Annotated in this window: 56 protein-coding genes (1 of these 56 running past the window's edge); 20 read left to right on the top strand and 36 right to left on the bottom strand. The window is 71.6% G+C overall.

What is annotated here, in order from left to right; genetic code table 11:
• On the top strand, positions 1 to 674 hold the 3' portion of the coding sequence (glgX, locus tag ACFVJQ_RS26675; RefSeq protein WP_385516247.1) for a glycogen debranching protein GlgX. The gene continues 1444 nt to the left of window position 1, outside the view; only the last 674 of its 2118 coding nucleotides appear in the window; the start codon falls outside the window, past its left edge; the stop codon is at positions 672 to 674.
• A gap of 40 nt (positions 675 to 714) precedes the next feature.
• Here glgX and ACFVJQ_RS26670 read toward each other — a convergent pair whose 3' ends face one another.
• Positions 715 to 1518: a VOC family protein gene (locus ACFVJQ_RS26670; RefSeq protein ID WP_385516204.1), complete on the bottom strand. Its 804-nt coding sequence runs from the start codon at positions 1516 to 1518 to the stop codon at positions 715 to 717.
• 124 nt (positions 1519 to 1642) lie between these two features.
• On the opposite strand from ACFVJQ_RS26670, the gene ACFVJQ_RS26665 reads away from it, so the two are divergent.
• Positions 1643 to 1966, top strand: coding sequence for an ANTAR domain-containing protein (locus ACFVJQ_RS26665; protein WP_385516205.1), 324 nt, complete (start codon positions 1643 to 1645; stop codon positions 1964 to 1966).
• A gap of 7 nt (positions 1967 to 1973) precedes the next feature.
• Here ACFVJQ_RS26665 and ACFVJQ_RS26660 read toward each other — a convergent pair whose 3' ends face one another.
• Positions 1974 to 2768 carry a SigB/SigF/SigG family RNA polymerase sigma factor gene (locus tag ACFVJQ_RS26660; protein WP_385516206.1) on the bottom strand — a complete coding sequence of 265 codons (795 nt, stop codon included), beginning with the start codon at positions 2766 to 2768 and terminating at the stop codon, positions 1974 to 1976.
• Positions 2769 to 3181: 413 nt separating this feature from the next.
• Between ACFVJQ_RS26660 and ACFVJQ_RS26655 the strand changes: the two genes are divergently transcribed.
• Positions 3182 to 3703, top strand: coding sequence for a hypothetical protein (locus tag ACFVJQ_RS26655; protein WP_385516207.1), 522 nt, complete (start codon positions 3182 to 3184; stop codon positions 3701 to 3703).
• A gap of 9 nt (positions 3704 to 3712) precedes the next feature.
• On the opposite strand, the gene hemC is transcribed toward ACFVJQ_RS26655, so the two are convergent.
• The 5 genes from hemC to ACFVJQ_RS26630 form a co-directional block, all read right to left on the bottom strand.
• On the bottom strand, positions 3713 to 4648 hold the full coding sequence (gene hemC / locus ACFVJQ_RS26650) for a hydroxymethylbilane synthase (RefSeq protein WP_385516208.1): 936 nt from the start codon (positions 4646 to 4648) through the stop codon (positions 3713 to 3715).
• Positions 4649 to 4697: 49 nt separating this feature from the next.
• The gene (locus tag ACFVJQ_RS26645; protein WP_385787569.1) at positions 4698 to 5474 is read right to left on the bottom strand and encodes an NPP1 family protein; all 777 of its coding nucleotides are present in this window, start codon (positions 5472 to 5474) and stop codon (positions 4698 to 4700) included.
• A 143-nt stretch (positions 5475 to 5617) separates the two neighbouring features.
• Positions 5618 to 6601: an ATP-dependent DNA ligase gene (locus ACFVJQ_RS26640; RefSeq protein ID WP_385787566.1), complete on the bottom strand. Its 984-nt coding sequence runs from the start codon at positions 6599 to 6601 to the stop codon at positions 5618 to 5620.
• Between the two features lie 72 nt (positions 6602 to 6673).
• Complete coding sequence (locus tag ACFVJQ_RS26635) at positions 6674 to 7363, bottom strand: response regulator (protein ID WP_385516211.1); 690 nt, start codon at positions 7361 to 7363, stop codon at positions 6674 to 6676.
• 115 nt (positions 7364 to 7478) lie between these two features.
• The gene (locus tag ACFVJQ_RS26630) at positions 7479 to 7655 is read right to left on the bottom strand and encodes a hypothetical protein (RefSeq protein ID WP_385787563.1); all 177 of its coding nucleotides are present in this window, start codon (positions 7653 to 7655) and stop codon (positions 7479 to 7481) included.
• 137 nt (positions 7656 to 7792) lie between these two features.
• Between ACFVJQ_RS26630 and ACFVJQ_RS26625 the strand changes: the two genes are divergently transcribed.
• From ACFVJQ_RS26625 to ACFVJQ_RS26610, 4 genes are all read left to right on the top strand, one after another.
• Complete coding sequence (locus tag ACFVJQ_RS26625) at positions 7793 to 7978, top strand: oxidoreductase C-terminal domain-containing protein (RefSeq protein ID WP_385787560.1); 186 nt, start codon at positions 7793 to 7795, stop codon at positions 7976 to 7978.
• A 29-nt stretch (positions 7979 to 8007) separates the two neighbouring features.
• Positions 8008 to 8529 carry a MarR family winged helix-turn-helix transcriptional regulator gene (locus tag ACFVJQ_RS26620; RefSeq protein ID WP_385516213.1) on the top strand — a complete coding sequence of 174 codons (522 nt, stop codon included), beginning with the start codon at positions 8008 to 8010 and terminating at the stop codon, positions 8527 to 8529.
• A gap of 94 nt (positions 8530 to 8623) precedes the next feature.
• Entirely contained in the window at positions 8624 to 9094 is a 471-nt protein-coding gene (locus tag ACFVJQ_RS26615) for a peroxiredoxin (RefSeq protein ID WP_385516214.1), read from the top strand.
• Positions 9095 to 9142: 48 nt separating this feature from the next.
• On the top strand, positions 9143 to 10165 hold the full coding sequence (locus tag ACFVJQ_RS26610) for an alpha/beta hydrolase family protein (protein WP_385787556.1): 1023 nt from the start codon (positions 9143 to 9145) through the stop codon (positions 10163 to 10165).
• A gap of 15 nt (positions 10166 to 10180) precedes the next feature.
• On the opposite strand, the gene ACFVJQ_RS26605 is transcribed toward ACFVJQ_RS26610, so the two are convergent.
• On the bottom strand, positions 10181 to 10390 hold the full coding sequence (locus ACFVJQ_RS26605) for a hypothetical protein (RefSeq protein ID WP_385787553.1): 210 nt from the start codon (positions 10388 to 10390) through the stop codon (positions 10181 to 10183).
• A 7-nt stretch (positions 10391 to 10397) separates the two neighbouring features.
• A complete protein-coding gene (locus tag ACFVJQ_RS26600) occupies positions 10398 to 11225 on the bottom strand; it encodes an aldo/keto reductase (RefSeq protein ID WP_385787550.1) in 828 nt (275 codons plus the stop codon).
• Positions 11226 to 11321: 96 nt separating this feature from the next.
• On the opposite strand from ACFVJQ_RS26600, the gene ACFVJQ_RS26595 reads away from it, so the two are divergent.
• Complete coding sequence (locus ACFVJQ_RS26595; RefSeq protein ID WP_385787591.1) at positions 11322 to 12386, top strand: LacI family DNA-binding transcriptional regulator; 1065 nt, start codon at positions 11322 to 11324, stop codon at positions 12384 to 12386.
• Here ACFVJQ_RS26595 and ACFVJQ_RS26590 read toward each other — a convergent pair.
• The 4 genes from ACFVJQ_RS26590 to ACFVJQ_RS26575 are packed head-to-tail and all read right to left on the bottom strand — an operon-like array spanning position 12349 to position 16974.
• Positions 12349 to 13749: a glycoside hydrolase family 32 protein gene (locus ACFVJQ_RS26590; RefSeq protein WP_385787547.1), complete on the bottom strand. Its 1401-nt coding sequence runs from the start codon at positions 13747 to 13749 to the stop codon at positions 12349 to 12351. The genes ACFVJQ_RS26595 and ACFVJQ_RS26590 overlap by 38 nt on opposite strands.
• The gene (locus ACFVJQ_RS26585) at positions 13746 to 14600 is read right to left on the bottom strand and encodes a carbohydrate ABC transporter permease (RefSeq protein WP_385787544.1); all 855 of its coding nucleotides are present in this window, start codon (positions 14598 to 14600) and stop codon (positions 13746 to 13748) included. The genes ACFVJQ_RS26590 and ACFVJQ_RS26585 overlap by 4 nt, the downstream gene beginning before the upstream one ends.
• 14 nt (positions 14601 to 14614) lie before the next feature.
• Complete coding sequence (locus tag ACFVJQ_RS26580) at positions 14615 to 15568, bottom strand: carbohydrate ABC transporter permease (RefSeq protein WP_385516219.1); 954 nt, start codon at positions 15566 to 15568, stop codon at positions 14615 to 14617.
• Positions 15565 to 16974 carry an extracellular solute-binding protein gene (locus ACFVJQ_RS26575; protein ID WP_385787541.1) on the bottom strand — a complete coding sequence of 470 codons (1410 nt, stop codon included), beginning with the start codon at positions 16972 to 16974 and terminating at the stop codon, positions 15565 to 15567. The genes ACFVJQ_RS26580 and ACFVJQ_RS26575 overlap by 4 nt, the downstream gene beginning before the upstream one ends.
• A 158-nt stretch (positions 16975 to 17132) precedes the next feature.
• Here ACFVJQ_RS26575 and ACFVJQ_RS26570 point away from each other — a divergent pair, with 158 nt between their 5' ends.
• Both ACFVJQ_RS26570 and ACFVJQ_RS26565 read left to right on the top strand, forming a co-directional pair.
• On the top strand, positions 17133 to 18683 hold the full coding sequence (locus ACFVJQ_RS26570; protein WP_385787538.1) for a glycoside hydrolase family 32 protein: 1551 nt from the start codon (positions 17133 to 17135) through the stop codon (positions 18681 to 18683).
• Positions 18684 to 18787: 104 nt separating this feature from the next.
• A complete protein-coding gene (locus ACFVJQ_RS26565) occupies positions 18788 to 19762 on the top strand; it encodes a TauD/TfdA dioxygenase family protein (protein ID WP_385516222.1) in 975 nt (324 codons plus the stop codon).
• A gap of 66 nt (positions 19763 to 19828) precedes the next feature.
• Here ACFVJQ_RS26565 and ACFVJQ_RS26560 read toward each other — a convergent pair whose 3' ends face one another.
• From ACFVJQ_RS26560 to ACFVJQ_RS26550, 3 genes are all read right to left on the bottom strand, one after another.
• Entirely contained in the window at positions 19829 to 21028 is a 1200-nt protein-coding gene (locus ACFVJQ_RS26560) for a glycoside hydrolase family 64 protein (protein WP_385787535.1), read from the bottom strand.
• Between the two features lie 153 nt (positions 21029 to 21181).
• A complete protein-coding gene (locus ACFVJQ_RS26555; RefSeq protein ID WP_385516224.1) occupies positions 21182 to 21937 on the bottom strand; it encodes a dienelactone hydrolase family protein in 756 nt (251 codons plus the stop codon).
• A gap of 105 nt (positions 21938 to 22042) precedes the next feature.
• Positions 22043 to 22663: an L-threonylcarbamoyladenylate synthase gene (locus tag ACFVJQ_RS26550; protein WP_385516225.1), complete on the bottom strand. Its 621-nt coding sequence runs from the start codon at positions 22661 to 22663 to the stop codon at positions 22043 to 22045.
• A gap of 239 nt (positions 22664 to 22902) precedes the next feature.
• Between ACFVJQ_RS26550 and ACFVJQ_RS26545 the strand changes: the two genes are divergently transcribed.
• On the top strand, positions 22903 to 24429 hold the full coding sequence (locus tag ACFVJQ_RS26545; RefSeq protein ID WP_385787532.1) for a helix-turn-helix domain-containing protein: 1527 nt from the start codon (positions 22903 to 22905) through the stop codon (positions 24427 to 24429).
• 136 nt (positions 24430 to 24565) lie between these two features.
• Here ACFVJQ_RS26545 and ACFVJQ_RS26540 read toward each other — a convergent pair whose 3' ends face one another.
• From ACFVJQ_RS26540 to ACFVJQ_RS26515, 6 genes are read right to left on the bottom strand one after another with little or no spacing between them, the layout of a single operon-like run.
• Positions 24566 to 25807 (bottom strand): cytochrome P450, encoded by a 1242-nt coding sequence (locus ACFVJQ_RS26540; RefSeq protein WP_385787529.1) that lies wholly within the window; start codon positions 25805 to 25807, stop codon positions 24566 to 24568.
• Positions 25804 to 27042, bottom strand: a complete 1239-nt coding sequence (locus tag ACFVJQ_RS26535; protein WP_385787526.1) for a cytochrome P450 — start codon at positions 27040 to 27042, stop codon at positions 25804 to 25806. Before ACFVJQ_RS26535 ends, ACFVJQ_RS26540 begins: the two co-directional genes overlap by 4 nt.
• Complete coding sequence (locus ACFVJQ_RS26530) at positions 27039 to 27647, bottom strand: ATP/GTP-binding protein (RefSeq protein WP_385516229.1); 609 nt, start codon at positions 27645 to 27647, stop codon at positions 27039 to 27041. The genes ACFVJQ_RS26535 and ACFVJQ_RS26530 overlap by 4 nt, the downstream gene beginning before the upstream one ends.
• Positions 27619 to 27981 carry a DUF742 domain-containing protein gene (locus tag ACFVJQ_RS26525; protein ID WP_385516230.1) on the bottom strand — a complete coding sequence of 121 codons (363 nt, stop codon included), beginning with the start codon at positions 27979 to 27981 and terminating at the stop codon, positions 27619 to 27621. The genes ACFVJQ_RS26530 and ACFVJQ_RS26525 overlap by 29 nt, the downstream gene beginning before the upstream one ends.
• Complete coding sequence (locus ACFVJQ_RS26520; protein ID WP_385516231.1) at positions 27978 to 28400, bottom strand: roadblock/LC7 domain-containing protein; 423 nt, start codon at positions 28398 to 28400, stop codon at positions 27978 to 27980. Before ACFVJQ_RS26520 ends, ACFVJQ_RS26525 begins: the two co-directional genes overlap by 4 nt.
• A 25-nt stretch (positions 28401 to 28425) precedes the next feature.
• A complete protein-coding gene (locus ACFVJQ_RS26515; RefSeq protein ID WP_385516232.1) occupies positions 28426 to 29838 on the bottom strand; it encodes an ATP-binding protein in 1413 nt (470 codons plus the stop codon).
• A gap of 317 nt (positions 29839 to 30155) precedes the next feature.
• Here ACFVJQ_RS26515 and ACFVJQ_RS26510 point away from each other — a divergent pair, with 317 nt between their 5' ends.
• Entirely contained in the window at positions 30156 to 30380 is a 225-nt protein-coding gene (locus tag ACFVJQ_RS26510; protein WP_385516233.1) for a hypothetical protein, read from the top strand.
• Positions 30381 to 30384: 4 nt separating this feature from the next.
• Here ACFVJQ_RS26510 and ACFVJQ_RS26505 read toward each other — a convergent pair whose 3' ends face one another.
• On the bottom strand, positions 30385 to 30852 hold the full coding sequence (locus tag ACFVJQ_RS26505; RefSeq protein WP_385516234.1) for a hypothetical protein: 468 nt from the start codon (positions 30850 to 30852) through the stop codon (positions 30385 to 30387).
• 238 nt (positions 30853 to 31090) lie between these two features.
• On the opposite strand from ACFVJQ_RS26505, the gene ACFVJQ_RS26500 reads away from it, so the two are divergent.
• On the top strand, positions 31091 to 31327 hold the full coding sequence (locus ACFVJQ_RS26500) for a hypothetical protein (protein WP_224738559.1): 237 nt from the start codon (positions 31091 to 31093) through the stop codon (positions 31325 to 31327).
• Positions 31328 to 31420: 93 nt separating this feature from the next.
• Here ACFVJQ_RS26500 and ACFVJQ_RS26495 read toward each other — a convergent pair whose 3' ends face one another.
• Positions 31421 to 34240 (bottom strand): SpoIIE family protein phosphatase, encoded by a 2820-nt coding sequence (locus tag ACFVJQ_RS26495; RefSeq protein ID WP_385516235.1) that lies wholly within the window; start codon positions 34238 to 34240, stop codon positions 31421 to 31423.
• Between the two features lie 80 nt (positions 34241 to 34320).
• Positions 34321 to 36840, bottom strand: a complete 2520-nt coding sequence (locus tag ACFVJQ_RS26490) for a SpoIIE family protein phosphatase (protein WP_385787519.1) — start codon at positions 36838 to 36840, stop codon at positions 34321 to 34323.
• Positions 36841 to 37110: 270 nt separating this feature from the next.
• Between ACFVJQ_RS26490 and ACFVJQ_RS26485 the strand changes: the two genes are divergently transcribed.
• Complete coding sequence (locus tag ACFVJQ_RS26485) at positions 37111 to 38094, top strand: alpha/beta fold hydrolase (protein WP_385516237.1); 984 nt, start codon at positions 37111 to 37113, stop codon at positions 38092 to 38094.
• A 12-nt stretch (positions 38095 to 38106) separates the two neighbouring features.
• Here the strand turns inward: ACFVJQ_RS26485 and ACFVJQ_RS26480 are convergent, their stop codons facing one another.
• Both ACFVJQ_RS26480 and ACFVJQ_RS26475 read right to left on the bottom strand, forming a co-directional pair.
• On the bottom strand, positions 38107 to 38766 hold the full coding sequence (locus ACFVJQ_RS26480) for a lipoprotein (RefSeq protein WP_385787516.1): 660 nt from the start codon (positions 38764 to 38766) through the stop codon (positions 38107 to 38109).
• Between the two features lie 44 nt (positions 38767 to 38810).
• Positions 38811 to 39668: a fructosamine kinase family protein gene (locus ACFVJQ_RS26475; protein WP_385787513.1), complete on the bottom strand. Its 858-nt coding sequence runs from the start codon at positions 39666 to 39668 to the stop codon at positions 38811 to 38813.
• A 162-nt stretch (positions 39669 to 39830) separates the two neighbouring features.
• On the opposite strand from ACFVJQ_RS26475, the gene ACFVJQ_RS26470 reads away from it, so the two are divergent.
• On the top strand, positions 39831 to 40466 hold the full coding sequence (locus ACFVJQ_RS26470; protein WP_385516240.1) for a class I SAM-dependent methyltransferase: 636 nt from the start codon (positions 39831 to 39833) through the stop codon (positions 40464 to 40466).
• A gap of 225 nt (positions 40467 to 40691) precedes the next feature.
• Here ACFVJQ_RS26470 and ACFVJQ_RS26465 read toward each other — a convergent pair whose 3' ends face one another.
• Complete coding sequence (locus ACFVJQ_RS26465; protein ID WP_385516241.1) at positions 40692 to 41687, bottom strand: aldo/keto reductase; 996 nt, start codon at positions 41685 to 41687, stop codon at positions 40692 to 40694.
• 6 nt (positions 41688 to 41693) lie between these two features.
• On the bottom strand, positions 41694 to 42533 hold the full coding sequence (locus ACFVJQ_RS26460) for an alpha/beta fold hydrolase (protein WP_385787509.1): 840 nt from the start codon (positions 42531 to 42533) through the stop codon (positions 41694 to 41696).
• Between the two features lie 119 nt (positions 42534 to 42652).
• Between ACFVJQ_RS26460 and ACFVJQ_RS26455 the strand changes: the two genes are divergently transcribed.
• The gene (locus ACFVJQ_RS26455) at positions 42653 to 42829 is read left to right on the top strand and encodes a CsbD family protein (protein WP_385516243.1); all 177 of its coding nucleotides are present in this window, start codon (positions 42653 to 42655) and stop codon (positions 42827 to 42829) included.
• Between the two features lie 63 nt (positions 42830 to 42892).
• Here ACFVJQ_RS26455 and ACFVJQ_RS26450 read toward each other — a convergent pair whose 3' ends face one another.
• The 7 genes from ACFVJQ_RS26450 to ACFVJQ_RS26420 form a co-directional block, all read right to left on the bottom strand.
• Positions 42893 to 43630, bottom strand: a complete 738-nt coding sequence (locus tag ACFVJQ_RS26450) for a D-Ala-D-Ala carboxypeptidase family metallohydrolase (RefSeq protein WP_385787506.1) — start codon at positions 43628 to 43630, stop codon at positions 42893 to 42895.
• A 190-nt stretch (positions 43631 to 43820) separates the two neighbouring features.
• Positions 43821 to 45386 carry an APC family permease gene (locus tag ACFVJQ_RS26445; RefSeq protein ID WP_385787503.1) on the bottom strand — a complete coding sequence of 522 codons (1566 nt, stop codon included), beginning with the start codon at positions 45384 to 45386 and terminating at the stop codon, positions 43821 to 43823.
• 386 nt (positions 45387 to 45772) lie between these two features.
• Positions 45773 to 47146, bottom strand: a complete 1374-nt coding sequence (locus ACFVJQ_RS26440) for an alpha-lytic protease prodomain-containing protein (RefSeq protein WP_385787500.1) — start codon at positions 47144 to 47146, stop codon at positions 45773 to 45775.
• 234 nt (positions 47147 to 47380) lie between these two features.
• Positions 47381 to 48145 carry a metallophosphoesterase gene (locus ACFVJQ_RS26435; protein ID WP_385518250.1) on the bottom strand — a complete coding sequence of 255 codons (765 nt, stop codon included), beginning with the start codon at positions 48143 to 48145 and terminating at the stop codon, positions 47381 to 47383.
• Positions 48142 to 48429: a BON domain-containing protein gene (locus ACFVJQ_RS26430; RefSeq protein ID WP_385518247.1), complete on the bottom strand. Its 288-nt coding sequence runs from the start codon at positions 48427 to 48429 to the stop codon at positions 48142 to 48144. The genes ACFVJQ_RS26435 and ACFVJQ_RS26430 overlap by 4 nt, the downstream gene beginning before the upstream one ends.
• Positions 48413 to 49111 (bottom strand): nucleotidyltransferase family protein, encoded by a 699-nt coding sequence (locus ACFVJQ_RS26425; protein ID WP_385787496.1) that lies wholly within the window; start codon positions 49109 to 49111, stop codon positions 48413 to 48415. The genes ACFVJQ_RS26430 and ACFVJQ_RS26425 overlap by 17 nt, the downstream gene beginning before the upstream one ends.
• Positions 49112 to 49218: 107 nt before the next feature.
• On the bottom strand, positions 49219 to 50613 hold the full coding sequence (locus tag ACFVJQ_RS26420) for a hypothetical protein (RefSeq protein WP_385518241.1): 1395 nt from the start codon (positions 50611 to 50613) through the stop codon (positions 49219 to 49221).
• Positions 50614 to 50907: 294 nt separating this feature from the next.
• Between ACFVJQ_RS26420 and ACFVJQ_RS26415 the strand changes: the two genes are divergently transcribed.
• From ACFVJQ_RS26415 to ACFVJQ_RS26400, 4 genes are read left to right on the top strand one after another with little or no spacing between them, the layout of a single operon-like run.
• Positions 50908 to 52605: a tetratricopeptide repeat protein gene (locus ACFVJQ_RS26415; RefSeq protein WP_385518238.1), complete on the top strand. Its 1698-nt coding sequence runs from the start codon at positions 50908 to 50910 to the stop codon at positions 52603 to 52605.
• Positions 52556 to 52900: a low temperature requirement protein A gene (locus tag ACFVJQ_RS26410; protein ID WP_385787492.1), complete on the top strand. Its 345-nt coding sequence runs from the start codon at positions 52556 to 52558 to the stop codon at positions 52898 to 52900. Before ACFVJQ_RS26415 ends, ACFVJQ_RS26410 begins: the two co-directional genes overlap by 50 nt.
• A 60-nt stretch (positions 52901 to 52960) precedes the next feature.
• Entirely contained in the window at positions 52961 to 54022 is a 1062-nt protein-coding gene (locus ACFVJQ_RS26405; RefSeq protein WP_385518235.1) for a nitrous oxide reductase family maturation protein NosD, read from the top strand.
• A 49-nt stretch (positions 54023 to 54071) separates the two neighbouring features.
• Complete coding sequence (locus ACFVJQ_RS26400; RefSeq protein WP_385518232.1) at positions 54072 to 55100, top strand: methyltransferase; 1029 nt, start codon at positions 54072 to 54074, stop codon at positions 55098 to 55100.
• Positions 55101 to 55173 lie beyond the last annotated feature (73 nt).

The following is a 55173-nucleotide window of genomic DNA, read 5'->3' as shown; positions in this document are numbered from 1 at the left end:
GCGGCGCCGAGGGCCCGACCCGCGACCCCGACGTCCTGGAGCTGCGGGCCCGCCAGCAGCGCAACTTCCTCGCCACGCTGCTGCTGTCGCAGGGCATCCCCATGCTCTGCCACGGAGACGAACTCGGCCGCACCCAGGGCGGCAACAACAACGCCTACTGCCAGGACAACGACGTCTCCTGGATCGACTGGCGGCTGACCGAGGAGCAGCGCGAGCTGCGGGACTTCACGCGGTACGTCATCGCACTGCGCGCCGCGCACCCGGTGCTGCGCCGGCGCCGCTTCTTCCGCGGCGAGACGGTGACGCACGCCGGACAGCCGCTGCCCGACCTGGTCTGGCTGCTGCCGGACGCCCGCGAGATGACCGACCAGGACTGGCAGCGCTCCGACGCGCACTCCGTCGGTGTCTTCCTCAACGGTGACGCCATCGCCGAACCCGACGCGTACGGCCGTCCCGTGATCGACGACTCCTTCCTGCTGCTCCTCAACAGCTACTGGGAGCCGGTGGACTTCCGACTGCCGGACATCACCTACGGCGAACGCTGGACGGCCCTGATCGACACCGCCGACCCCCAGGGCACCCCGGACGAGCGGGAGCACAAGGCCGGCACCGGTGTGACCGTCGAGGCCCGCAGCCTCGTGCTGCTCTCGCGGCCGTCACGCAGCGCGGGCTGACCGGGCCGGGCGTCCGCCGCGCGCGGCTCCCGGCCCGGCGTCACCGTGCGCGACGTGACGTCACCGTGAACTGGGCGCCGTCGGGGTCGCGCAGGACCGCCTCCTCGGCCCCCTCGCTCAGCACGCTGCCGCCGTGCGCCACCGCGGCCCGGACACAGGCGGCCACGTCGCCGACCGCGAAGTGGACCTGCCAGTGCGGCCGGATGCTGGGGTCGGGGGCCGTCTCCAGCGCGCCGGACTCGATCCGCGCCACGACTTCCCCGCGGATGCGCATGACGACCTCCTCCCCCTCGTAGGTGACCTCGCAGCACCCGGGGGGCGCGGACGCCCAGTCGAGGACCTCGCCGTAGAAGATCGCGGCGTCGAAGGCGTCGCGGGTGTGCAGCCGGATGAAGGCCGATGCCGCGTGGCGCCAGGTCTCCCAGTCGGAGGGCAGCTCCCCCTCCCAGACGCCGAAGGTCGCGCCGTCCCGGTCGGCGAGCAGCGCCGCCCGTCCGGGCGGCAGGGAGATCGGCCCGACCGCCGTCGTACCGCCGCGCTCCTGGACCCGGCCCACCGCCTCGTCGGCACTGCGGACCGCGAAGTACGGCGTCCAGGCCACCGCCATCTGCCACATGGTGGCCACCGCCGCGATCCCCGCGACGGGTACCCCGTCCGCCATGGCGATCCGGAAGTGCTCGCCGAGTTTGACCTTCCGCCACTCCCAGCCCAGCACAGCGGTGTAGAACTCCTCGGTGGCCCGCACATCGTGGCTGGTCAGACTCACCCAGCAGGGCGCACCCACAGTGGTGTGCGTGGACATGACGTCCGTCGTAGGGAAGGCGGGTGTCGAGTCATGTTTCATGGCAGTCGTCCTGGTCTCGTCGACCGGCAGCTACCGGTCTGGCACCAGTGTCCAACCGGAACCGGTTCTGGCGCCTGCCGAGTACCCCGGTGGCAGGCGGCAGTACCGGTGGGAGGATGGAGAGGTGACACGTGTACCGTCCGACGCCACGGACCAGGTCCAGGCACTGCGGGACGAAGTGGCCCAGCTCAAGGAAGCCCTCGCCTCCCATGCCGTGGTGGACCAGGCCATCGGCATGATGGTCGCGCTGGGGCGGGTGACGCCGGACCAGGGGTGGGCGGTGCTGAAGCAGGTCTCCCAGCACACGAACATCAAGCTCCGCAATGTCGCGGAACTGATTCTGATCTGGGGCCGCAGGGGGGAGCTGCCCCCGGAGATCCGCGTCGAACTGGAGGACGCCCTCGACCGGCACGGTCCGACGCAGATTCCCGGCGCGCCCCTTCAGTGAAGCCTCCTCAGCGGGCCGTCCCGGCCAGCAGCTCCTCGCGGAGCCGGGCGAAGCAGGCGCTGAGCAGCCGGGAGACGTGCATCTGGGAGATGCCCAGCTGCTCTGCGATGCAGCTCTGGGTCATGCCCCGGAAGAAGCGCAGGTACAGGATGGTGCGCTCACGCTCCGGCAGTGCCTGCAGACAGGGCGCCACCGCCACCCGGTCGACGACGACGTCGTAGCGCGGGTCGGGACCGCCGATCGCGTCCGCGAGGGCGTAACCGTCGGTGCCCGGCATCTCCGCCTCGAGAGACAGCGCGGTGAAGCACTCCAGGGCCTCCATCCCGATGCGCACCTCGCTCTCGCTCAGCTGCGCGTGTGCGGCGATCTCGGCGATGGTCGGGGCCCGCCCCGGGGTCGTGTGCGCCAGTTCCTTCACGGAGCGGCGCACCCGGTTGCGCAGATCCTGGACACGCCGGGGTACGTGCAGCGTCCACATGTGGTCACGGAAGTGGCGTTTGATCTCCCCCGTGACGGTCGGCACGGCGTACGCCTCGAAGGCGCGGCCGCGAGAGGGGTCGTAGTGGTCGACGGCCTTGACGAGGCCGAGTGCCGCTACCTGGTACAGGTCCTCGAGGGCCTCGCCGCGGCCCCGGAACCGGACGGCGATGCGCTCCGCCATGGGCAGCCAGAGCCGCACCAGCTCGTCGCGGAGGGCCTTGCGTTCCGGGCCCTCGGGGAGCTGCTGGAGCCGTTCGAAGTCGGCGGCGGTGTCGGGGGCGTCGTCGTGAGGGTGTTGCTTCGTTCTGCCGGCGGTACGCATACCGCGCGCCTCCCTCAGCAGGTGCCGGGTGGACAGACACCGTGGGAAGCGCGCTCGGACCGCACGAAAACACCGGGGCCGGCGAGCCGGTTCCCACGGACGTGCCTCCTGTCCGAAGCACTGCCCTGCAGATTCCCAGGACAAACCGGGACGAAACACCTTTCGTGAATACCATGACGCCCTGCGACCAGGCCGTTCTCCACCGTCGACATCCGGCGGCCGGCGGCTGGTCCGGTCCCGTGTCCGGACGTGATGTGCGGCACGCCCGCGAATCCGCCCGTGCCGATTCTCCCTGCGCACGGCTTGATCAGCGATCAAACGGGTGAATTCCCTGGCCACAGCGCATTCCGCTCATTTGACAGTGCGCCGAGCCCACGGATAGGAAGCAGCTTCGAGAGTTCGAGAGGTGCACCGTGTACGAGCCGAACGTGGTCGGGGACTGGCAGGAGTACGACGAGCATGCCGGCCTGCGCGTCCGCGTCCACCGACTGGAGCGGGCCGAGCCGCCGCGGGGACGCGACGACGCCGCCGAGGGGCTGGCGTACTTCCGGGTCCGCGTGACCGTCGAGAACCGCGGCGAGCAAAGGTTCGGCATCCACCTCGAGGACGGCCAGATCGACCTACGGATCGGCCCCGACGGGGAGAGCGCGTTCCTGGACTGGCGCAACTCACAGTTCATCGAGGGCTACGACGTCTACCCGCTGCGCCGCGCCACCGCCGTGCTGTACGCGGCCGGGCCCGAGGCCGCCCTGGACCGGGTCGACGTCCAGGTGCAGCTGCGGGTGGACGACGACTGGACCGACCGCCGGCTGTGGGCGGGTGGCACCGGTCTGGTCGAGGGTTCCTCCTGTGCCCCCTCCGCGGGGGGCCGGGAGAGCCTCGCCCACCAGGTGAGCAACTTCCTGCGCGGTCAGGCGGAGGAGGGCACCGCCTGACCGGACGGGTCAGTGCGGGATGCCGTCGATGATCTCGCGGGCGCCCTGACGCAGCAGGGCCACGGCGACCGAGGTGCCGAGCGTGGCCGGGTCGAGGCGGCCGGCCCACTCATGGGCGTTGAGCCGCGTCTTGCCGTCGGGGGTGAACACACAGGCCCGCAGGGACAGCTCGCCGCCGCGGTCCACCCGGGCGAACCCGGCAATCGGGCTGTTGCAGTGGCCCTGCAGAACGTGCAGGAACATGCGCTCCGCCGTCGCCTCCCGGTGCGTGTCCGGGTCACCGAGCGCGTTGACGGCGTCGATGAGGTCGTCGTCGCCCTCGCGGCACTGCAGGGCGAGGATGCCCGCGCCGATCGGCGGCATCATCGTCTCGGGGGAGAGAACCTCGCTGATCACGTCGCGGCGCCCGATGCGTTCCAGACCGGAGACGGCGAGCAGCAGCGCGTCCGCCTCGCCGGCGGCCAGCTTCGCCAGCCGCCGGTTGGCGTTGCCGCGGAACGGGACGCACTCCAGGTGCGGGTGGGTGGCGGCCAGTTGGGCGACGCGGCGTACGGAGGAGGTGCCGATCCGGGTGCCGGGCGGGAGTTCGTCGAGGGTGCGGCCACCCGGGTGTACGAGGGCGTCGCGGATGTCGTCGCGCTTGAGGAACGCGGCGAACACCGTGCCCGCCGGGAGCGGTCGGTCGGCGGGGATGTCCTTGACGCAGTGCACCGCGAGATCGGCCGTACCGGCCAGCAGCGCCGCGTCGACCTCCTTGGTGAACGCGCCCTTGCCTTCGACCTTGGCGAGATCGCCCATCCACTTGTCACCGGTGGTCTTCACCGGCACGACCTCGGTGCGCACGTCAGAGTGCAGGGCCGCCAACTCGGCGCGTACACGCTCCACTTGGGCGAGCGCCATGGGGGAGTCGCGGGAGACGATGCGGATCAGATCGGGGACCGGCATGCGGACACGATAGACCGTTGCCGGTCCCCGTCGCTCCCGAGACCGCGGATCAGGCGTTCGGGTCGAACGCGATGCCCGACGGCTTCGCCGAGGCGAGGTGGGAGTTGAAGCTGCCGTCCTTCAGACCGAAGCTGGCGCTGCCGAAGTTGTACGAGGTCAGCTTGTCGCGCACGCCGGCCGGGTAGCCGTTCCAGCCGACCAGCGGCGGGTACTGCCAGGTGCCCTTGTGGTTCTCCGGCGGCTCGTCATTGGAGTTGGCGGCACGGAAGCAGTGCGTGCTGACGCCGTCCTTGTGGTAGACGATCTTCGCGTGGGTGCCGTCGAAACGGATCTGCGACGCGGTGTGCACGGTGAACGAACCGTGGTTGGACGTCGAGACGTACTGCACCTGGTTGTTCTGCACCCACACCACGACGTGCTCCCAGTCGTGGCGGTGGCCGCCGATGCTGCTGCCCGCCACGGCCTGGTCCTTCTCGAAGTACAGGCCGTACATGTAGGCGCACCAGCCGTTGTTGCACTTGTAGCGCGAGTAGCTGTTGGTGTTGTCGAGGTCGGAGGCGTCCCGGCAGTTGCCGTTGAGCGCGCCGGTCGGGTTGAGGCCGCCGTTGACGGTGCCGTCGGGGCCGATGGCGGGCGTGGAGTAGCAGCCGTCCGTGTCGTAGTCGAAGGCCGGCTGATACGTCCGCTCCTGGCTGTCGGCGTTCATGGGCAGCGCGGGCGGCGGGGCGGCAAAGGCGGTGGCGGGGAAGGCGACGACGAGCGCGACGGCGCCGGCCAGGCCGGTGAGCCATCTCCTGCGGTGCAGAGTGGACTTCGGTGACGACACTGCGTCCTCCTCCTGATTCGGGCGCAGCCCAACGGCTGTGGGGGGAAAGGGCAGTTCAGCTTCCCCGGGATTCCCTTCCAGGCCAAGAGGTCACAGGCGTCCCCCTGGTGAAGGACAGCCGACAACTTCCTGCTGACGCTGTGTCAGGCGAGGTGTTCGGGCAGGTCGGCGGTGGACTCCTCGGGCGTGAGGTCCTGCCGCAGCCGCAGCCACGACGGCTGGCGCAGCAGCCCGGCCGTGGTGCGGGTGCGGTAGCGGACCTCGCCGACCAGTCGCGGCAGCACCCAGCGGGCGCCCGCCACCGCCGGCGCGGGGTGGAAGGGGCACACGTCGGTCGCGAGCGCCCGCAGCAGCGCCGCCAGTTCCGTCCGCTCGGCCTCGCTCCAGCCGGTGCCCACGTTGCCCACGTAGCGCAGCCGTCCGGCGGAGTCGCGCTGGCCGATCAGTACCGAGCCGGGCAGGCCGGTAAGCCGCCCCTTGCCGGGCAGCCAGCCGCCCACGACGACGTCCTCGCCGCGCATGTTGCGGATCTTGATCCAGGTCCGGGAGCGCACCCCCGGCTCGTACACCGAGTCCAGCCGTTTGCAGACCAGGCCCTCCAGGCCGTGCTTGAGAGTGGCTTGCAGCGCCTGCTCGCCGTGCCCCACGAGCGCGCCCGGCGTCGACCAGAACGGTCCGTCGAGGCCCAGCCCCTCCAACCGGGCGCGCCGCCGGACGTAGGACTGCCCGATCAGTGAGTGCCCCGCCAGGTGCATCACGTCGAACAGTACGAGGTGGACCGGCTGTTCCGCCGCCCGGCGGGCCGCCCGGGACGGCGCGTGTGCGAGGCTCATACGGGACTGCAGCAACTGGAAGTCGGCGCGCCCCTGTTCGTCCAGTGCCAGGACCTCCCCGTCCAGCACCGCGGGCGTGCTGCCGAGGGCGCCGCCCAGCGGCAGCAGCTCCGGGTAGGTGGCGGTGATGTTCTCGCCGGACCGGGCGCGCAGCAGCACACTGCCGTCGCCGGGCAGGTAGACCACCGCACGCTGGCCGTCCTGCTTGGTCTCGTAGGCCCACTGCGCGTCCTGTGCGGCGGGTGGCAGCGTGCCGGGCGTGGCGAGCATCGGGGCGATCAGCGGCAGGGTCACGGGCCTAGGTGTCGACGGGGCAGGGCGGTGCCACGCGCCCTGCCCACAGGATTCCCCTGAACGGGGGTGGGGTCAGCGGCCGACGGAGGGCGGCGGTACGGCCCGGACCAGGCCCGAGTGGTAGGCGATGACGACCAGTTGGGCCCGGTCCCGGGCGCCCAGCTTCGTCATCGCCGTGTGGACGTGTGCGCGCACGGTCAGCGGGCTGAGCAGGAGCTTCTGGGCGATCTCCTCGTTGGAGTACCCCTCGGCCACCCGGCCCATCACCTCGCGTTCGCGGGCGGTGAGCGCGGTGAGGTCCTCCGGGGTGGCCAGCCGGGAGCCCTCGGCGGGCGTGGCCAGGAAGCGGGTGATCAGGGCGCGGGTGGCGAGCGGGCAGAGCAGGGACTCGCCCGAGGCCACGGTCCGCAGGGCGTCCAGGAACCCATCGGCGGTGACGTCCTTGCCGAGGAAGCCGCTCGCGCCGGCCCGCAGCGCCTCGGCGACGTCCTCGTCGATCTCGAGGGTCGTCAGGATCAGCACCCGGGTCGCGGACAGCTCCGGGTCGGCGCAGATGGCGGACGTTGCGGCCAGGCCGTCGGTGCCGGGCATACGGATGTCCATCAGGACGAGGTCGGGCCGGTGGGTACGGGCGAGGTCGATCGCCTGTGCGCCGTCGGTGGCCTCGCCCACCACCTCCATGTCCTCGCAGGAGTCGATCAGAATGCGGAAGGCGGCCCGCAGCAGGGCCTGGTCGTCGGCGAGCAGCACGCGGATGGTCATGGGTTCCGTCTTCCCTTGCCCGGGCGGTGGGGTACGGCGTCAGTCGGGTGGTGACCTCGATTCCCCCCGGGGACGGTGCCCCGCGTGGAGGGCACCGCCGACGGACCGGACGCCTTCACGCCTGCCGACCGGACCGAATCCCCGGCCCGGAGCGGGCGCCGCGGGTGGTTGCGGTGCCGTCGCCGGTGACGGTGACCGTCAGCTGGTCGGTCCAGTGGGGGAGCCGTCCCTCGCCGAGCCGACGCCGACGTCGGCTGGCGCGCCCCAAAGGGGCGCGGGGCTGTATCGACATGCGGCGCTGCCGCGATGGGGGGAGAAGCCGAGAGCGGGGGAGCGACCAGCCACGACGCACCCGCAGGTGGTGTACCGGACTTCCAGCGGTCGCGCGGAACCTGCTCCGTCCCGAGGCGCGCAAGCCGTTCGCCCCCGGTGCCGTACTTCTGGTCCGACCAGTACGACATGAGGGTGCAGGCGTACGGCTTTCTGCGCGGCCATGACGAGGTGGCCGTCGGGATGCCGCCGCGGGCGATCCGGGTGTGGCGGCAGGCCATCGCGGCGGGCGCGGGCTGGCAGGAGTCCGTGCCCGCGGCCAAGGGCGCGGGGCAAATTACTTGAGTTACGCAACAAGATGGTAAAGTGGGTCCATGCCCACACCCCCGATCCCCGCCGCGCCCGCTTCCCCGGAAGTGACCGAGATCGAGCGGGCGCTGACCCGTATCACCTACCTCAGCACCCGCGCCCGGCAGCACGACCGGCTGATGGCCCTGGCCGAGGTGCCGCTGGACCGCGCCGCCGTGGCGCTGCTGCGACAGGTCGCGGACTCGGAGCCGATGCGCCCGGGAGAGCTGGCCAACCAGCTCGGCGTGGAGGCCTCGCACGTCACCCGCACCGTGCAGCAGCTGCAGAAGGCCGGGTACGTCACCCGCGTACCCGACCCCGACGACCGGCGCGCCCAACGCATCGAGCTGACCGAAACCGGCCGGCAGGCCATCGAGCGGATCCGGGACGTCGGCGCCCGGGGCATGCAGCTGGCCCTGGCCGACTGGTCGCCGGAGGAACTGCGGCAGCTCGCGACCCTCTTCCACCGCATGGTCGACGACTTCCTCGCCGCGGCCGTCGACGACGACACCGAGCAGCGGCCCACCGCTCAGGCCGCCCCCTCCTGACCCACAGCCCACAACCGCCGCTCGTAGCGGGTGCCTTCCGGACACCTCTGTACTGTCCAGTAAGCTCACGCGCCAGGCCACCAGAGGAGGAACCGTGCCCCCGTCCCAGCCGGTCGCCGGCGACAAGGTCGAGGACTTCGAACTGCCCGACGAGACCGGTACGCCGCGGCGCCTGTCCGAACTCCTCGCCGAGGGGCCGGTGGTGCTGTTCTTCTACCCCGCCGCCATGACCCCCGGCTGCACCGCCGAAGCCTGCCACTTCCGTGATCTGGCCGCGGAGTTCGCCGCCGTCGGCGCACGGCCGGTGGGCGTGAGCGGTGACCCGGTGGAGCGGCAGCAGGAGTTCGCCGGACGCCACACGCTCGGCATGCCGCTGCTGTCCGACGCCGACGGCACGGTCCGTGAACGCTTCGGTGTGAAGCGGGGATTCCAGCTGGCCCCCACCAAGCGCGTCACCTTCGTCATCGCGCAGGACCGCACGGTCCTCGAGGTCGTCCGCAGCGAACTGCGCATGAACACACACGCCGACCGTGCCCTGGCCGCCCTGCGCGCACATCGGGCCTGATCGTACGAGAGCCCGACGCGACCGCGCGCCGTCGGTGATACTGGCGGCATGCGGTTGGTGGGCAAGGCCTGCGTCACCGTCTGCCTGGTGCTGGCGGCCGCCGTCGGCTGCACGGAGGGGGACGGCGACCCCGCACGCACCGACCCGCCGACGCCCACTCGCACCACGTCGTCGGCCCCCAACACCCCCACGTCCAAGCCGCCCGACCCCGTGTCGATCCCCGGCCTCATCGCCCGGGAGCACCGCGGATCCGGCCTCCGGCTCGGTACCGTACGGCTGCGCACCGATGCCTACACCCAGTACGCGATCACCTATGAGGCGAACGGCCTGACCATCTCCGGCCTCATGAACGTCCCCGAGGGCAGGGGCCCCTTCCCGGCGCTGGTGCTGGCGCACGGCTACATCGATCCCGACGTCTACACCACCGGTCGCGGACTCGCCCGGGAGCAGGACCTGCTGGCCCGCAACGGCTACGTCGTCCTGCACACCGACTACCGCAACCACGCCGGCTCCGACGACGACCCCGACAACGACGTCAACCTCCGCCTCGGCTACACCGAGGACGTCATCGCCGCCGTGCAGGCCCTGCGCTCGTCCGGCCTCCCGCAGATCGACAACGACCGCATCGGCCTGCTCGGCCGGTCGATGGGCGGCGGCGTCGTGTACAACACGCTGGTGGCGGCACCGGGCCTGGTGGACGCCGCCGTGGTCCACGCACCGGTCAGCTCGCGCCCCGCCGAGAACCTCGACCACTTCCAGCGCCGCAACGGCGACCCGGTCGTTGCCGAGATCGAGACCGAACACGGCAGCCCCCGGGAGAACCCCGCCTTCTGGAAGGAGATCTCACCCGTCACCTACATCGACCGGGTGACCGAGCCGCTGCTGATCCACCACGGCACCGCCGACGACACCTGCCCCCCGAGGTGGTCGGAGCAGACCGCCGCCGCGTTCGAGGCGGCGGGCAAGGACGTCCGGCTGGTGAAGTATCCCGGCGAGGGGCACACCTTCTCCTCGCGGTGGCGGGACTCGATGGACACCACCATGGACCACTTCGAACGCCACCTCCGCTGAACGCGCGACGGACGCTCAGTCCTCCCGGACGTCCGCGGCCACCTGGGCGAGCGTACGACCGCTGCGCACCGAACGGGCCCGACGGGGATCCGGCGTGCCCCGCCCTTGTGTGTGCGCCGCCCGCCCCTTGCGGTCGTGGCTCAACGGCTCCGCGCCGGGAGTCGCCGCACGCCCCTCCGGCTCACGGGTCCGCCCGAAGTCACGCTTGCCGCGGTAGTCCCGCAACGCCCGCTCAGAACTCCTCGTACGCCTCGGGATCCCCACCGAGGCGCCGATGCGCCCGGTCGGCAAGGGCGCTCATCCGGCCGGGATCCAGGGTGAAGCCGAAGATGTCGAGGTTCTCGCGCTGCCGCTCCCGGTTCGCCGACTTCGGGATGGGCAGGGCGCCCAGCTGCGTGTGCCAGCGCAGGACGACCTGGGCGGGGGTCACCCCGAGGGCATCGGCGATGCCGGTCACGACGGGATCGTCCAGGACGTCGCCGGGGGCCAGGGGGGTCCAGCTCTCGGTGAGGATGCCCTTGCCGGCGTGGAAGGCGCGCAGGTCGTCCTGGGGGAACAGCGGGTGCAGCTCGATCTGGTTGACCGAGGGCAGGACTCCGGTCTCCTTCTCCAGCCGTTCGATGTGCGCGGCCGTGAAGTTGGAGACGCCGATCGACCGGACGAGGCCGTCCTCACGCAGCTTGATCATGGCTTTCCAGGAGTCCACGTACTTGTCGACGCGGGGCAGCGGCCAGTGGATGAGATAGAGGTCCACGTAGTCCACACCGAGGCGGGCGCGGGACTCCTCGAAGGAGGCGAGGGTCTCCTCGTAACCGTGGTGCCGGCCCGGGAGCTTCGTCGTCACCACCACCTCCTCGCGCGGGACACCGCTGCGGGCGACGGCACGGCCGACCCCGGTCTCGTTGCGGTAGTTCGCCGCCGTGTCCACGAGGCGGTAGCCCAGCTCCAGGGCGTCGAGAACCGCCTGTTCCGCCTGTGCGTCGTCCAGCGGCCAGGTACCCAGACCGATGGCGGGGATCTTCGTACCGTCGTTGAGCGTGTGCAGCGGGATGCTGATCACTGTCCGACCTTCCCTCGACTGTGCCGTACATCCAGCGTCACGGATAGGGTGAGGATTGATCAACCGGACGGGTGGGGGATGAGGGCAGCGGACGGCATGGGCGGCACCGAGGAGAAGCAGCCGAGGGGGTCGGGGCGTCCCACGTCACGGGACGTCGCCCGGCTCGCCGGTGTGTCGCACACGGCTGTCTCCTTCGTCTTCAACGGCCGCGCCGAGGGCAATCTCTCGCCCGCCACCCAGGAGCGCATCCGCCGGGCAGCCGCCGAGCTCGGCTACCGCCCCGACCCTGTCGCGCGAGGCCTGCGCCGCCGCCGTACAGCCGTGATCGGCCTGGTCACCGACGAGATCGCCTCGTCGCCGTTCGCCGGCCGGCTGCTGCGCGGTGCCATGGAGACCGCCTGGGGCAGCGAGCACCTCGTCCTGACCATCGACTCCGGCGGCGACCCGGCCAAGGAGGACGCGGCCGTCGCCGAACTCCTCGACCGACGCGTGGACGGCATCATCTACGCGGCCATGTCGCTGCGCCGCGTCCGCGTCCCCGAGGGCCTGCACCGCACCCACTCCGTCCTCGCCAACTGCCTGCCCGAGGACGACTCCCTGCCCGCCGTCATCCCCGCCGAGCGTGCGGGAGGCCGTACGGCGGCCCGGCTGCTGCTGGACGAGGGGCACCGCAGGGTCGCCATGGTGGGCGGCCAGGACGACATCGCCTCCGTCGACCGCCTGCGAGGCTTCCGGGACGCCCTGCGCGCCGAGGGCATCACCGTCCCCAAGGAGTGGGTGGTACGGAGCGGAGGCGAGATCACCGGAGGGTACGAGGGCGCGCTCCACATCCTCGACGGCGTCCCCGCCGACGGGCGCCCCACCGGGATCTTCTGCTACAACGACCGGGTGGCGGCAGGCGTCCTGCATGCCGCGACCCGGCTCGGCATCGCCGTCCCCGGCGAGCTGTCGGTGGTCGGCTACGACGACCAGGAACACATGGCCGAGTTCCTCACGCCGCCCCTCACCACTGTCGCGCTGCCCCACCGGGCGATGGGCGAGGCCGCCGCACGGCTGGTCCTCGACTCCATCGACACGGGCAGGACACCGCCCGCGACGGTACGGCGCCTCGCCTGCCCCGTGATCAGCCGTGCGTCGGTGGGGCCAGCTCCCAGCCGGTGACCGTGGCTCCGGAACCCGTGACGACGAGCTCGGGCACATCGTCCGGTCGCCGGTAGACCCGCTCGGTGACCGTGGCCCGGTCGCCGACGAACAGCTCGAACAGCGAGCCGTCGACGAGGATCCGCACCTCGCCGGCCGGCGCCCGCATCACGATCGGCGCCGAACCGTCCGGCCGAGTTCGCGGCCAGTCACCGCGGTCGAGTGTCACCGTGCCCGCGTCCGGGTCCAGCAGGACCGTCAGCTCCGCGCCCGAGGCGGACCGCAGCAGACTCACGGTGGTCCGGCCCGATGCGGTCACGGTCAGGTCGTATGCCTCCGGCAGCGGCGTGCGAAGGCCCGGTGAGGTGACGAACGGTTCGGCCGCACGCAGCAGTTCGAGTTCCGGAGCCGGTACGACCCGCAGGGCGCCGTCGGGATGGACGTCCACCACCCTCGGCGCGGTCAGGACACCGGCCCACCCCGCACGATCGACCTCGCTCTGCTCACGCGCCTCCCAGGACCAGCCCCACATGAGCGCCCGGTCCGGCTCCTGGAGGACGGCGGGCGCGTAGAAGTCCCGACCGTGGTCGAGCCGCCCGCCGGTGCGGGCCTTGAAGCGCAACGCGTCCTCGTCGTACGGCTGGAGACACCCCGTCAGGTAGCCGGTGGCGCACGGGTCTCCGTCCCACAGCGACACCACCAGCACCCACTCCCCGCCCGCCGTCACGTACAGCTGCGGGCACTCCCAGCCGACCGCCTTGTCCCCGAACGCGTCCACCGCGACAGGGTCGTTGCCGTCGAGGAGCACCCCGGCGAACCGCCAGTCGGCCAGGTCGTCACAGTCGTACAGCAGCACCGACGGAGTCCCGTCGGCGTGCCCCGCGCCGACCAGAGCCCACCGCCGGCCACCGCTGCGGAACACGAACGGGTCGCGGAACATCACCACGTCCAGACCGGCGGGCGGGCCGGCCACCACCGGCGTGGGCAGTGGCCTCCAGTCGGTCAGTGTCTCGTCCTCCGGCATCAACGCCCGCGCCAGGCAGATCGAGCCGAGGCCGGTGTGCTGCCGGTCGACGCCCGTGTACACGGCCGTCGGCACGCCGTCGTCGTCGACCACGCAGCCCGACCAGCAGCCTGCCTCGTCCGGGCCGCCGGGGGTCGGGGAGAGCGCGATCGGATGGTGCTCCCAGTGGACGAGGTCGGCGCTGGAGACATGGCCCCAGTGGACGTTCGTGTGCACCGGGGCGTCGGGGTTGTGCTGGTAGAAGAGGTGGTGGCGGCCCCGCCAACGGAAGGGGCCGTTCGGGTCGTTGATCCAGTTGGCGGGGGGACGGACCCTGAAGCGCGGGGCGCCGGGGTCCGTGGACTGAGCGGAGACGCTCAACGGTTGACTCCTGCGGAGGTGATGCCCTCGCGGAGAGGGCGCTGACCGACGACGAACACGGCGACGGCGGGGATCATGGAGAGGACGACACCGGCGAGCACCACCGAGATGGAGCCGGTGCCCAGGTTGCCCTGGAGGGAGACCAGGCCCAGGGGGAGGGTGTAGTTCTGGCCGGAGGTCTCGAGGATCAGCGGGCGGAAGAACTCGTTCCAGTGGTAGTTGAAGGCCAGTACGCCGACGATCGCGAGTCCGGGTGCGGCCAGCGGGGCGTACACGGACCGGAAGGTCCGCCAGGGCCCGCAGCCGTCCAGCATGGCCGCCTCGCCCAGGTCCTTCGGCATGCCCAGGAAGTACTGGCGCATCAGGAAGGTCCCGAAGGCGGTCGGGAAGGCCGGGATGATCAGGCCGAGCAGGGTGTCGGTCAGGCCCATCGACTTCAGCACCAGGAACACCGGCACGATGGTGACCTGCAGCGGCACCATCATGGTCGCCAGGACCAGCCCGAACAGCGGCTTCTTGAACCGGAACTCGAGGCGCGCGAAGGCGTATCCCGCCAGCCCGGCCGTGATCATCTGGCCCACCGCGATCAGCGCGGTCACCAGCGTCGAGTTGAGGGCGAGCAGCCAGACGTCGATCTGGTCGAACACCCCGCGGTAGGCGTCGGCGGACGGGTCCGTCGGGATGAGCTTCGGCGGCAGGTCGAAGGCCTCGGCCGGGGTGCGCAGCGAGGTGGAGACGGTCCAGATGACCGGGCCCAGGGTCAGCAGGGCGCACACGGTCAGCCCGGCGATCCGGGCCCACGGCGCGAGCGAGTACCGCGTACGGCTCAGGGACAGGGTTGCTTGGCTCAAGGTACTCACCCGGCTCACTGGTAGTGGACGAAACGCCGGCTGAGCCGGAACTGGAGTGCGGTGACCGCCATGATCAGTACGAACAGCAGCACGCCCACCGCCGAGGCCTCACCGAAGCGGAGCTGCTCGAACGCGCTCTCGTAGATGACCATCACCACGGTCCGGGTGGCGTCACCGGGCCCACCATTGGTGAGGACGTACGGCTGCTCGAAGACCTGCAGCGCGTTGATGATGCCGACCACCGAGGCGACCAGCAGCGTGGGCGACAGCAGCGGCAGCGTGACGGCGAGGTGCTTGCGCAGCCCGGTCGCGCCGTCGAGCGAGGCGGCTTCGTGGATCTCCTTGGGGATGTTGTTCAGGCCGCCGACGAACAGCAGGAACGAGAACCCGAACTGCTGCCAGACGTAGACCAGGACGACCGTCGCCATCGCCGCGTTCTCGGACGTCAGCCATGGCACCGGGGCGATCCCGACGAAGCCGAGCAGCCAGTTCACGACCCCGAAGTCCTGGTTGAACAGGTACTTCATCACCACCGAGATCGACGCGGCGGACAGCACCAGCGGGAAGAAGAACGCCGAGCGGAACACCGAACGCAGCCACACCGGCATGCGCCCGTTCACCGCCAGGGCCAGCATCAGGGCGATGAGCAGTTGCAGCGCGACCGCGAACACCATGAACACGAGCGTGTTGCGGAAGGAGACCAGCACGGTCGAATCGCCGAACGCCTCACGGTAGTTGGCGGCCCCGGCGAAGCTCGGGTCGTCGATCACGTTCCAGTGGAAGAGGCTGAGGACCACCGAGCCGACGATCGGGACGACCGTGAAGACGACGATGCCGACGATGGTGGGCGCCAGGAACAGCGTGGCCAGCAGTCGGGTGCCACGGTCACGGGCGGAGGGCCGGGGCGCGACAGCCGGTGGCGCCGTCGGCTGCTTCGGCCGTACGGCCGGTATCTGGGTGTTCGTCATACGTCACGCTCCATGGCCTTCTCCAGGTCGCCCTGCATCCGGCGCAGCGCGGGGGCCACCGAGCGCCGGGAGGCCAGGGCGGTGCCGGTGTGCTTGAGCAGCACCTGCTCGACCTCGGCGACCTGCGGCGGCGCGGGGATCGGCCCGGTGTCGGGGAACTTGTCGAGGGTGTCGTAGAAGACCTGCCAGTGCTTGGGGCCGATCTCCCGGTAACGGTCGGCGGTCAGCATCGAACGGCGCGCCGGAGTGGTCTGGTTGGTCTCGAACAGTCGCATCAGGGTGTCCCGGCGGGCGGCGTACTTGATGAACTCCCAGGCCTCCTCCTGCCGCTTCGACGTGCGCAGCAGTGCGTAGCCGGCGGCGCCGTACTGCATGCGCTGGGTGCGCCAGCGCGGGAAGTACTGCACGTCGAAGCCGTCGGCCTTCATGCCGGCCAGGTGCAGGCCGCCCGCCCAGAAGCCGCCCGCGGGCGTGACGCCGACCCGTCCGGTGGAGAACACGCCGATGAGGTTCTGGCCGTTGCCGCCTTCGGGGCGGGTGCACAGGCCCTCCTGGATGAGGGAGGCGAGATAGTCGTACGCCTCCTCCACGCGGGCGTCGGTGGCCTGCGGGGTGGTCCAGCGGAAACCGCCCCCGCGCCCCTGCCGCTGGGCGGCCGGGTAGAAGGAGTCCCACAGCCAGGCGCCGCCCGGCGCCTTGGACTCGGCGAGCAGGTTGGTGTCGTTGGCGAACAGCCAGGGCACCACCCCGCCCCACAGCCGGTTGGTCCAGAAGTACGGCGTGAACTGGGAGCCGCTGGACTTCTTCATGTCCCGCAACAGCGCGGTGAAGTCGTCGCGGTTCCAGTCGGCCGCCGGGAAGTCCGCGCCCGCGCGCTTGAGCACCTGGGTGTTGAGGTACATGTCGGCCGCGTTGAACTCGACCGGCAACTGGTAGAGGCTCCCCTCGTACATCATCGACTCCACCAGCGAGGGATGGACGTCGGCGAAGTACTCACGCAACTCCCCGGCGTCCCGCTTGACCCAGTCGTCCAGCCGGACCCCGAGGCGCTGCGCGAACAACTGGACGCCCTCGGTGGCGACGTAGACGAGGTCGGGCGCGGTGCCCGCCGCGATCTGGGTGAGGATCTTCGCGAAGAAGTCCGACCAGTCGACGGCCTGCACCGCGTTGATCCGCAGCTTGATGTCGGGATGGACCTTCTTGAAACCCTCGGTGAGCGTGCGGACGGCCTCCGGCCCGTAGGCGGGGCCGAGGGTGGCGACGACGAGGGAGCCGTCGTCGCGGCCGGGGATGTCGGCTCCGGTGAGCCGGTCCCAGCTCGCTGCGGTGCCGGCCAGCGCGGCGGCTCCCGCGCCGTAGGCGCCGTACCGCAGCAGTGTGCGGCGGGTGAGGTGCGAGTCGGTCATTGAAGGGGCCTAACTCGTGTTAGCCAAGGTGTGATGCCCCAGATGATGAGAAGCGTGTCACCTGCCTGTCAAGGCCCGCGAACACTTGACCTTTAACGAGTTAGGTCGCACAGTCCTGGTCCACGGAGCCGCCGTTCTGACGAGAGGAACGATGTGTGATGCATGGGATGACCAGAAGAGCGCTGTTCGCTGGTTCGGCCGCGGGGACCGCGGCCGCGTTACTGCCTGCCGTGCCCGCCACGGCCGGGCCCAAGACCCGGGCCGCCTGCGCGAGTTACCGCGCCCGGTATCACTTCACGGTCCCCGACCAGTGGAAGAACGACCCTCAGCGCCCGATCTGGGTCGACGGCGAGTACCACTACTACTACCTGTACAACCCGGACTACTTCACCGGCGGCACCACCGCGGGCACCGCCTGGCGTCTGGCCACCAGCACCGACCTGGTCCACTTCACGGACCAGGGGATCGCCGTGTCCAAGGACACCACACCCAACGGCGACGTGTGGTCCGGCTCGGCGGTGGTGGACACCGACAACACCGCGGGCTTCGGGGCCGGCGCGGTCGTCGTGCTCGCCACCATGGAACCCGTGGAGGGCGCCAACACGCAGGCCCAGTACCTGTACTACTCCACCGACGGCGGCCGCACCTTCACCCACCACGGCACCGATCCGGTGCTGGCCAACCCCGGCGTGCGCGACTTCCGCGACCCGAAGGTGATCCGCGACGAGGAGCGCGGCTGGTGGGTGATGGCGCTCGCCGAGAACAACAAGATCGGCTTTTACCACTCGTCGAACCTCAGGTCCTGGACCTACGTGAGCGGCTTCGTCAAGGACGGCATCGGCGTGCTGGAGTGCCCCGACCTGTTCCGCATCAGGGCCGAGGACGGCACTGTGCGCTGGGTGCTGGGGGTGAGCGCCAACGGCAAGGGCTCAGGACTGCCCAACACCTACGCCTACTGGACCGGAGCCTTCGACGGCACCACCTTCACTCCCGACGCGTCCGAGCCGCAGTGGCTGGACCACGGCTGGGACTGGTACGGGGCGGTCACCTTCGAGAAACGGGACGCGGACGGCCGACTCGACGAGGGCACGCGGTACGCCATCGGCTGGCTGAACAACTGGGACTACGCCAACACCACACCCACGATCGACTGCGACGGCTTCAACGGCACCGACTCGATCGTCCGCGAGATCGCGCTCAAGCGCGCTCCGTCCGGCATGTACTACTTCGCCTCACGTCCCGTTGCCGCACTGGACTCGTACGTGTCCCGCACGCTGAACCTCGGCGACCTGGAGGTGGACGGCACCCGAGTCCTCGACCACCGGGGCACGGCCTACGAGGTGACGTGCGAGATCACCTGGGACCAACTGACCGGCGCCGGCCTCCAACTGCGCCGTTCCCCCGACGGTGTCCGCCACATCGACGCCGGCGTCTACGGCGACTACGCCTTCCTCAACCGCCGGCCCACCGTGAACCCCGACACCTCCGGCCGATGGCAGGAGAGCAAGAGCCCCTTCGACCCCTCCGCCCGCCGGGTGCGGCTGCGGATCCTCGTCGACCGCACGTCGGTGGAGATGTTCGTCGACGACGGCCGGTACGTGCACTCGTCGGAGGTCTTCCCGTATCTCCTCGACGACCGGCTCGCACTGTTCACGATCGGCGGCCGGGCGGTGTTCCGGAACACGGTGATACGGGAGTTCGCCGTGTGAGACCAGCGGGTCCGTCGTCTCGGAGTGTGGCGCTGTCGCCTCGGTCGGCGATCGCTGTCACGATCTCTCCGGAAGTCGAGACACCCACGACCAACGGAGTGCGCATGACGACGGGCAGCCGTACGACGGACCAGGCGGGGCGGGACGCCGGGCTGGAGGTGCAGCCGGTCGCCGGGCACATCGGGGCCGAGATCGCGGGCGTCGACCTGGCCGGGGAGCTGGACGACGCCCAGGTGGCCGTGATCCGGGCGGCGGTACTGCGCTGGAAGGTCGTGTTCTTCCGCGGGCAGCGGCTGGACCACGCCGCGCATGTGGCGTTCGCGCGCCGGTTCGGCGAACCGGTCGTCCTCGGGCGGCGCGGGGGAGCGTCACCGGCCGACTTCCCGGAGATCGAGACGACCGCCGACCGGCTGGAACTCGGCGGGCGGTTCGGCATGGAGCACGACGAGTGGCTGCAGCGCCGCCGGCACACCCTGCTGCGCGGCTGGCACTGCGACCACGGGGCCCGTGTCGACCCGCCTGCCGCGACCATCCTGCGCGCCGAGACCGTCCCGCCGTACGGCGGCGACACCACCTGGTCGAATCTGGCGGCGGCGTACACCGGACTGTCCGCCCCGGTACGGGAGTTCGTGGACGGACTGCGTGCCGAACACCGGCTCGGCGTCGGCTACCAGCCGCGGCCCGGCGACGACGCCTACGTCAGGCATCTGCTGGACCATCAGGTCGCCTCCGTGCACCCGCTGGTGCGCGTGCACCCGGAGACCGGCGAGCGGGTGCTGTTCGTCAACGGCTACTACGTCGAGCAGATCGCCGACCTCTCCCGCGCCGAGAGCCGGGCGATCCTGGACATGCTGCTGGAGCAGGCGGTCCGCCCCGAGTACACCGTCCGTTTCCGCTGGGAGCCGGGCAGCGTGGCCTTCTGGGACAACCGGGCCACCATCCACCTCGCGCCCAGCGACAACGCCCACCTCGGCTTCCCCCGCATCATGCACCGGGTGATGCTCGCCGGGGACGTGCCGGTCGGGGTGGACGGCAAGCCGTCGGAGCCGGTCGTCGGCACCGAGCCGGGGCGCTGGTGACGTCCCGAGATCGCCGCCCGACCGGTGCACCGCGCCAACGGTGCACCGGTCGTTCGGAGGGGCAGCTCAGTCGAAGGGATCGAGGGTCAGATACGCCTGCCGCGGGTCGCTGTCGTGGACGAGTGACTCGTGGTGGCCGACGTCGTCGAAGGCGAACGCGTAGGCCTTTCCGTCGGCCATCCGGTCATGGATGATCCGGGCGTAGTGGTTGGTCACCGTGTCCTGGTAGAAGTTCGCCGCGGAGGTGTCCGGCTGGTTCGGGTTGGTGAGCAGCGTCGAGCGGTTGAAGCCCGCGCACAGGGTGCGGGAGATCGGGCCGCGCATCTCGTCGTTGGGGGCGTCGAGGAGCCGGTGGCAGCCGAAGACGCTGCTCGCATCGGGCTTCTGGAAGCTGGTGACGACCGTCCCGGAGCCGTTGGTGAAGTTCAGGACGCCGCCGGAGACGCGCCCGTAGTACTTGGTGTCCGGCTGGTTCGCGAACGGCGTGACCGTCAGCGTGGTCGTGGCGTACTTCTGCCAGACCCGGTCGATGTAGTCGTCCATGACCGATGCGGGAAGCGCCCCGGTCTCCAGCCCGTACAGCGGGGACAGCGCCCGCAGCACGGTGCCGTCGGACCGCGTCTGGATCAGTCCGCCCCAGCCGCCCGACTGGGCCCGCAGCGCGCTGAACACCCCGTTGTAGCCGCCCGGCTCCAGCCGGCCGGTGCTGCCCACACTGCCGTCGGCGCGCTGCACGCCGACCGAGTACGGCGCGGAGAACATGTCGACCTGCGTGCTGTTCAGCCACAGGCCCGAGTCGTTGAGCGTGTACTCGGACCAGTTGAAGAGGATGTCGCGGTTCGGGTCGCTCGGGTTCTGCACGGCCGGCTGCACCAGACCGCCCGTGGCCAGCTTGAACACGAGCTTCTGACCGTACGAGAAGTAGATCCGGCCGGACAGCTTGGGGATCCGGACGGTACTGGACTGCCCGGCGGCCGGTCCGGGGATGGACGCGTCCGGGGCGGGCGTCGGCGGGTTGCCGCCCGCCGGCCATGGATGGAACGTACCGTTCGCGTCGGCCCAGCCCTGCTGACCCGTCGTCAGCGAGGTGCCGAGGATGTAGACATGGAGCGGATCGCCGCGACCGGAGTTGTTGGTGATCTTCAGCGGGATCGTCGCGGGCACCGCCGCGTCCGCGGGCGGCGTCGTGCCGAACGTGAGCAGCGCGCCGAGCAGGGCCGCCGCCGCGGCCACGGCCGGCCACCGGTGCCTGAGGATTGCGAGCACTCTCCACCTCCGTGCGGGTGTGGGGGGAATTGGTCCGTACCTGGTGTTGAGAGCGCTCTCAGCGTTGCGTCAAGGCGCGAGCATGTCAATGAGTGCGGCAGAGAAAGACGTCGGCGGCGCCGGCGGCTCGGGACCGTGGGCGCCGCCGACGGATCAGAAGGTGCGGTCCAACAGGTCCAGCAGTGCCGCCCAGTGACGCTTGTCCCCCTCGGCGTGGTACGACGCGGTGTCGGCCTGCGTGAACCCGTGCGGCGCGCCCGGGTAGACCTCGCAGCGGTGCCGGACACCCGCCGCGGTCAGTGCGTCCTCCAGGCGCTGAATCTGCTCCGGGGGCATGGACGGGTCCTCGTCGGCGTGTCCGAAGTAGAGCTCCGCGGTGATACGGTCCGCCACCAGATGCGGACTGTCCGGCGCCTCGGTCGCCAGCTGCGCGCCGTGGAAGCCGGCCGCCGCCGCGACGTGCTCCGGATACGTCCCGGCGGTGAGCAGCGCCAGCCGCGCACCCAAGCAGTAGCCGGTCACCGCGACCGGGCCGTCCGCCGCCTCGGGACGGTCCGCCAGCCAACGCAGATACGCGCCGGCGTCGCGCATCGCGGCCTCTGGCGTCAGGGACTGCACCGCCCGGCGGATCTGCTCGAACAGCCCGCCGCGTGCCGCATCACCGATGAACTCGGGCAACTCCACGACCGGGGCGCGCCCGTGACGGTAGAACAGGTTCGGCATCAAGACGGTGTACCCGGCTCCGGCCAGCCGGTCGGCCATCGACCTGAGCTGCGGCCGCAGCCCGAAGGCGTCCATGTAGAACAGGACCGCCGGATGCCGGCCTCCGTCGCCGGGGTGGGTCAGATAGGCATCGGCGGTGCCGTCCTCGGTGGGGATGTCAACGTCCGTTCCCTGTACGGCGGTCATGGCTGGCTGCCTTTCTGCGCGGTCGGCGACGTGGGGCCCGCCGGCTCGACGGGCCCGCGGCGGCCATCGTGACATGTGCGGGTAAGAAACCCGTTGCCCCGCCGTTCACTCGAACCGCGTGGTGTCACCCGCCCCGCGCCGGACGATCTCCGCCTCGCCCCCGGAGAAGTCGATCACCGTCGTCGGTTCGGTCCCGCAGTCGCCGGAGTCGACCACGCCGTCCAGCACGTGGTCGAGCCGGTCCTTGATCTCCCAGCCCTGGGTCATCGGCTCGTCCTCGTCCGGCAGGAGCAGGGTGCTGGACAGCAGCGGCTCACCGAGTTCGGTGAGCAGGGCCTGGGTGACGACATGGTCGGGGATGCGCACGCCGACGGTCTTCTTCTTCGGGTGCTGCAGCATGCGCGGCACCTCCTTCGTCGCCGGCAGGATGAACGTGTAGCTGCCGGGCGTCGACGCCTTGATCGCGCGGAACACGTCGTTGTCGACCCGCACGAACTGGCCGAGCTGCGCGAAGTCCTGGCAGACGAGGGTGAAGTGATGCCGGTCGTCCAGCTTGCGGATGGTCCGGATCCGCTCGATGCCGTCCCGGCTGCCCAGTCGGCAGCCGAGCGCGTAGCAGGAGTCCGTGGGATATGCGATGAGTGCCCCCGAGCGGACACTGTCCGCGACCTGGGCGATGGTGCGCGGCTGGGGGTTGTCGGGGTGCACGTCGTAGTACTTCGCCATCTGTCGAGCTTATGCCCGGCAAGCGGCGACGAACGGGCAGACCGGCCCGTGCCCGCACCGGAGTCGCGTCGAGGGCAGCGGCCAGGCCATGATCAGGCCCGTTTCCTGCCCGCTTCCGGCTGCCGTGCGCCGTCCGGCCCGTGAAAGCCACAGCGACCCTCGGCCACGCTTGAGGTAACGTCACCCGACCGGTGACCCCGACGCCGGGTACAGAACGAGCAGAAGGAGGCAGGGCCGACGTGGCTGGCCGAGATGACGAGGGCCGTCGCGTGGACGTGGCGGACGGCACGGACCCGACGTGGGCACAGCAGTTGCTCGACCATCTCAGACCGTCCGCGCGGGACGTCCGCAAGGTCGTCGCCTGGCTCGCGGACGCCGCGGACGCGGACGTGTCCCTGCAGGACGACGCCGGTACCCTCCTCGCCGGAACACGGACACCGCTCGACGAGGACCTGGTCGCGGACATCGCCGCTGGCCGGATCGCCTCCGCCGCGCTGCAGGACGGCGGGCACCACCGGCGGCTGGTCAGGGTCGAGCTGCCGCGGCCCGCGTCGGCCGGCGTGCTGGCGGTGATCCGCCCGGCCCCCTTCGACCGGCGCACCTCCGACATCGTCACCCACACCGCCGGTGTGCTCGAACTCCTGCTGCGGGCACGGGAGAGCGCCGCGGCCGGACACCGTCTGCGCAGGGCCGCCTCCGACCTGCGCCTGGCGATCCTGCAACTGCTCATGGTCGAGGACACCGTCTCCGCCCGCCGGGTGGCCGCCGGCCTCTGGCCCGGCCTCCTCGACACGGACACCGCCTGCGTCTACGTGGCCGAGAGCCGCCCCGAGGACCGCGACCGGCTCGCCGAGGAATGCCTGGACGCCACCTCGGAACAGGCCCTCGTGGTGCGCTGCCCGGCCGTGGACTCGCATGTGATCGTCGTGACGCCCGGCGAGGCTGCGGCGGCGGAGCTGCGCTCGCTGATCGACGGCCGCCCGGACACCTTCCTCGGTGGCAGCGCCCGGCAGAACCTCGCCCAGACCGCCACCGCGTACGGCCAGGCCGTCAGCGCCCTCGCCGTGGCGCACTTCCGCCCGGACAAGAAGGCCGTGTACGCCGAGCGCACCCACCCCGAACGCCTGATGGACCCGGCCGCACTGCGCTGCTGGACGGCCGGTCTGCTGCGGCCCCTCGACACCCTGCCGCACCACACCCGCGCCGAACTCCTCGCCACCACCCGACTCGGCCTGGAGTTCACCGCCGTCAACGCGGCCAAGGTCCTCGGCGTCAGCCGCAACACCGTCCGCGCCCGCATGGAACGCGTCGAGGGCCTGCTGCGCACGGACCTGTCGGACCTCACCGTTCGGGCAGCCGTCCATCTCGCGCTGAACACACAGGCCGCCCTCGTGGAGCTCCCCGGCGACCCCGGCGAGGCGGCCCGCAGCGGGTTCGGCGAGCTGCTGGCCGGGCCCGCCGTGCGCACCTGGGCCCGCGACCTGCTGGGACGCCTCGACACCGACACCAGGGACCTGCGCCGCACCCTGCGCACCTGGATCGCGGCCGGCGGCAACGCCGAACGGGCCGCGCAGCTGCTGGGCGTCCACGCGCAGACGGTACGGGAGCATGTGCGCAGCGCCGAGCCCGTCCTCGAACGCCAGCTCCTCTCCGGCGGCAGCGACCTCTACGAGGTGGTCCTGGCGCACCTCGCGCTGGGCGACCTCGACCAGCCCGCCCTGCAGGGGGCGAATCCGGGCCATCCGGACTCACCTGTGCACGGTTGAGTCCTCCGGCCGGTGAAACGGGCATCGACGCGGTTCACAACCGATCCGCCCTGCACGTAGGTTCAACGAGCCGCAGGGGCACGACCGGAACGGGGGACCGGTCGCGCCCCTGCCGCACCGCGTCCGGAGCCGGGCCTCACGCGTCCAGCCGCACCGGCACCTCCTGCCACCCGAACGCGATGAACGACGGCACCTGCCGCAACTCGCCCTCACCGACGGCCAGCCGCACCTCGGGGAAACGGTCGAACAGGGCGGGCAGCGCGGTCAGCGCCTCCATGCGGGCCAGCGGCGCGCCGATGCACCGGTGTACACCGATCCCGAACGCCAGATGGTCGTCGGCGCCGCGCGAGGCGTCGAAGACGTCCGCGTCCGGCCCGTAGTGCGCCGGATCCAGACCGGCGGCGGCGTACGTCGTGATGATGGCGTCCCCGGCCGGAATGGTGACGTCGCCGACCTTGATGTCCGTGACGGCGAACCGCAGCGGCAGCGCGGCGATGGACGGGTGCACCCGCAGCGTCTCGTCGACGACCGCATTCCAGGTGATCTTCCCGGCCCGCACTGCCGCCAGCTGCTCGGGCCGGCGCAGCAGGGCGACGACCGCGTTGCCGATGAGGTTGACGGTGGTCTCGAAACCGGCCCCGATCACCAGCAGCAGCGTGTACAGCAGCTCCTCGTCGCTGAGCCGGTCGCCGTCCTCGTCGCGCACCCGGATCAGCTCGGTGGTCAGGTCGTCGCCGGGGTGTTCGCTGCGGTGGGCGATGAGTGCGGGCAGGACCGTGCCGATCTGCTGCTGCACGAACGCGGCGTGCTCCGGACTCGGATCGGTGGTGTCCATGATCGCAGCGATGAGCCGCGCGGTGTCCTCCCGCATCTCGTCCGGCACGCCGAACAGGTCGCAGATGATGCGCATCGGCAGGGGATGGGCGAAGCCCGCCTTCACATCCACCACGTCACCGTCGGCCCCGGCCGACTCCAGTGCGTCGAGCAGCTCGGCCGTGACCGCCTCGACGCGCGGACGCATCGCCTCGGTGCGTCGGTGCGTGAAGCTGGGCGAGATCAGCTTGCGCAGCCGCGTGTGGTCGGCGCCGTACGTGGAGAGCATGTTGACCACGCCCACCCAGCCCAGGATCCAGCCCCAGGAGGGGTGTTCCCCGATCTCCGGCCACAGTTTCCAGTGCCGGCGGGGGTCCTTGCTGACCTGTGGGTCGAGGATCAGCTGCTTGAGCACGTCGTGGCCGGTCGGCGCCCAGGCGGGTATGCCGCCGGGCAGCTCCACGGGCACGACGGGACCGAGGGCGCGCAGCCGGGCGCTCTCGCCGGGAATGTCGGCGCCGAACGGGTCGATGACAAAGCGGTCGATGCGATCGGTCATGGTCACGGGCGGTCTCCTGGCTGGTCGGGGGAGCGAGGGGTGAACCGCACGGGCAGCGCGGTGAGCGACCGGTGGAAGGGACCCGGCCGCCAGGTCAGACGTTCACGGGGCAGGACGGGCTGCAGATCCGGCAGCCACTGGGTGAGCCGCTCGATCGCCTCTGTGGCGATGAGCAGCGTGTGCTGCTTGACCGGACAGGCGTGCGGGCCGGCCGACCACGAAAGGTGCGAGGCGTCGCCCGGGTGCCGGTCGGCACCGTGCTCCTGCTCGGCGAAGTACGCCAGCGCCCCGTAGGAGATGACCACCGGCACCGCGGCCCGGATCCACACGCCGTGGAAGGACAGCGGTCTGCGGGCGAAGTGGATGCCGTAGTTGGCCAGGGGCGTCTCGTGGTGCAGCACCTCCACGACCGCGTCCGTCACGGGACGGGCGCCGCTCGTCAGGGTGGAGTAGTACTCCGGGTTGCCGAGGATCCGCGACAGCGCGTTCGACACCAGGTTCGCGGTCGGTTCGTGCCCGGCGCCGAGGGTGAGGAACACCTGCCAGGTGACCTCCTCCGGGGTGAGGCCGGCCGGATGGTCCAGCAGCCGGCTCGGCAGGTCGTCGCCGCGCTCCTCGGCCTTGGCCGCGATCAGCTCCAGGACGTACCCGCCGAACTCCGCCTCGCCCTCGGCCGCCTGTGCACCGCCCTCCATCATCTTGCCCAGGGCGGTGTTGAGCCGGTCGCTCTGGCTGTCCGGCAGCCCGAACAGGCTGTTGAACACCAGGGCCATCAGCGGCCGGGCGAAGTCACCCACCAGGTCGGCCTCGCCCCGCGGCCCGAACCGGCTCACCAGCACATGCACCGCCCGGTGCACCCGCGCCCGCAGATCGTGCGGCTCGACCAAGTCGAAGGTGTCGATCAGCGAGGTGCGGTAGCGACTGTGCGCGGCACCGTCGGCGAACAGGGTGTTGGGACGCCAGCGCATCATCCCCAGGACCGGCGAGTCGTCGGCGACGGTGGCCTCCCACGGCCGGGGGTCGTGCGAGAACGTCTCGGTGTCGTGCAGCAGGTCCAGCGCGGCCCGCCGGTCCGTGACGACGTACGCCGGCACACCCGGTGCGAGTTCCGCCCAGCCGATCGGGCCCTGCTCGCGCAGGTCGGCGTAGTAGCGGTACGGATCCAGTGCGAAGCCGTCCTCCCACAGCCGCACGGGCACCGAACGGGAGAAGGTCTGCTGGGCAGGGGAATGGGTGGTCACCGGCGCTCCGGAGGGTGGCGGTCGATCAGATGCTGGACCAGGGCGAGCAGCGCGTCGATGGAGGAGTCCTTCTCCCGGGCGTCGCACGTCACCATCGGCGTGTCCGCCTCCAGGTCCAGGGCGGCGCGCAGCTGTTCCTCGGTGTGGTGGCGGGGCGCGTCGGGGAAGGCGTTGAAGGCGACCGCGTACGGCAGGCCGCTCTCCTCCACCAGACCGAGCACGTCGAACGAGGCGTCGACGCGGCGGCTGTCCACCAGAACGAGCGCGCCGAGCGCCCCGTAGGCGATGTCGTCCCACAGCGACCGGAACCGCTCCTGCCCGGGCGTGCCGAACAGATACAGCACGATCCCGCCGGGCAGGCTGATCCGGCCGAAGTCGATGGCGACCGTGGTCGTCGACTTCTCCCGCACCCCGGCGAGATCGTCCACCTGCGCGGACGCCTCGGTGAGCTGCTCCTCGGTGTGCAGCGGGCGGATCTCGGAGACGGAGTCGATGAGGGTCGTCTTGCCCACCCCGAACGGGCCCGCGACCAGGATCTTCACCAGGTCGCGGGCGCTGTCGGGCAGGTGGATGGCACTAGTGGTGCTTGAGGGCGCGGAGGCCATCGGCCACTCTCTTCAGCAGGTCGGGGTCGAACCGTTCGGCGGGCGGGATCGGCGCGCGGGCGAGCACCAGGTTCCGGTCGACGAGGCCGGCGGCCAGCACCCGCACCGCGGAGACCGGCAGCCGGAGCAGCGCCGCGGCCTCCACCACGGTCAGCGAGCCGTCGTCCAGCTCCTCCAGCAGGGCCAGTTGGGCGGCCGGCAGATCACCGGGCACCGGCTCGCCGGTGCCGGTGAGCACCGACAGCCGCTCCAGCTGCGGACGGCTCGGCCGCGCCACGCCGCCGGTCGACAGATACGCGGGAACCAGGGGGCGGCCGCCGGGGCGGCCGGTCATGCCGACGCGCCGCCGTCGGCTCCCCGGGGCGCGGCGGCCATCGCCTTCTCGCCGAGCCGCGCCACCTGCGAGTGCACCCGGTGCGCCAGCAGGTCCAGACGCACCTCGGCGTCCCCGTACGCGGCGACGACCGTGCCGTGGTCCGTCGGCACGATCAGCACATAGCCGTGGTCGGACTCGATGACCACCTGGCGCACCTCGGCCCGCTCCCGGTCGGCGAACGCCGCCGAGGCCGTCCGGCAGGCGCCCTGCACGGTGCTGGTGATGGCTGCCACCCGCTCGGCCGACGGCCGGGTCAGCGCGTCGGTGTACCCGGTGACGAGCCCGTCCCGGGTGAGCAGAACGGCGGCCACGACATGCGGTACCTGCAGGATCGGTTCGAGCACCCATGCCGTGTCGCCCGCATCGCGGCTGGTCATCGAGCCGCTCCCCCTTCGTAGTCGGTCATCGGTCGGTCGTCTCCGTGTCGTCGGCGGCTGCCTCGGCCCACCCCCGTGGCCGGGCCTCCCCACCGGTGGTCCCGGTCCCGGAGCGCGCCGCCGCGGTACCGGACTGCAGGGCGCCGAGGGCGGCCGCGGCCTCCTCGGGCCGGCGCGCCGGTCGCCGGGGCGCGGGCGTGTCGGGGGCAGTGGCACGGCTACGGCGACGCCGCTGCGGGAGCCCTCCTGCGTCCCGTGGACCGTCGTGCTCGGACACGACACCGTCGGCACCGTCGTCCTGCTCGATGCCGTACGCGTGGGCCGGGGCGGACGTGACGGCCTCGTCGGTCCCGGCCTCCTGCTCTCGGCGGGTCGACCGCGGGGCGCTGGCCGCCGGCGGACGCTCCTCGGGGTCGATACGGCTGAGCAGATGGCTGTCGACCAGCAGCACCGCGCGCACGCCGCCGTACGGGGACGGCGAGGAGAGGTCCACGCTCAGGTCGAACTGCCGGGTGAGCTGGCCGATCGCGGCCAGACCCATCCGGGGCGGATCACCGAGGTCGGTCAGCAGGATCGGCTCGGAACCGGCCACCAGCCGCTGGGCGCGGGCCCGTTCGTCCTGGGTCATGCCGAGGCCGGCGTCGTCGATCGTGACGCAGACGCCGTGGTGGACGTGCTCCAGGTTGACCGTCACGTCGGTGTCCGGCGCGGAGTGCCGCAGCGCGTTGTCGAGGAGCTCCGCGACGATGATCGCGACCGGCTCGACGGCGTGCGACACCAGGGCGGTGCCCGCCGCGAGATGGTTGTGCACCCGCACCCGGTGATAGCCCGCGAGCCGGGCCTGACCGCCGGTCACCGCGTCGACCAGGTGGGACTCCTCACGGGCGAGCCCCACCCAGGCCCCGCACACCACCGCGGCGATCTGCGCCCGGCGCAGCGACTGTTCGTTCTCGTGGTCCAGTTCGAACAGGGTCTGGGCCAACTCGGGATCGTCGTACTGCTGTTGCAGTCCCCGCAGAGCGTCCTGAAGCCGGTACAGGGCCGCCTGGATCTCCCGGGTCGCGCCACGCATCCCGGCCTGGGCCGCCGCGTCGATCCGGGTGCGTTGGCCGGTCAACTCGAGGCGCAGGGCGGTGAGTACGTCGTCCAGGGCGCCGCCGAGTGGTGTGTCGGCGAAATGCGGATGCCGCGGACCCGGCACCGCGACATGCGGATGGGCCAGCTGCCGCGCGGCCGCGGGAACGCGCTGCGCCGCGAGATACCCGACTTCCGCGATGAACGCCTGGAGGGTGCCGTCGAGTTGGCGGCGCAGCGCGGTGATCTCGGCCTGCTGCAGGGCCTGTTGCCGACGGGATCGGAGCAGCCCGCCGCCGAGGGCCAGCGCGGACAGTGTGCCGGCGGCCAGACCGCCGACGACCAGGTCCGGTAATTCGATCATCGAGTGGGTTCCAGGGGAGGTCGGGCAGGACGGGATCGGAAGCCCCTGTCATGAGGGCACGCGCAGCACACTACAACCGGCGGCGACCGTTCTTGCGCGGTGCGATCAGACTTGAGGTCAAAACTGCTTCTGCTCCGATCACTTCTGTGGCAACTGTCGGAATTGCCATATGCATCAGGCGAGTTGAGGCCGCCGAGCCCGTCCGTCCGGGTGCCGGGCGACCCGGGTTACTCCGAACGGGGGGGTGCGCTCACCCGGTCCGGTGAGTGCCGGTGTGTTCGCGTACCACCGGTGCGGCCTCGGGCGTTGCCCTCGGCATGGACCGACCTTCCCGGGCGCCGCGGCGCCGGCCGGCAAGCGATCCCGTACCCGGCCCCTATGCCCAACTGACCGGCGGGGGCTGGTGCCGCCCGCTGATCTACGCCCAACTCGTCGCGGAGTGGCGGGCCGAGGGGCGGTGCGTGCCCGCCCCTCCGGACGTGCAGTGGGTGTCCTTCGCCGCCCTGCCGGCGAGGACCTGCAGGGCGGAGCGGCGCTCCTGACGGGCTACTGGCCGCACAGGGGCTCCAGCACGGAGAGCGTGCCGTTCGCCTGACGCAGGGCGAGCTCCAGGGTGGCGGGCGCGTGCAGCGCCCCGGTCCCGTCGGGCGGGATCAGCCACTCCAGGAACCGGGCCGGCCGGTACGGCGGAGGAACCGCCACCCATGACCCCTTGCCCGCGTGCCGCAGACCGGCGCCGATCCACCGGCTGTCCGGGTCCGGCGGGAGGAAGAACCCCACCCGGTGTGCGGCGGTGTCCACCAGTGTCGGACCCGGAATCGGCAGCGAGGGCCGCCACAGCAGATCCAGGGTGAACAGGCCCAGCTGATCGGGCACGGTCAGTACGTCCCAGAAACGCCCGGCCGCCAGGAGGGCGACACCGTCGCCGCGGTCCCACTCCCGCTTGCACTCCTTGGGGTCCGGCGCGGCGGCGGCGAGCCACTCCACTCCGCGCGTCCAGGTCAGATCGCTCATGTTCCGCTCCGGAGGATCTCCGTCGGCTGCACGCCGACCGGGCATATGCATGCTTGTAGATATTTCTATCCGGCGGAAGGGGTGGCGCGGGCTGGCGTTCGGGGCGGTTCCGTTCGACGGTCGGGCATGCGCTCGACGCGTCCCGGGGCGATCCGCTCCGGCCGTGTGTACGGCGGACAGAGGGGTACCCGTGCCGCGCTGACGTACTCGCCTCGGCAGAGCGAAGGAGGAGGCCCGCATGACCAGCGGCACGGAGACCGGCGGCGTGACCGGCACGCCGGACAAGGACTACAACCTGATCTGGTACGTGGAGGCATGCCTGAACAACGCGCTGCGCCTGGAGACCTACATCCAGGACGCCGAACGCGACAAGGACACCGAGGTCGCGGACCTGTTCCGCAAGGCCCAGGCGGACAGCCGCAAGGGCGCCGAACTGGGCAAGGCACTCCTGCGCAGCAGGCTCGACGGCGGCTGACGCCGGTCCGCTGGAAGACCGGGGCCCGGACACCGGCACGCCGACGCCGGTGTCCGGGCCCCGGTGCCGCCGTACGGCCGTCAGCCGATCACCTCACGGCAGCGGCTGTTCGGCCCAGATGACCTTGCCGCCGGGCAGGTAGCGCGTGCCCCAGCGCTCGGCGAGCTGCGCGACGAGGAACAGACCCCGTCCGCCCTCGTCGGTCATCGCCGCGTACCGCAGATGGGGCGCGGTGCTGCTGCTGTCGAACACCTCGCAGATCAGGCTCCGGTCGCGCAGCACCCGCACGCGGATGGGTGTACCGCCGTACCGGATCGCGTTGGTGACCAGCTCGCTCAGGATCAGCTCCGTGGTGAACGTCAGGTCCTCGAGCCCCCACTCCGTCAGCCGCCGGATGACGGAGGCGCGCACCTCCGCGACGGCCGCCGGATCGGACGGCACGTCCCAGGCGGCGACCCGGTCGGGCCCGAGCGCCCGCGTGCGCGCGACGATCAGGGCGACGTCGTCGCTCGGCCGGGCCGGCAGCCGGGAGTCCAGCACGGCACGGCAGGTGTCCTCGGGCGACGTGCCCGCCTGCTCCAGGGCGGTGCGCAGCAGCTCCAGCCCGGTGTCGATGTCCCGCTCCCGGTCCTCGACCAGCCCGTCGGTGTAGAGGACCAGCCGGCTGTCCTCGGCCACCTCCACGTCGACCGTCTCGAACGGCAGGCCGCCGAGCCCGAGCGGGGGACCGGCGGGCACGTCGAGGAACTCCACACTGCCGTCCGGGCGGACCAGCGCCGGCGGCGGATGACCGGCGCGGGCGATCGAACAGCGCTGCACGACCGGATCGTAGATCGCGTACAGGCAGGTGGCGCCCGTGACCGGGGCGCTGCCGCCGTCTGCCGCATCGCTCTCGTCGACCTCGTCCAGGTCGATCCGGGCGACCAGCTCGTCGAGCAGCCCGAGCAGTTCGTCGGGCGCGAGGTCGAGGGCGGAGAAGTTGTGCACCGCCGTACGCAGGCGCCCCATGGTGGCGGCGGCGTGCAGCCCGTGGCCCACCACGTCGCCGACGACGAGGGCGACCCGGGCGCCGGACAGGGGCAGTACGTCGAACCAGTCGCCGCCGACGCCCGACTGCGCGGGCCGATACCGGTAGGCGATGTCCAGGGCGCTCTGCTCGGGCAGGCTGCGCGGCAGCAGGCTGCGCTGAAGTGTCACCGCCATGCTGTGCTCGCGCGTGTAGCGGCGGGCGTTGTCGATGGAGACCGCGGCGCGGGCGACGAGTTCCTCCGCGAGGGCCCGGTCCTCCGCGTCGAACGGCTCCGGATTCTCCATGCGCCAGAACGTGACCACGCCCAGGATCAGGGAGCCCGCCCGCAGCGGTGCGGTGATCAGCGAGTGGATGCCGTACTGAAGGGTCTGCGCGGTGCGCTCGAGGTCCTGCGCCTGCCAGCCCTGTGCCTCCCGCAGCCGCGGCTCGATGATCGTCCGGCCGGCGAGCACACTGCGGGCCTGCGGCGAGGACGGGACGAACCGGATCCGCCGGCCCACCGGATACAGTGGCGGGTCCGTCCGTATGCCGGCGAAGGCGGTGCGGCGCAGCTCCGTGCCGGGTTCGGGCTGCTCACCGCCCAGCACGGCGTCGAACAGGTCGACGGTGGCGAAGTCCGCGAACCGGGGCACCGCCAGCTCCGCCAGTTCCTCGGCGGTACGGGTGACATCCAGGCTCGTCCCGATGCCCGCACCGGCGGCGTACAGCATGTCGAGCCGTTCCCGCGCCACCTCCGCCCGGCCGGACAGGGCCCGCAGCTCCGTCGAGTCACGCAGGGTCGCGACGCTGCCGGGCGGGCCGCCCCGCAGATCGGTGGGCCGCTGGTTGACCGCCAGCAGTCTGTCCTTGACCAGGTGGACCTCGTCCGTGGCGACCCGTCCCGACGCCAGCAGTTCGGCAGTCCCCGGCTCCAGGCCGAGGTCGCGGACATGGCGGCCCTCGGCGTCGTCGGGCAGGCCGAGCAGTCGGCGCGCCTCGTCGTTGGCGAGCAGCAGGCCGCCGTCGCCGTCGACGATGAGTACACCCTCCCGCACGGCGTGCAGTACCGCGTCGTGGTGCTCGTACATGCGGGTCATCTCGCGCGGTCCCAGCCCGCGGGTCTGCCGCAGCAGCCGTCGGCTCACCAGTGCCGTGCCTGCGGTGGCGACGACCAGCGCCCCGGCCGCCGAGAACAGCACCATCGGCAGCTGCCGGTTGGCCGCACCTCCCACGTGCTCGGTGGTGATGCCGGACGACACCAGGCCCACCACCCTCCCGCCGTCGTCCTTGACGGGCACCACGGCCTGCACCAGCGGGCCGATCGTGCCCTCGATCTCCTCGGTCAGACTGCGCCCGGCCAGCGCCGGTGCGATGTTCCCGACGAAGCGCTTGCCGATGCGATCCGGCAGCGGATGGGTGTAGCGGATTCCGTCGGTGTTCATGACGACGATGAAGTCGACGTGCGCCGCCTCGCGGGCCGCCTCCGCCCGCGGCTGCAGGACGGCTGTCGGATCCGGGCTCCTCAGCGCCTCCAGAGTCCCCGGGGCGTTGGCGAACGTCTCGGCGACGGCGAGCGACCGGTTGCGGGCCTCCTGGGTGCTGTCGCGGCGGCCCTGCAGCACCAGCGCCACCACCGCCACGACCACCAGCAGCAGCACGATGACGACCTGGAGGAAGAAGACCTGCCCGGCGACACTGCGCCCGGTCAGCACCGAGCGCACCCCCGCCGCCGGGCCCCGTCCCGGCCGTCCGTTCCCCCGCTGCTTCCGGTCCGGTGAGCCGTCCGGCCCCGACCGCGTCCGCCACTCGCGCACGAACAGCTTCCGGGCAGGCGTGCACTGGTCGCGCACTGCTCGGAGAGGCCTGGTGGACTGAGCCCGGGATGGACCCAATTGTCGGACCATGTGCCCTGTCTACACTGCCGAGCCCCGGGAGGCGAGAGACATCACGCACTGTGGCGGAGCGTACGCATGTCGGCCGGACATCAGTGTGGGGGCCCGGTGCGGCGGGCCGCGAGCAGCAGCGCGATGTCGTCGTGCCGGTCGGCGGCATGGCGGGCCGTGACGGTGAGCCGCTCCACAATGGCCGCCAGCGGGCGGCCGCCCGGCCGCCCGGCCGTGGCGCCCGCCTTGGCCAGGGCCACGCGCAGCGCCGTGATCCCCTCGTCGATGTCGCCGCCGGGCCGCTCGACGAGACCGTCCGTGTACAGCGCGAGGACGGCGCCGGGATCCATCGGCAGCTCCGTCACCGGATACTGGGCGAGCGGATCCACCCCGAGCACGACCCCGCCGGGGAGATCCAGGATGTGCGTGCGGCCGTCCGCGTACCGCAACAGGGGCGGCGGATGACCGGCGCGGGCGACCCGGGCCAGGCCGGTGACGGGGTCGAGGCGGACATAGCAGCAGGTCGCGAACTGGCTCGGCTCGAGGTCGATGAGCAGGTGATTGGTGCTGCTCATGACCTCGTCGGGCGGCCGGTCGTCGAGCGCGAACGCCCGCACCGCGCTGCGCAGCTGGCCCATGGTGGCGGCCGCCTGCACGCCGTGTCCCTGGACGTCGCCGATCACCAGGGCGATGCCGTCCCCGGCCTCGACGACGTCGTACCAGTCCCCGCCCACGTCCATGCCCTGGGTGCCGGGCAGATAGCGGCCCGCGGTCTCCACCCGGGGGTGGTCGGGCAGCTGTCGGGGCAGCAGGGCCCGCTGGAGCCCGCGGGCCAGCGCGGCCTCCGTCTCGTAGCGCTGCGCCTTCTCCATGGCGTGCGCGATCAGCCCGGCGAGCGCGGTCAGGACGGTGCGCTCCTCGGTGCTGAAGCTGCGGGGCCGGTCGAAGCCGAGGATGCAGGAGCCGACCGGCCGCCCCGAGGCGATCAGCGGGAGGAAGGCGCGGGCTCCCTCGGTCGCGTCGAGGGGGATGCCGGGGTAGGCGGCCGACAGCGCCTGCATCGAGTCGAAGAAGAGCGGCTGGCCGGTGGTCAGCGTCTCGACGCCGGGCAGCCGGGCGCTGAGGCTCACGCCCTCGAACGGCGCGAGGAATCCCGGCGGGAACCCGGTCTCCCAGGCCAGGTAGAGGTGCCGTTCCTGCAGCAGGTAGATGGCGAGCCGACGGCCTCCGAACGCGGGCAGCAGCTCCTGCATGACCACCGCGGAGACCTGCCGGGCGGTGGCCGCCTCCGTCAGTGCGATGGCGAGGACGATCGGCTGGTGGACCGGTGAGCTCGCGGCCACTTCGGCATCGGAGGCGTCGGCCGACGCCGGCGTGGGCGCCGACGCTGCGGGAGCCTCCGTCCCCCGGTTCGCCGGGGCGACGGTGCAGGTCAGGATGTCCGGGCCCGGATGGACGGACACGGCCAGCCAGTCACCGCTGTTCGGATCGTGCGGCTCCCCCTGAGGAGCGGGTCGCCGGACGTGGAAGTGCACCGGGTCGGGGGACAGCAGGGCCGCGCGCAGATGGTCCTCGGAGGTGGCCTCGCCGAACCACGGCACACCCTCCCACAGGGGCCGGCCGAGGAACCGCGCCCGCGGCTCGCCCAGGAGCTCGGCGGCGCGCGGATTGGCGTAGCCGACCAGTCCCAGCCGGTCCAGGCAGAAGACGCCCTGGGGGAGCTGGTCGGCGGCCGCGTCGGCCATCGAGGCCGCGTCGAGCACGATCCCGCCGACGGGGTACGGAGCACCGGCGGCGGGCCTGCGGCCGGCGACGTCCTGGTTCCACAACTCCACCAGCCGCGGCGCGCCGTCGGGGGTGTGCAGGTGCACAGGTGCGGGCGGCGGCCCGCCACGGGACGCCTGGCACAGCACCTCCAGGAAGCGATCCGCCTCGCCCGGGGCCACGGCCCCGGTCAGGGTCTCGGCGGGGCCGGGCAGGCCCTCGGCCGGCAGCCGCAGCAGGGCCCGCGCGGCGTCGTCCGCGGCGACGACGTCGGTTGCCGGATCCCACGTGAAACGCCCGATCCGGCCCGGCGCCAGCCGTGCGCCGGGCGGCCGTACGCACAGCGGCTCGGCGTCCCACACGAGCGGCTCCCCGTCCTCCTCCAGGCGCCGCACGGCCACCCCCAGATCCTCGGCCAGCTCCGCCAGACGGTCCCGTTCGGCCAGCACCTCGGTGGCGTCCGAGGCGGCCGGCCGCAGCACGGTCAGCACGCCGTAGGGTCCCTCCTTCCCCGGGACGGGTACACAGATCGTCCCCACGGGGAACGGCAGACCGGCTGCGAACTGGGGGTAGCGGCGCATGGCCTCCGTGACATTCGGCAGCACCACCTGCACGCCCAGCCGATAGGCGTCGGCGACCGGGAACCGGCGGTGCGCGTGCAGCCGCCACCAGGGCCGGTACAGGCGCCCGGGCAGGCCCACCAGCACGGCCAGCCGCAGAACGCCGGGGGAGCCGGAGGACAGGTAGATCCCCGCGGCGCGCCCGTCGGTGGCGAGGACCGCCTCGGCCGCGGCGTCGGCCAGCAGCGTGGCCAGCCGTCCGGGCTCTGCGTTCCGGCCCTCGACGCTCCCAGTCATCGGCCCTACCTCGTCCGTGCGCGCCGTCGCGCAGGCGACACAGCAAGAATGCGCCACGACGCCCCCTGCCCGCACCCGGGCGGGCGTGAACGGGAGCGTGCGGCATGGGCGTGCGCGGCGACCCCGTCAGGGCCTTTTGCCGGAACGGCAACGGACCTCGCCCTGTCCCGCCGACGGCCGGATGATCGACGCACACCGGCGGACGGTACGGGGCCGCCGTCCCTCCTGTCCGCCGACGCCGGAAGACCGCCCACCGCTTCGGGAGGAACCATGCCGCACCCGTCCGCCGACGACCTCACCCACCGTCTGGTGCCCTCACCCGCCGGCCGGATCCACCTGGTGGAACAGGGCAGCGGACCGCTGGTGCTGCTCGTGCACGGCTTCCCCGAGGGCTGGTACTCCTGGCGTCACCAGCTGCCCGCCCTGGCGGCGGCCGGCCACCGAGCGGTGGCGATCGACGTCCGCGGCTACGGCCGCTCCTCCCGGCCGGGCCCCGTGGACGCCTACCGGATGCTGGAGCTGGTGGCGGACAACGTGGCCGTGGTGGAGGCCCTGGGCGAGCGGTCCGCCGTGATCGTCGGGCACGACTGGGGCGCGACCATCGCCGCCACCTCCGCGCTGCTCAGGCCCGATGTGTTCCGCGCCGCCGGGCTGCTCGGGGTTCCCTACACCCCGCCCGGCGGGCCGAAGCCGAGCGACGTCTTCGCCGCCATGGGCGGGACGGAGGAGTTCTACGTCTCCTACTTCCAGCAGCCCGGCCGTGCCGAGGCGGAGATCGAGCCCGACGTACGCGGCTGGCTGGCCGGCTTCTACGCCGCCCTGTCCGCCGACACCATGCCGGATCCCGGCGCTCCCGACCCGCACTTCGTCGGACCCGGCGGCCGACTGCGCGACCGGTTCCCCGTCGAGCGGCTTCCCCACTGGCTCTCAGAGCACGAACTCGACGTCTTCGCCGGAGAGTTCGAACGCACCGGCCTGAGCGGTGCGCTCAACCGCTACCGGAACATGGACCGGGACTGGGCGGACCTCGCCGGCCATCACGGCGCACCCCTCACCCAGCCCTCCCTGTTCGTCGGCGGAGCCCGGGACGCCTCCGTCACCTGGCTCGCCGACGCGATCAAGGCGTTCCCCGACACCCTGCCCGGCCTGGTCGCCTCGCATCTCCTCGACGACTGCGGCCACTGGGTCCAGCAGGAACGCCCCGAGCAGGTCGACCGGATCCTCACGGACTGGCTCGCCGGGCTCGCCGGCTGACGACCCGGGCCCTCAGGAACCGTGCAGGGTCCGCTTGGCGAGTTCGTACGCCGGGAGCATCGCCTCGTGCTCCTCGGTGTCCATCCCGCCGAGGTGCAGGACGACCGGGCCGTCCGGGGTGGTGACGGCGAGCGCGCGCTCCTTCTTGGTCTCCTCCAGCAGTTCGCTGGTGTAGAGGTACTCCACCTCGGCGCCGGTGAGACCGTCCGCCTCGAAGGAGCTGTACTTCTCCTTGTTCACCCCGTCCTCGGCTGCGACGAAGGCTTCAAGGACGGTGCGCGCGTCGTCGTCGCCCGGCTCGCCGGTCCAGACACGGAGGAAGCCGATGTTCCCGGCGGGCTTGGCGTCCACCTCGCAGGCGGCGGTGACCGGACCCTGGTGGAGGAGGGCGTCGGCCAGTTCCTCCGCCGCCCCGCCGGCAGCGGCGTCGACGGACTCCGCCGCCCAGTCCTCGGCGATGTCGAACGTCACCGGCAGCTCGCAGGCCGACCCCTCGGCGCCGATGGTGCCGCCGCTCCTGGCGACATCGCTGCTGCTGCCGCCGGCCGCGTCCGCCGACGCCGACGTGCTCGCGGGGGCCTTGTCCTCCCCGTCCGCGCAGCCTGCCACCAGCCCTGCCACCAACGCCACGTGGACCAGCCCCCGCCACGCGTTCCCCGCCCCGACCTGCACCGCACCGTCTCCTCTCGGTTGAGGCGGGTCACTGTATCCCCCCGTCACCGTGCCAGAGCCGCCCGCGCTGTCTCCACCGCCTGCACGGCGTAGGTCCGGCCGAACAGGACGGCGTGGACGAGAAGGGGGAAGAGCTGGTGGAGGCCGATACGGTCCCGCCAACTCTCCGCGAGCGGGGCCGTTTCCTGGTAGCCCTCGAGCACCTGATCCAGGTGGGGGCAGCCGAAGAGATGGAGCATGGCCACGTCGGTCTCCCGATGGCCGCCGTGCGCGGCGGGGTCGATGAGCCAGGCCTGTCCGTCCGCGCCCCACAGCACGTTGCCGTTCCACAGGTCGCCGTGCAGCCGGGCGGGCGGCTCGGCCGGGCCCGCGAGCCCGGGGAGCCGCTCGCAGACCTGGTCGACCACGGACGCCTCGGCGGGCCGCAGCGTCCCGTCGTCCACGGCGCGGCGGAGATAGGGGAGCACCCGGTGCTCGGCGTACCAGGTCGGCCAGTCGTCACCGGGGACGTTGCGCATGGGGGCGAGTCCGATGGACGCGTCCCTGGGCCCGCCGGGTGGCGGAACCCCGAACGCCGCCGCACCACGGGCGTGCAGGGTGGCCAGGTCCCGGCCGAACCGGACCGCCGCCTGCCCGCTGGGCCGGCCGGCCGGGACGCGTTCGGTCACCAGCCACTCCCCGTCATGACCATGCACGGCCGGTACGCGGACCGTGCCCGCCTCGCCCAGCCAGCGCAGCCCGGCGGCCTCGGCCCCCACGCCGCCCGGCGCGTCCTGGCGTTTCACGATCACCACCTGCCCGCCGTCGAGGGTGACCTCGGCGAGCGCGCCGGACAGCGCACGGACTCCGGTCACTTCCCGCCCGGTGATCCTCGCCGCTGCCGTGTCGGGTCCTTCGCGCACGGCGACCACGGTACGACAGCCTGCGGCCGGTCCGGAGAGAACCGAACTTTGCCGTATCGGCAAAGCCGGTTGTCGCCGGAGCAGCGGTGATCCAGGCTCGGTCAAGAGGGCGCCGAACCCGGCATACGGCGTCCCTGACCGAGCAGACGACCAGGAGGCACCATGCCCGAACTCCCCGCGCCCACTCAGCCCGCAGAGTTCTGGGAGACCCGCTACCGCGACACCGACCGTGTCTGGAGCGGCCGCCCGAACCAGCTGCTCGTGCGAGAGGCCGCCGACCTCGAGCCGGGCCGCGCCCTCGACCTCGGATGCGGCGAGGGCGGGGACGCCATCTGGCTGGCGTCCCGCGGCTGGCACGTCACCGGCGTCGACATCTCGGCCACCGCCCTCGAACGCGCCGCCCTGCACGCCGCCGACGCAGGAGTCGGCGACCGCACCGGTTGGGAACGCCACGAGCTCGGCAAGTCCTTCCCCGAGGGTTCCTTCGACCTCGTGAACGCCCAGTACCTGCAGTCCCCGGTGGGGCTGGACCAGGAGTGGATCCTGCGGCGCGCCGCCGACGCGGTCGCGGACAAAGGCACGCTGCTGATCGTGATGCACGGCGGCTGGCCGTCCTGGCAGACCGAGCCGCCCTTCGACGCCGTCTTTCCCACGCTCGAGGGGGTGCCGGCCGAACTGGCGCTGCCCGACGGGGAGTGGGCCGTCGAGACGGCGGAGACGGTACGACGTACGAACGTCTCCCCGGACGGCCGGGAAGGCTTCCGGGACGACCACGTGTGGCGGTTCCGGCGACTCTAGCTAGGGCCTGTCCGGCGGATCATGCCGGAGACGCGGGGCTTGGCACGCCCATCTGCGGCGTTGTCATCGGTTGCCGACTCCCCCACGCTCGGCTTCGCTCGCGCGGGAGGGGCCCCCATCGCGTCGACGCCCTCCTCCGCCTTGCAGCTGGACGCACCAAGCCCCCGCTCACCTGCACTGACGAGGTGCCGCGGCTTTCCTCCGACCTGATCCGCCGGACAGGCCCTAGCCGCCGGGGGTGGGCGTGTGCTCGGGGAGGAGGCCGGCTGCCTTGACGGCCCGCCAGAAAGCTGGCGGCACCGGGTGGTTGAAGAAGTCCACGCTGCCGGTCACCTCGTCGGGCGAGCGTGCACCGACCACCACACTCGTGACGGCGGGATGCCCGAGCGGGAACTGCACCGCGGCCGCCAGCAGCGGCACGTCGAACGCCCGGCACACCGCCGCCCAGGCCCGTACCCGCCACAGGAGTCGCCGCGGAACGGCTCCGTACCCGTGCAGCGCCCCAGGACGGGGGTCGGCGAGCAGTCCGCCCTGGTACACACCCGCCGCCATGACCGCGACGCCCCGCTCGGTGCACAACGGCAGCAATTCGTCCAGGGCGGACTGATCGAGCAGGGTGTAGCGGCCGGCCAGCAGCACGCAGTCGGGCCCGGGCGGGGCGGCCTCGCGCAGGAAACGCACGGCCACGGGCGCATGGTTGACGCCGATCGACACCGCCCTCACGGTGCCCGCGTCCCGCAGCTCGGCCAGCGCACGATAGGCCTCGCGCACGGCGGTCGGGAAGTCCTCGTCGGGATCATGGACGTGTACCACGTCGACCCGGTCGAGCCGCAGCCGCGCCAGGCTCTCCTCGATGCAGCGCAGGACCCCGGCGTACGAGTAGTCCAGCCGGGGCCCCAGACCGGGCGGAGGGTCCGCCCAGATCGGCTGGGTGTCGGGCCCTCCCGGCTCGATGATGCGCCCCACCTTCGTGCACAGGACGTACGCCTCGCGAGGCCGGCTCGCCAGCGCCGCGCCGGTGCGGGACTCCGAGCGCCCGTACCCGTACACGGGCGCCGTGTCGTACAGCCGTATCCCGGCCTCCCAGGCCGTGTCGATCACCGCGGCCGCCGTGTCCTGCGCGACCGGGGCGAAGAGCCCCCCCACCGATGCCAGCCCCAGCCCCAGCCGGCTGACCCGCAGCCCGGTGCGGCCCAGTGGCACCAGGTCATCCGCCCGCACGGCAGCTCACCTCAGAAACTCCGCGACGATTCCCACGAACCGCCCTCCGTCGTCGAGCCACGGAAAGTGTCCGGCACCGGACTGGATGACCAGCTCGGCACCCGGAAACAACCCCTGGAACTCGGTCATGGCCCGCGGCGGGGCCGCCAGATCGACCTCCCCGGCGAGCAGCAGCACCGGCGATCCGAACCGTGCGAGTGCCGCACGCGTGGCTGCCGGATCGAAGGCTCCTTCCCCAGCGTAGGCCGCCGCGGCCTGAGCGTTGCGCTGCTCGTCCTCGGCGGCCCGATGAGCCCGGGCCGCTTCGTCCCAGCGGCCGTAGTAGAACGGTGCGATGGCCCGCCACGATGCCGGGGTCGCTTGTCCGGCGACGATCGTCTCCAGCGCCGCGAACGCCTCCGGAAACCACGGCTCCGCCCGGCGCAGCTCCGCCGCAGCCCGCCGGTCGTCGCCGGTGACCGGGACCCCGACGGCGATGACGCTCGGCGTGACCAGCACGAGCCGGCCGACGCGCTCCGGGTGGCGGGCTGTGTAGAGCGCCGCCAGATTGGCGCCGGCCGAATGCGCCAGCAGATCCATCCGCTCCAGGCCGAGGTGCTCGCGCAGCGCCTCCACGTCGTCGACCTGCCGGTCGCAGCGGTAGGAGCCGGGATTCCCGGGCTTCGCCGAGCCGCCGGTGCCCCGGAGATCCAGCATGATCAGCCGGCGGTGCGCCGCCAGCCCGCCCAGGTCCCCGAGGTACGCGGAAGCCTGCATGGGGCCGCCGGGCAGACACACCAGGGGAGGGCCGTCGCCGAGGACGTGGTGGGCGAGCTCGGTTCCGTCGTACGCGGAGAAGGTGGGCATGGCCGCGACCCTGTCACCGGCGTCCCATCGCGGCAACTCGCTTTTCCGTTTGGGTGTCCCGTTCCGGGCCACACGGTGTGTGACATCGGAAAGTCGCTGGTGACTTGGAGTGAACTACCGTGGCGCGAGAGAAGAAGGCCAAGGCCAAGGTGGAACAGGTCAAGGGGAAGGCCAAGGAGGCGATGGGCCGCGCAGTCGGCAACGAGCGCATGACGGCCGAAGGCAAGGCGGAGCAGGCCAAGGGCGATGCGCGCCAGGCGAAGGAGAAGGGCAAGGACGTGTTCCGGCACGGATGAGTGCACGGCCGTCGGCGGGTTCCCCTGAGCTGTCGGGGAATCCGCCGGTCGTTCACGTACGGCTCAGATACCGCAGGTGGGCGCCGACCAGTATTGACTGGCCCGGTGGTCGAGGTGCGTGTGGTCGTCGTGGCCGGGGTAGCCGGGGCCGAGGATGCCCCGGAAGCCGTGGTTGCGGGCCTGCTTGGCCAGGGTGCACAGGGAGTGCGGTCCGGCCCCGAGGTCGACGGCGTCGCCGTACAGATGACGGCTGTTGCTCGCGCCGCCCACGGCGCTGTTGCAGGCGTAGGACCTGAAGCCGCTGGTCACCGTGATCGGCTGGTCGCCCAGCGCGTGCCGCATGGCCTCCAGCTTCCACATGCTGCGCAGCGCATTGGACTTGGCGGTCGCCGCGCCGACCGCGCCGCCGGACCAGGTGCTGTTGCAGTCGTTCAACTCGCTGTAGGAGAAGTGGATCGGGGTGCAGTCGTCGTCCTGCAGGGCGTACAGCTTGTTGAAGGTGTTCGGCCCCGCCACGCCGTCGGCCGTGAGGCCGTACGCCGACTGGAAGCGCTTGAGGGCGGCCTCCGTGGCCGGCCCGAAGTCGCCGTCGACGGCCAGGACGGAACCGTAGCCCGGGTAGCCGCCGAGCCGGATCTGCAGCTGGGTGACATCGGCGCCCGAGGAGCCCTGCGAGAGTGTGCGGCTCCAGGTGTAGCAGCCGTCGGCGTGCGCAGTGCCCGCTGTCGCGACTGTACTCGCCAGGCCGCCAGTCATGATCATGACAAAGATGAGAAGGAGTCTGACGGTGCGTGTGTACATACGGCCTCCATGCCGGGGGAGACGTGAGGTGGTGCCGAGCGTGAAGGAGCCTGTGACGCGCGTCAACCATGCGGTACGCCCTCGCTCGCCGGCAAGGCCGCGATCGCGCAGTTGCCCGGACGGTCGCTGCGGGCGGGGGCCGGCATCACCTCGTCGACCCCCGCACCGGTCCGACGTCTGGTCCCGTGGGTCAGTCCTGCGCGACCAGCGCCGGCGTCGACCTCGTCAGCACCTCGCCGCGGAAGAAGGCAGGGCTGCGCCACCGCATCACCGTCATGATCACCAGGCCCAGGGCGAGCAGCCCCACGCCGATGACGAACACCGACCCCACCCCCAGCACGGACGACCCGCTGCCGTACGCCGGGTCCCACATGTCGACGAGGGTCTTGGCGAACACGGCCGCCAGCAGCACCCCGCCGACGACCGGGAACAGCCCCTTGAACAGTAGGTCCCGCCCGGACCGCAGCAGCTCGGCCCGGAAATACCAGACGCAGGCGAAGGCCGTGAGGGCGTAGTAGAAGCAGATCATCAGGCCGAGCGCGTAGATGGTGTCCACCAGTACGTGCTCGCTGACCAGCGTCATCACGGTGTAGAACACCGCGGTCGCGACACCCGCGGTCACCGTGGCACGCCCCGGCGTACGAAAGCGCGGATGGACCCGTGCGTACGACGCCGGCAGCGCTTCGTATGCCGACATGGCCAGCACCGTGCGGGCCACCGGGATGAACGTGGTCTGCAGGCTGGCCGCGGCGGAGGCGAGCACCGCGAGGAACAGCAGGATGCCGAGCGCCGGACCCATCACCGGGCCGGCCAGTGCGGCGAAGACGTTGTCGGAGGTCTCGGGGTTGGCCAGCCCCAGCCCCTGGTCACCGGAGCCGACGACCATCTGCGCGGCCACTCCCGTGGCGAGGTACGAGCCGACCAGCACCACCATGGCGACCAGCGCCGCCCGGCCGGGGGTGCGGCTGCTGCCGCTGGTCTCCTCGTTGGCGGTCAGACAGGCGTCCCAGCCCCAGTACATGAAGATCGACAGCGACAGTCCGGCGGTGAACGCGGCGAACGACTGGACTGCGAACGGATTCAGCCATGACCACGAGAACTCGGCCGACGTCGGGAACGCGGGGCTCCCCGCCTTCCCGAAGGCCATCGCCACGAACACACCCAGCACCACCAGCTGGAGCGCCACCAGCGCGTACTGCACACCCTTCGTGGCGGTCATACCGCGGTAACTGATCACCGTCGCGACCGCGATCAGCGCGAGACAGGTGACGATGTGGACGGCCTTGTTGTCGTCGAGCGCGGCGACGGCGTCACTGCCCGTGACCTCACCCGCGAGCAGCCAGAAGTACGAGGTCGCTACGCCGGCCAGGTTCGACAGCACGATGATCGTGGCGATCACCAGTCCCCAGCCGCACATCCAGCCCACGCGCGGCCCGAACGCCTTCACCGTCCAGGTGAACGAGGTGCCGCAGTCCGGCATGGCCTTGTTCAGCTCGCGGTAGGCGAAGGCGACGAGCAGCATCGGCAGGAACCCGGCGAGGAACACGGCGGGCATCTGCACTCCCACCTCGCCCGCGGTCGAACCGAGCGTCGAGGTCAGGCAGTACACGGGCGCCACGGTGGACACACCGATGACCGCGCTGCCCAGCAGGCCGACGGAGTTCCCGCTCAGGCCCTTGGCGCGCATGCCCACGGCAGGGGCGGCGTCGCCTGTGTCTCCGTCTCCGGCCCCGGGCCGTACGTCCAGCTGAGTCATGAACAGGACGTTAAATCCTGCGGTTTCCGTGGCGACTCTGCGTGACGTTGAGTGAGCATGATCTCTCGCATCCCATAAATCGATGGCTTATTCGCTATCTTATCTACGATTGCAAGGTCATCGACCGGTGGCATGTGAGGCATCCAAACCGCACTGGCGGGTGTCCGATATTCGGTAATCGCAGCGACCCTCGATGTGCCGCGGTGAAGTCTTTCCATGTGATCCGCGCCACACGTGGTGTCCCTCCGGTCAGGCGAACGCAGTCCACCCGCTCGATGCTTGAGATGTTGAAGTGGGTAACTTTGCGTGCCAGTGGTCGGGAGGCACACCGGCACCGGCCGCGGCGCGAGGGCCGCGGCCGGTGCCGGAGAGCCCGGTGGGACCTGTCAGAGGCGCTGCCACAGCGCGGGGGTGGCCGCCGGCGCCCAGGAGCCCTGGGCCTGGTGGGTCTGCAGGCACTGGTAACGGACCCCGTTGTGACTCACCGTGGCCCCGACGCCGTAGACGCGCCCCGAGGCCCAGCCGTCGGCGCCGCCGTCCTGCGGGGCCGGCGTCGCCGTCGTGCCGGAAGCCGTCCTGAGGGTCAGGCCGAAGTCGCTGAGCAGGGGGTTGACGGGCTGGTAGTAGGTCGTTCCACCGCTCTGGCAGTCGCCCGTCCCGCCGGACGTGATCCCCTGCGCCTGGGCGCCCGCGAGGTACGGGCCGCCGGAGTCGCCCGGATCGGCGCACACCGTCGTCCGGGTCAGGCCGTTCACGACGCCCTCGGAGTACCTGACGCTCGTGCCGTGCTGCTGGATGGTGCCGCAGTGCCAGCCACTGGTCGAGCCGGAGCGGCACACCGACGCCCCGACCAGCGCCTCGACCGAGCCGGCGACCTGCACGCGCTGGCCCGACTCCCCCCTGACGTCGGCGGTCGCGGTCCAGTCGGAGTTCACGCCCACCCATGCCATGTCCTTGCCGGGGAAGACGGAGGCCTGGAAGGTGCCCTGGTCGGCCTGGTTGAAGCCGGTCGTCGTGTCGCCCGCCGTACCGCAGTGACCGGCGGTGGCAAAGCCCTGCTGCTCGGCCTTGGTCACGGAGAAGCCGACGGAACAGCGAACCGATCCGTTGACGTAGTAGGGGTCGCCGCCGACGATGTCCTCCAGCAGACGCGGCCGTTCCGCCGACACGTGGACGGCGACGCCCTTGCCCGAGACGCCGGCGGCCTTGATGAAGGCGGCCGCGGACGACCGGCTCCGAGCCTCGACCACGACCCGGTTGCCCGGGACGTCGATGTACCACAGCGGAGTGTCGGCGGTCGCCACGCGGGAGGCTGCCGCGTCCAGCTTCTTCTTGACGGCCGTCAGACCGGCCAGGGACTCCTTGACGACCAGGGCCTTCGCGCTCTGGCCCTGGATGGCAGTCACGTCCGCGCCGTCGGTGGTCGCGACGGTGAGCTCCTGGGATGTCGTGCCAGTCACCCAGGCCCCGGCGAAGCGCTTGCCCAGCGCGTTGCGCAGACGCCCCGCACGGCTGCCGGCCTCCGCCTCGTTCACCAACCGCTCCTCCGCCTGGGCGGGGGTCAGCTCGAGGTCCCGTTGGAGCGCGCGGAGCACCTGCACCGACGGCCTGTCGGCCCCCACTGTCTGAGCCGCCGTGGGCAGGGATCCCGCCGCGGGCGGCGGCTCGGCCCCCGCGGCCGAGCAGATCCCGCTCAGAACCAGCGTGCCGAGGGCGATCAGGCCGGCGCGGCGTGCGGTCGGGGCAAGTCTGTGGACCATGCGAATGGTTCCTTCCAGTACGGGTGAAGCTGCCATGAGGCCAGGGCTTGCCTGGAAGGACCGAAGCAATGTCACCGACGCGGGGCTTTCGCGCTTTGGTGAGGGAAAGGGGCGCCAAGTGCAGTACGCACCGGGGGGTCACACGCGCCGAACCGGCGCAGGACAGGAGAAGGCCGCCGCGCCCTCACCCTCCACGGGGTCCTGCGGAGACCGGGGGAGGCGGGGAGACGGCGCTCACCCGGCGGCTTTCCCCGTTCCGCCGGCTGTCAGCCGCTCGGGCACCGGCACGTGGTAGACGTGAAAGGCGCGGCCGATGACGGGTTGCGCGACATTGCGCACCCTGACGCCGCCGCTCGTCATGCCGTGCTCCGTCCCCGCGTGGGCGTGCCCGTGCACCGCGAGGTCCGCGCCCGCGGTGTCGATGGCCTCGGCCAGCAGATAGCTGCCCAGGAACGGGTAGATCTCCAGGGGCTCACCGGCCAGCGTGTCCGGCACGGGGGAGAAGTGCGTCAGGGCGACCCGCACGTCACAGCCCTCCGCGTCCAGCTGCTCCAGAGCCGCACGCAGACCGTCGGCGAGGCGGCGCGAGTACCTGACGAACTCCTTCATGAGCGGCTCGCCGAACTCACCGGCACTGCGCCCCACGAAACCCCCGCCGAACCCCTTGGTGCCGGCCACCCCGACGCGGGCCTCGCCGATGCTCACGACCGTGGCCTGCCCCTCCAGCACCCGGGTACCGGCGTCCTGGAGGATGGCCGTGACCTCGTCCGGACGCTCGTCGTGGTGATCGTGATTGCCCAGCACGGCGACGACCGGGACACCGAGGCCCTCGACCTCCCGGGCCACCACCCGGGCCTCCTGCGGGGTCCCGTGGCGTGTGAGGTCCCCGGCCAGCAACAGGACGTCGGCGCAGTCGGGCAGGGTGTCGAACGCCGGACGCAGCAGGCCCTGGCTGTCCGGACCCATGTGGATGTCCCCGACGGCTGCGATCCGGATCATGTGAGGTCCTCCGCGTGGTCGGGTGACGACGCGTCGCTGACCACGATGTCGCAGTGCACCACCAGCCCGGCCAGCTCCTCCCGGACGATGCGCCGGATGTCGTCGCGGCAGCGGGCGGACGGAACGCAGCCGGTGACCAGCACGGCATCCCCGCGCACCTCGACCCGCACGCCCAGCTCACCGAGGGGCCCACCGGCCAGGCGGTCACGCAGGTGGGCGACGCGGTAGTCCAGGTGCTGAGCGCCCGGAGTGCCGGACACGCCTCGATCACCGGGATGCGTCATGGCTGCTGTCCCTGTGCTGCGGAGTGATCACGTCGAGCCGTTCGAGGAGGAAGAGGAAGGCGGCGGCCATGGGCGAGTCCCGGCTCTCGCGTCGTACCCGCTCCCAGTCCACCTTCTCGCGCAGCGCCCGGGCGATGGGCAGCACCGCGCCGAAGTCACAGTGGTGCTCGGAGAAGGCGGCCAGCAGGCTGGCCAGCAGGTCGGTCGGGGCCAGGACCGGCATGCGCACCGAATCGACCGGGATCTCCTGCGCTCTGTCGAGCATGTCGGTCGTCACGCGCCGATGCGCCAGTTGGAAGATGATGTCGATGTCCTGCCCGAAACAGGTGGCCTTGAGCAGCCAGTCCTCGGGCGGTGAGTAGACCGGGAGGCCGGCCTCGCCCAACGTGGCCGCGACCGCGTCGGCGTCCTCGGGCAGGATGCAGAAATCGGCGTCGTGCTGGAGGTTCTCGCCGGCCCCGTGGGCGTAGGCGGCCACGCTGCCCGCCAGGGCGAAGGCGTGTCCTCCCTGCTTCAGCAGCGCGCCGACCTGTTTGGTCGCCTCGAGAATGGCCTGGGTGCGGTCGCGCGGCAGTTCCGGCTCTCCCGCCCGGTGGTGCGGCCGGGGCAGCTGCGCCGCCTGGGGGAGATCGGGGATCCCGACGCGTGGGGCGAGTGTCGCGTCATCGCTGTTCTGCGTCATGACCACTCCCTCCGCCGCACCGAGGCGTCCGCAGCCCACCCTCACAGGGCGCTGCGACGCCCGCGCTTTGCCCTGTGTACCCGACGTGCGCCGTTCGACACGGCAGCCTACGGGGCGATTCCGACCCCCTCGATGCGGCTCCAGGCCCGCTCCTGGGCGGCGGTCATGGCCGGCCAGTGCAGTCCGCCCGGGCGGGGCCGGACGCGGGCGGCGTAGGGGGAGGGAACGAAGTCCGGGTCGTGGAAGCATCCGGAGCCGTAGATGCGGTCGAACGCGGCGCAGGACTCGGTGATCGACCGCGGTGTCGGCTTCCGTCCGCTGCGTACCCAACCGTCCAGTGCCGACAGGGAGTTGGCGTACTCGGCGTCGCTCAGCCCGCTGTGCTCGGACTCCCGGGTGAAGGTCTGCACGAGTCGCCCGTCCCGGTGCGCACCTTGGAGGGTGGCGCGGTAGGCCGCCTCGTGCTCGACGAACACCGTAGGGTCGTCGATCGCGTGGAGCGTCAGGACGGGGATCGGGACCCTGCCCGTGAGGTCGCTGTCGTAGGACAGGTCCCGGACGGCGGCCGGGTCGGCGGAGAACCGCTCGACACCGGCGTTGAGCGCCGCGTCGTCATGCGACCCGGAGTACCACACGCCCCGGTTGCCGAACGGATTGCGGTCGCCGAGCCGGTTGTGCACGATGTCGCGGAACGTGAAGACCGAGAAGCGCAGATGCGATTCCAGCGTGCGCTCCGGGATCCGGGTGACGGCCAGGATGTCGTCGAGGTTGCGCTGCTGCAGCGTGGTCCGCTCCCGCGGTTCGGAGTGGTACCCGGTGCACTCCTCCAGTCGTGCGCGCAGCCCGTCCGTCGTCAGCGTCGACGTGGGGCGCAGGCCCTGCCACAGCGGGTACTGCGGCTCGGAGGGACGTGGCAGGTTCCGGCAGTAGTACTGGTAGACCACCCGCAGGTCGACCCGGTGGTCGTAGCCCCGGGAACCGCCGCCGAGGACGCCGTTGGTGAGCAGCGCCCCGTCGTACGTGCCGCGCTGCCCGCCGTAGACCTCCGCGACCTTGGCGGCGATGTTCCCGCCCCACGACTGGCCGTGCAGATAGGTCCGCTTCGGCCTGCCGAACTCGGACACGAACAGACGGCGCAGGTTCTCGGTGTCGGCAGCCGCCATGCGGGTGCCGTAGCCGCCGCGGCGATAGGACGAGCCGGCCCAGGCGTAGCCCTGGTCCACCATCACCGCCCAGCGCTCCAGATCGTCGAGGCTGCGCTCCGGGTCGGAGTCGTCCCCGAGGTCGGGGCCGCCGTGGGCGTGGACGACCAGGGAACGGTTCCAGTCATGGGGGACGGCGATGGCGTAGTAGGCACCGTTCGCGTCCTGGCCGGTGTAACACGTGGCCTTCCCGGCGAGGTCCGCCGGGCAGTCCGCGGACGCCGGGTGCCCGGTCTCCGCACGGGCCGGAGGGGCACCGGCAAGAGCAGCGGCGAGCGCGGTCGCGACGCAGGCGGCCATCCCCGCGCGGCTCCGTGCACCGAGGGCGAAAGGCCGGCGGATCCTGGGAACTCTCCATGTCTTCACGGCGCGGCTCCTCGTCCGGGCTGGCGCATCGTTGCGCTGCGCGCCGCGATGCCAGAGAGCCGCCGAGCGAAGGGCCATGGACCTGATCGTTGCGTTCATACTGTTCGGCGGCGTCCCACGAGAGGTGCCGGCATGCTGAGCCGGCACCGTCCTGTCCGAAAGATCGCAACTAGGCTGGCAGGGTATGCATCCATCGTCGCACGGCGGTCGCGGATGGAGGACGGACGCATGGACTACTACGACCTCGGCACCCACAGCCGCCGCGTGACGACCTCGTCGCCCGAAGCCCAACTGTGGTTCGACCGCGGGCTGGCCTGGACGTACGGCTTCCACCACGAGGAGGCCGTCTCCTGCTTCGAGGCCGCGGCCGCGGCGGACCCCGGCTGTGCCATGGCCCACTGGGGCATCGCCTACGCGCTCGGCCCCAACTACAACAAGCCCTGGGAGGCCTTCGACGGCCAGGACCTGGTCCGCACCGTCGACCGCACCCACGCCGCCGTCGAGCTCGCCCACGAAAAGGCGGCGGCCGGCGCCACCCCCGTCGAACGCGCTCTGATCGAGGCACTGCGTGCCCGCTACCCGCAGTCGAAGCCCGCCGAGGACTGCACGGTGTGGAACGCGCCCTACGCCGACGCCATGCGCGCCGTTCACGCACTCGACCCCGACGACCTCGACGTCGCCACCCTGTACGCCGACGCCCTGATGAACCTCACGCCCTGGCAGCTGTGGGACACCCGGACCGGCGAGCCCGCCGAAGGCGCCCGCACCCTCGACGCCAGGGCGGTCCTCGAGCGCGCGCTGGCCACCGAGGACGGGGCCCGGCATCCGGGCGTGCTGCACATGTACATCCACCTCATGGAGATGTCGCCGACGCCGGAGGCGGCGCTGCCCGTCGCGGACCGGCTGCGCGGCCTGGTGCCCGACGCCGGCCACCTCCAGCACATGCCCACCCACCTGGAGGTGCTCTGCGGCGACTACCGACGCGTCGTGTCCGACAACAGCGACGCCATCGCCGCCGACGAGAAGTACCGCGCGCGGGCCGGGGCGATGAACTTCTACACCCTGTACCGCTCGCACAACTACCACTTCAAGATCTACGGCGCGATGTTCCTCGGCCAGTACCGGACCGCCCTCGAGACCGCCGCCGAACTCGAGTCGACCATCACGCAGGATCTGCTGCGCGTGCAGAGCCCGCCCATGGCCGACTGGCTGGAGGGCTTCCTCGCGATGCGGGTCCATGTGCTGATCCGCTTCGGCCGCTGGGCGGACATCCTGGATCTGCCCCTGCCCGCCGACCCGCAGCTCTACAGCGTGACGACCGCGATGCTGCGCTACGCCCGCGGCGTGGCGCTCTCGGCGACCGGCCGGATCGCCGAGGCCGAGGCCGAACGCGCACTGTTCCGTGAGGCACTGGCCGGCGTCCCGGACACGCGCATGCTGTTCAACAACACCTGCGCCGACATCCTCGCCGTCGCCTCGGCGATGCTCGACGGCGAGCTGGAGTACCGCAAGGGCAACCACGACGCCGCCTTCGCCGCGCTGGAGCGGGCGATCGAACTCGACGACAGCCTCCCCTACGACGAGCCGTGGGGATGGATGCAGCCCACCCGGCACGCCTACGGCGCCCTGCTGCTGGAACAGGGACGCGTCGCCGAGGCGGAGGCGGTCTACCGGGCCGACCTGGGCCTCGACGACTCCCTCCCGCGCCCCTTGCAGCACCCCGGGAACGTCTGGGCCCTGCACGGGTTCCACGAGTGCCTGGTCCGCCTCGGCAAGAAGGGGGAGGCGCAGATCGTGGCCCAGCAGCTGAAGCTGGCCGCCGCCATGGCGGACGTACCGATCGAGGCGTCCTGCTTCTGCCGCCTCGACCGCGCCTGTGACGCCGCGGGCCCGGCCGACTGCTGCGCACGCCGCGATCACGGGTGAACGAGGCCCGGGTCGTTCCCTCTCGGGCAAGTCGCCGTGCCACATCGCCGAGCGGTACGGGCTGTTCACCCTCATCGTGCTCGGGGAGGCCGTGGCCGCCGCCACCGTCGCCGTCCGCAACACCCTCGACGCGCAGGCCCACTTCGCGGGGCCGCTGTGCGCGGTGGCGGCGGGCGGACTGCTGATGTGCTTCGCCCTGTGGTGGCCGTACTTCGCCGCCCCGCCCACACCCTGCTCGCCACCACGCACCATGCGCACGGGCACGGCGCAAGTCGGCGGCTGCGGGCGCTCATGACACGCCGTCGGACGGACGATCCACCCTGTTCGCGAACATTTTGGGCTTACCGTACGGCATATGATCAAAAGCCATATTGCGTACCTGGCGTGCACTGCAGCGATCGTGGCGACCGGTCTCGGTGCAGCTTCGCCCTCTTCCGGCGAGTCGGTCCACGTGGTCCTTCCCGGGGAATCGATCCAGAAGGCGGTGGACACCGCCGAACCGGGCGACACGGTTCTCGTGACCCCCGGCACCTACCGTGAGAGCGTCAAGGTGACCACGCCCCGGCTGACCCTGCGCGGCGTGGGCCGGGGCAGCACGGTGATCAAACCGGGCACGACGAAGGCCGCCAACAGCTGCGCCGCGGCCGGCAACGGCATCTGCGTGGTGGGGACGAAGGGCCGGAAGGTCGAGGACGTCACGGTGGCCTCCCTGATCGTGACGGGCTTCGCCAAGGCCGGTGTGTCGGCTGTCGGGACCGACGGGCTGACCGTCCGGAACGTGACGGCCGTGAAGAACGGGGTCTGGGGCATCGCCCAGGAGCAGTCGGTCCGCAGCGTGCTCCGGGGGAACACCGCCCGCGACAACGGCGACGCGGGCCTGTTCCTCGCCAACTCGGTCACGGCCGAGGAAGGCGCCGCGGACACCCGGGGAACCGTGGTCGAGTACAACCGGCTGGAGGGCAACCGGATCGGCGTCACCGTCCGGCGTCTGCGGAACCTCAGCGTCGAGCGCAATCACCTCCACGGGAACTGCGCGGGACTGTTCGTCGTCGGTGACGAGAACAAGCCCAGGGCCGGCGACCTGGCCGTGCGTGAGAACCACGTCGTGGAGAACAACAAGTACTGCCCGAAGACCGAACGGCTGCCCTTCCTGCAGGGCTCCGGCATCGTCCTGACCGGCGCCGAGAAGACCCTGGTGACGGGCAATGTCATCAAGGACAACGCCGGCACCTCCCCGCTGTCGGGCGGCATCGTCCTGTTCCAGAGCCTCGTGGGTGTCAAGAGCGAGCAGAACCGGATCAGCGACAACGAGCTGGAGGGCAACGTCCCGGCCGACCTCGTCAACACGGACACCGGCAAGGGCAACACCTTCGCGAACAACTCCTGCGGAGCGTCCGAGCCCGCGGGGCTGTGCTGACCGGCCGCCCGTAGTCACCCGTGGACCCACGAAGGAAGGAAGGCGGCACATGACGACCGCAGAGACTGCTCCACCGCCGTCCATGCGGCTGAGGGAGCTGGTGTTCGGGGCGGCGTGTGCCGCTGCGCTCCGGGCGGCCGCCCGGCTGGGAGTCGCCGACGCCCTCGGTGACGGCCCCATGGCCGTGGAGGACCTCGCGGCCGCGGTGAAGACCGAACCCCAGCCGCTGCGACGGCTGCTGCGGGCCCTGTCCTGCTACGGCGTCTTCGCCGAACAGCAGGACGGGACGTTCGCGCACACCGACATGTCCCGGCTGCTGCGCGAGGACGATCCGCACAGCCTGCGCTACATCACGCTGTGGTGCACCGAACCGTGGACCTGGGACGCGTGGCCGAGGCTGGACGAGGCGGTGCGCACCGGCCGGAACGTCGTGGAGGACCTGTACGGAAAGGAGTTCTTCGAGTACCTCAACGAGGACGCCCCCGAGTCCGCCGTCGTCTTCAACCGCGCCATGACGACCTCGAGCATGCAGTCCGCGCGGGACGTCGCGCAGTTCCTCGATCTGTTGGGGAGTTCTTCGCTCGCCGACATCGGGGGTGGTCAGGGTCATGTCCTGGCGAGCCTGCTGGAGAAGTATCCGTCGGTCCAGGGGGCCCTGCTCGACCTGCCGCGCGTGGTGGAGAACGCCGACCCACGGCTGCGTCCGGGAGGAGTGCTCGCGGACCGGGTGCGCATCGTACCCGGCGACTGCCGTGTGGCCGTCCCGGTCCGGGCCGATGTGTACATCATCAAGAACATCCTGGAGTGGGACGACGACAGCACCGCGCGGACCCTGCGCAACGTCATCGAGGCCGGCGGCCCCGGGGCACGGGTCGTGGTCATCGAGAACCTCGTCGACGACACGCCCTCCATGCGCTTCAGCACCGCGATGGACCTGCTGCTGCTCCTCAATGTCGGTGGGGCGAAGCACACCAGACAGAGCATGGTCCGTCGGCTGACCGACGCGGGGCTGGTCATCGACGACGTCCGTCAGGTCAACCCCTACCTGCACGCGTTCGACTGCACCGTGCCCGGCTGATCACCCCGGACGCGCTCCGCAGACCACCGGCCCCGGGGCGCCGGCGGGGGCGGGGCCGGGGGCGGGGGGGGGC

The organism is Streptomyces sp. NPDC127197, assembly GCF_042672405.1.
GTDB lineage: Bacteria > Actinomycetota > Actinomycetes > Streptomycetales > Streptomycetaceae > Streptomyces > Streptomyces flavusporus.
The sequence above is the reverse complement of the archived record's forward strand: the minus strand, read 5'-3'. Positions and strand labels throughout refer to the sequence as shown.

Excerpts from the sequence above, each read along its gene's own strand:
- ACFVJQ_RS26485 (WP_385516237.1), top strand. The coding sequence starts at position 37,111 with ATGCCGCACCCGTCCGCCGACGACCTCACCCACCGTCTGGTGCCCTCA.
- ACFVJQ_RS26595 (WP_385787591.1), top strand. The coding sequence starts at position 11,322 with ATGGGCGGCACCGAGGAGAAGCAGCCGAGGGGGTCGGGGCGTCCCACG.
- ACFVJQ_RS26630 (WP_385787563.1), bottom strand. The coding sequence starts at position 7,655 with ATGTCGATACAGCCCCGCGCCCCTTTGGGGCGCGCCAGCCGACGTCGG.
- ACFVJQ_RS26530 (WP_385516229.1), bottom strand. The coding sequence starts at position 27,647 with ATGGCCTCCGCGCCCTCAAGCACCACTAGTGCCATCCACCTGCCCGAC.
- ACFVJQ_RS26500 (WP_224738559.1), top strand. The coding sequence starts at position 31,091 with ATGACCAGCGGCACGGAGACCGGCGGCGTGACCGGCACGCCGGACAAG.
- ACFVJQ_RS26450 (WP_385787506.1), bottom strand. The coding sequence starts at position 43,630 with ATGTACACACGCACCGTCAGACTCCTTCTCATCTTTGTCATGATCATG.
- ACFVJQ_RS26400 (WP_385518232.1), top strand. The coding sequence starts at position 54,072 with ATGACGACCGCAGAGACTGCTCCACCGCCGTCCATGCGGCTGAGGGAG.
- ACFVJQ_RS26510 (WP_385516233.1), top strand. The coding sequence starts at position 30,156 with ATGGACCGACCTTCCCGGGCGCCGCGGCGCCGGCCGGCAAGCGATCCC.
- ACFVJQ_RS26430 (WP_385518247.1), bottom strand. The coding sequence starts at position 48,429 with ATGACGCATCCCGGTGATCGAGGCGTGTCCGGCACTCCGGGCGCTCAG.
- ACFVJQ_RS26555 (WP_385516224.1), bottom strand. The coding sequence starts at position 21,937 with ATGACCGCCGTACAGGGAACGGACGTTGACATCCCCACCGAGGACGGC.
- ACFVJQ_RS26660 (WP_385516206.1), bottom strand. The coding sequence starts at position 2,768 with ATGCGTACCGCCGGCAGAACGAAGCAACACCCTCACGACGACGCCCCC.
- ACFVJQ_RS26425 (WP_385787496.1), bottom strand. The coding sequence starts at position 49,111 with ATGACGCAGAACAGCGATGACGCGACACTCGCCCCACGCGTCGGGATC.
- ACFVJQ_RS26580 (WP_385516219.1), bottom strand. The coding sequence starts at position 15,568 with ATGACGAACACCCAGATACCGGCCGTACGGCCGAAGCAGCCGACGGCG.
- ACFVJQ_RS26445 (WP_385787503.1), bottom strand. The coding sequence starts at position 45,386 with ATGACTCAGCTGGACGTACGGCCCGGGGCCGGAGACGGAGACACAGGC.
- ACFVJQ_RS26550 (WP_385516225.1), bottom strand. The coding sequence starts at position 22,663 with ATGGCGAAGTACTACGACGTGCACCCCGACAACCCCCAGCCGCGCACC.
- ACFVJQ_RS26415 (WP_385518238.1), top strand. The coding sequence starts at position 50,908 with ATGGACTACTACGACCTCGGCACCCACAGCCGCCGCGTGACGACCTCG.
- ACFVJQ_RS26470 (WP_385516240.1), top strand. The coding sequence starts at position 39,831 with ATGCCCGAACTCCCCGCGCCCACTCAGCCCGCAGAGTTCTGGGAGACC.
- ACFVJQ_RS26565 (WP_385516222.1), top strand. The coding sequence starts at position 18,788 with ATGACGACGGGCAGCCGTACGACGGACCAGGCGGGGCGGGACGCCGGG.
- ACFVJQ_RS26405 (WP_385518235.1), top strand. The coding sequence starts at position 52,961 with ATGATCAAAAGCCATATTGCGTACCTGGCGTGCACTGCAGCGATCGTG.
- ACFVJQ_RS26575 (WP_385787541.1), bottom strand. The coding sequence starts at position 16,974 with ATGACCGACTCGCACCTCACCCGCCGCACACTGCTGCGGTACGGCGCC.
- ACFVJQ_RS26420 (WP_385518241.1), bottom strand. The coding sequence starts at position 50,613 with ATGGCCGCCTGCGTCGCGACCGCGCTCGCCGCTGCTCTTGCCGGTGCC.
- ACFVJQ_RS26495 (WP_385516235.1), bottom strand. The coding sequence starts at position 34,240 with ATGGTCCGACAATTGGGTCCATCCCGGGCTCAGTCCACCAGGCCTCTC.
- ACFVJQ_RS26635 (WP_385516211.1), bottom strand. The coding sequence starts at position 7,363 with ATGACCATCCGCGTGCTGCTCGCCGACGACCAGGCCCTGCTGCGGGCC.
- hemC (WP_385516208.1), bottom strand. The coding sequence starts at position 4,648 with ATGCCGGTCCCCGATCTGATCCGCATCGTCTCCCGCGACTCCCCCATG.
- ACFVJQ_RS26670 (WP_385516204.1), bottom strand. The coding sequence starts at position 1,518 with ATGAAACATGACTCGACACCCGCCTTCCCTACGACGGACGTCATGTCC.
- ACFVJQ_RS26525 (WP_385516230.1), bottom strand. The coding sequence starts at position 27,981 with ATGACCGGCCGCCCCGGCGGCCGCCCCCTGGTTCCCGCGTATCTGTCG.
- ACFVJQ_RS26570 (WP_385787538.1), top strand. The coding sequence starts at position 17,133 with ATGCATGGGATGACCAGAAGAGCGCTGTTCGCTGGTTCGGCCGCGGGG.
- ACFVJQ_RS26440 (WP_385787500.1), bottom strand. The coding sequence starts at position 47,146 with ATGGTCCACAGACTTGCCCCGACCGCACGCCGCGCCGGCCTGATCGCC.
- ACFVJQ_RS26460 (WP_385787509.1), bottom strand. The coding sequence starts at position 42,533 with ATGCCCACCTTCTCCGCGTACGACGGAACCGAGCTCGCCCACCACGTC.
- ACFVJQ_RS26505 (WP_385516234.1), bottom strand. The coding sequence starts at position 30,852 with ATGAGCGATCTGACCTGGACGCGCGGAGTGGAGTGGCTCGCCGCCGCC.
- ACFVJQ_RS26610 (WP_385787556.1), top strand. The coding sequence starts at position 9,143 with ATGCGGTTGGTGGGCAAGGCCTGCGTCACCGTCTGCCTGGTGCTGGCG.
- ACFVJQ_RS26435 (WP_385518250.1), bottom strand. The coding sequence starts at position 48,145 with ATGATCCGGATCGCAGCCGTCGGGGACATCCACATGGGTCCGGACAGC.
- ACFVJQ_RS26520 (WP_385516231.1), bottom strand. The coding sequence starts at position 28,400 with ATGACCAGCCGCGATGCGGGCGACACGGCATGGGTGCTCGAACCGATC.
- ACFVJQ_RS26620 (WP_385516213.1), top strand. The coding sequence starts at position 8,008 with ATGCCCACACCCCCGATCCCCGCCGCGCCCGCTTCCCCGGAAGTGACC.
- ACFVJQ_RS26490 (WP_385787519.1), bottom strand. The coding sequence starts at position 36,840 with ATGACTGGGAGCGTCGAGGGCCGGAACGCAGAGCCCGGACGGCTGGCC.
- ACFVJQ_RS26515 (WP_385516232.1), bottom strand. The coding sequence starts at position 29,838 with ATGATCGAATTACCGGACCTGGTCGTCGGCGGTCTGGCCGCCGGCACA.